Source organism: Acinetobacter bereziniae (genome assembly GCF_016576965.1).
Lineage (GTDB): Bacteria > Pseudomonadota > Gammaproteobacteria > Pseudomonadales > Moraxellaceae > Acinetobacter > Acinetobacter bereziniae.
The window spans coordinates 2,133,845-2,191,515 of sequence record NZ_CP066119.1; the positions used below are offsets into that span (position 1 = coordinate 2,133,845).

General features: G+C 37.8%; 63 protein-coding genes (2 of these 63 running past the window's edge). 50 read left to right on the forward strand and 13 right to left on the reverse strand.

Features of this window, described 5'->3' with window-relative positions:
- A protein-coding gene (locus I9192_RS09880; RefSeq protein ID WP_005029299.1) for a pseudouridine synthase crosses the window boundary here: on the forward strand, window positions 1-482 show its 3' portion. It extends 241 nt beyond the left edge of the window; only the last 482 of its 723 coding nucleotides appear in the window; its start codon lies off the left edge, out of view; the stop codon is at window positions 480-482.
- Between the two features lie 425 nt (window positions 483-907).
- Here the strand turns inward: I9192_RS09880 and I9192_RS09885 are convergent, their stop codons facing one another.
- From I9192_RS09885 to I9192_RS09895, 3 genes are all read right to left on the reverse strand, one after another.
- Entirely contained in the window at window positions 908-1,351 is a 444-nt protein-coding gene (locus I9192_RS09885) for a GNAT family N-acetyltransferase (RefSeq protein ID WP_058971809.1), read from the reverse strand.
- Between the two features lie 96 nt (window positions 1,352-1,447).
- On the reverse strand, window positions 1,448-1,759 hold the full coding sequence (locus I9192_RS09890; protein ID WP_004831022.1) for a type II toxin-antitoxin system RelB/DinJ family antitoxin: 312 nt from the start codon (window positions 1,757-1,759) through the stop codon (window positions 1,448-1,450).
- Between the two features lie 107 nt (window positions 1,760-1,866).
- Window positions 1,867-2,784, reverse strand: coding sequence for a pseudouridine synthase (locus I9192_RS09895; protein ID WP_200150360.1), 918 nt, complete (start codon window positions 2,782-2,784; stop codon window positions 1,867-1,869).
- 144 nt (window positions 2,785-2,928) lie between these two features.
- On the opposite strand from I9192_RS09895, the gene tsaE reads away from it, so the two are divergent.
- From tsaE to I9192_RS09950, 11 genes are all read left to right on the forward strand, one after another.
- Window positions 2,929-3,393, forward strand: coding sequence for a tRNA (adenosine(37)-N6)-threonylcarbamoyltransferase complex ATPase subunit type 1 TsaE (gene tsaE / locus I9192_RS09900; RefSeq protein ID WP_199959642.1), 465 nt, complete (start codon window positions 2,929-2,931; stop codon window positions 3,391-3,393).
- Window positions 3,394-3,458: 65 nt separating this feature from the next.
- Window positions 3,459-5,495 carry a DNA mismatch repair endonuclease MutL gene (gene mutL, locus I9192_RS09905; protein ID WP_200150361.1) on the forward strand — a complete coding sequence of 679 codons (2,037 nt, stop codon included), beginning with the start codon at window positions 3,459-3,461 and terminating at the stop codon, window positions 5,493-5,495.
- A gap of 6 nt (window positions 5,496-5,501) precedes the next feature.
- Entirely contained in the window at window positions 5,502-6,446 is a 945-nt protein-coding gene (gene miaA / locus I9192_RS09910) for a tRNA (adenosine(37)-N6)-dimethylallyltransferase MiaA (protein WP_200150362.1), read from the forward strand.
- A 91-nt stretch (window positions 6,447-6,537) separates the two neighbouring features.
- Window positions 6,538-7,050, forward strand: a complete 513-nt coding sequence (gene hfq, locus I9192_RS09915; protein WP_200150363.1) for an RNA chaperone Hfq — start codon at window positions 6,538-6,540, stop codon at window positions 7,048-7,050.
- A 561-nt stretch (window positions 7,051-7,611) separates the two neighbouring features.
- Entirely contained in the window at window positions 7,612-10,518 is a 2,907-nt protein-coding gene (locus I9192_RS09920; protein ID WP_200150364.1) for a type VI secretion system Vgr family protein, read from the forward strand.
- An 11-nt stretch (window positions 10,519-10,529) separates the two neighbouring features.
- Window positions 10,530-12,032, forward strand: a complete 1,503-nt coding sequence (locus I9192_RS09925) for an N-acetylmuramidase family protein (protein WP_200150365.1) — start codon at window positions 10,530-10,532, stop codon at window positions 12,030-12,032.
- A gap of 12 nt (window positions 12,033-12,044) precedes the next feature.
- Window positions 12,045-12,680, forward strand: coding sequence for a hypothetical protein (locus I9192_RS09930; protein WP_151713035.1), 636 nt, complete (start codon window positions 12,045-12,047; stop codon window positions 12,678-12,680).
- Window positions 12,681-12,771: 91 nt separating this feature from the next.
- Window positions 12,772-13,056 carry a hypothetical protein gene (locus I9192_RS09935; protein ID WP_227559253.1) on the forward strand — a complete coding sequence of 95 codons (285 nt, stop codon included), beginning with the start codon at window positions 12,772-12,774 and terminating at the stop codon, window positions 13,054-13,056.
- Window positions 13,056-13,871, forward strand: coding sequence for a DUF7738 domain-containing protein (locus I9192_RS09940; RefSeq protein ID WP_200150366.1), 816 nt, complete (start codon window positions 13,056-13,058; stop codon window positions 13,869-13,871). The genes I9192_RS09935 and I9192_RS09940 overlap by 1 nt, the downstream gene beginning before the upstream one ends.
- A complete protein-coding gene (locus I9192_RS09945; RefSeq protein ID WP_200150367.1) occupies window positions 13,846-14,619 on the forward strand; it encodes a DUF7738 domain-containing protein in 774 nt (257 codons plus the stop codon). The genes I9192_RS09940 and I9192_RS09945 overlap by 26 nt, the downstream gene beginning before the upstream one ends.
- Window positions 14,619-15,434, forward strand: coding sequence for a DUF7738 domain-containing protein (locus I9192_RS09950; protein ID WP_042066698.1), 816 nt, complete (start codon window positions 14,619-14,621; stop codon window positions 15,432-15,434). The genes I9192_RS09945 and I9192_RS09950 overlap by 1 nt, the downstream gene beginning before the upstream one ends.
- A gap of 249 nt (window positions 15,435-15,683) precedes the next feature.
- Here the strand turns inward: I9192_RS09950 and I9192_RS09955 are convergent, their stop codons facing one another.
- Window positions 15,684-17,000, reverse strand: a complete 1,317-nt coding sequence (locus tag I9192_RS09955; protein ID WP_009586658.1) for a peptidylprolyl isomerase — start codon at window positions 16,998-17,000, stop codon at window positions 15,684-15,686.
- Window positions 17,000-19,465, reverse strand: a complete 2,466-nt coding sequence (locus I9192_RS09960) for an LPS-assembly protein LptD (protein WP_200150368.1) — start codon at window positions 19,463-19,465, stop codon at window positions 17,000-17,002. The genes I9192_RS09955 and I9192_RS09960 overlap by 1 nt, the downstream gene beginning before the upstream one ends.
- A gap of 119 nt (window positions 19,466-19,584) precedes the next feature.
- Here I9192_RS09960 and I9192_RS09965 point away from each other — a divergent pair, with 119 nt between their 5' ends.
- The 27 genes from I9192_RS09965 (at window position 19,585) to I9192_RS10095 (ending at window position 40,903) form a co-directional block, all read left to right on the forward strand.
- On the forward strand, window positions 19,585-20,601 hold the full coding sequence (locus I9192_RS09965; protein ID WP_009586646.1) for an aminoglycoside phosphotransferase family protein: 1,017 nt from the start codon (window positions 19,585-19,587) through the stop codon (window positions 20,599-20,601).
- Window positions 20,598-21,287, forward strand: a complete 690-nt coding sequence (gene murU / locus I9192_RS09970) for an N-acetylmuramate alpha-1-phosphate uridylyltransferase MurU (RefSeq protein WP_151811124.1) — start codon at window positions 20,598-20,600, stop codon at window positions 21,285-21,287. The genes I9192_RS09965 and murU overlap by 4 nt, the downstream gene beginning before the upstream one ends.
- 86 nt (window positions 21,288-21,373) lie before the next feature.
- Window positions 21,374-22,006 carry a 16S rRNA (guanine(527)-N(7))-methyltransferase RsmG gene (gene rsmG / locus I9192_RS09975; RefSeq protein ID WP_004831002.1) on the forward strand — a complete coding sequence of 211 codons (633 nt, stop codon included), beginning with the start codon at window positions 21,374-21,376 and terminating at the stop codon, window positions 22,004-22,006.
- A gap of 24 nt (window positions 22,007-22,030) precedes the next feature.
- Window positions 22,031-22,813 (forward strand): ParA family protein, encoded by a 783-nt coding sequence (locus I9192_RS09980; RefSeq protein WP_004831001.1) that lies wholly within the window; start codon window positions 22,031-22,033, stop codon window positions 22,811-22,813.
- Window positions 22,810-23,700 (forward strand): ParB/RepB/Spo0J family partition protein, encoded by an 891-nt coding sequence (locus tag I9192_RS09985; protein ID WP_004831000.1) that lies wholly within the window; start codon window positions 22,810-22,812, stop codon window positions 23,698-23,700. The genes I9192_RS09980 and I9192_RS09985 overlap by 4 nt, the downstream gene beginning before the upstream one ends.
- 34 nt (window positions 23,701-23,734) lie before the next feature.
- A complete protein-coding gene (locus tag I9192_RS09990; protein WP_004830999.1) occupies window positions 23,735-24,367 on the forward strand; it encodes a MotA/TolQ/ExbB proton channel family protein in 633 nt (210 codons plus the stop codon).
- 20 nt (window positions 24,368-24,387) lie between these two features.
- Window positions 24,388-24,810, forward strand: coding sequence for an ExbD/TolR family protein (locus I9192_RS09995; protein ID WP_004830997.1), 423 nt, complete (start codon window positions 24,388-24,390; stop codon window positions 24,808-24,810).
- 3 nt (window positions 24,811-24,813) lie between these two features.
- Entirely contained in the window at window positions 24,814-26,544 is a 1,731-nt protein-coding gene (msbA, locus tag I9192_RS10000; RefSeq protein ID WP_004830996.1) for a lipid A export permease/ATP-binding protein MsbA, read from the forward strand.
- Window positions 26,545-26,547: 3 nt separating this feature from the next.
- A complete protein-coding gene (gene lpxK, locus I9192_RS10005; RefSeq protein ID WP_005029269.1) occupies window positions 26,548-27,564 on the forward strand; it encodes a tetraacyldisaccharide 4'-kinase in 1,017 nt (338 codons plus the stop codon).
- Between the two features lie 4 nt (window positions 27,565-27,568).
- A complete protein-coding gene (gene kdsB, locus I9192_RS10010; RefSeq protein ID WP_005029263.1) occupies window positions 27,569-28,330 on the forward strand; it encodes a 3-deoxy-manno-octulosonate cytidylyltransferase in 762 nt (253 codons plus the stop codon).
- Window positions 28,331-28,367: 37 nt separating this feature from the next.
- Window positions 28,368-29,348, forward strand: a complete 981-nt coding sequence (locus I9192_RS10015) for a DNA polymerase III, delta' subunit (protein ID WP_005029261.1) — start codon at window positions 28,368-28,370, stop codon at window positions 29,346-29,348.
- A 26-nt stretch (window positions 29,349-29,374) separates the two neighbouring features.
- On the forward strand, window positions 29,375-29,716 hold the full coding sequence (locus tag I9192_RS10020) for a PilZ domain-containing protein (RefSeq protein WP_004830992.1): 342 nt from the start codon (window positions 29,375-29,377) through the stop codon (window positions 29,714-29,716).
- A 27-nt stretch (window positions 29,717-29,743) separates the two neighbouring features.
- Window positions 29,744-30,517: a TatD family hydrolase gene (locus I9192_RS10025; protein ID WP_005029259.1), complete on the forward strand. Its 774-nt coding sequence runs from the start codon at window positions 29,744-29,746 to the stop codon at window positions 30,515-30,517.
- An 84-nt stretch (window positions 30,518-30,601) separates the two neighbouring features.
- Window positions 30,602-31,216, forward strand: a complete 615-nt coding sequence (locus I9192_RS10030; protein WP_005029256.1) for a TetR/AcrR family transcriptional regulator — start codon at window positions 30,602-30,604, stop codon at window positions 31,214-31,216.
- 5 nt (window positions 31,217-31,221) lie between these two features.
- Window positions 31,222-31,788, forward strand: a complete 567-nt coding sequence (locus I9192_RS10035; protein ID WP_005029254.1) for a prepilin-type N-terminal cleavage/methylation domain-containing protein — start codon at window positions 31,222-31,224, stop codon at window positions 31,786-31,788.
- Complete coding sequence (gspI, locus tag I9192_RS10040) at window positions 31,775-32,158, forward strand: type II secretion system minor pseudopilin GspI (RefSeq protein WP_004830987.1); 384 nt, start codon at window positions 31,775-31,777, stop codon at window positions 32,156-32,158. The genes I9192_RS10035 and gspI overlap by 14 nt, the downstream gene beginning before the upstream one ends.
- A 2-nt stretch (window positions 32,159-32,160) precedes the next feature.
- Entirely contained in the window at window positions 32,161-32,814 is a 654-nt protein-coding gene (gene gspJ, locus I9192_RS10045; RefSeq protein WP_005029252.1) for a type II secretion system minor pseudopilin GspJ, read from the forward strand.
- Window positions 32,807-33,778 (forward strand): type II secretion system minor pseudopilin GspK, encoded by a 972-nt coding sequence (gene gspK / locus I9192_RS10050; RefSeq protein WP_004830985.1) that lies wholly within the window; start codon window positions 32,807-32,809, stop codon window positions 33,776-33,778. The genes gspJ and gspK overlap by 8 nt, the downstream gene beginning before the upstream one ends.
- 225 nt (window positions 33,779-34,003) lie before the next feature.
- Complete coding sequence (locus I9192_RS10055; protein WP_005029250.1) at window positions 34,004-34,600, forward strand: 6-pyruvoyl trahydropterin synthase family protein; 597 nt, start codon at window positions 34,004-34,006, stop codon at window positions 34,598-34,600.
- A 74-nt stretch (window positions 34,601-34,674) separates the two neighbouring features.
- Window positions 34,675-35,388, forward strand: coding sequence for a uracil-DNA glycosylase (ung, locus tag I9192_RS10060; RefSeq protein WP_004830983.1), 714 nt, complete (start codon window positions 34,675-34,677; stop codon window positions 35,386-35,388).
- Window positions 35,385-36,506, forward strand: a complete 1,122-nt coding sequence (locus tag I9192_RS10065; RefSeq protein ID WP_004830982.1) for an enoyl-CoA hydratase/isomerase family protein — start codon at window positions 35,385-35,387, stop codon at window positions 36,504-36,506. The genes ung and I9192_RS10065 overlap by 4 nt, the downstream gene beginning before the upstream one ends.
- A 6-nt stretch (window positions 36,507-36,512) precedes the next feature.
- Entirely contained in the window at window positions 36,513-37,037 is a 525-nt protein-coding gene (tadA, locus tag I9192_RS10070; RefSeq protein WP_005029246.1) for a tRNA adenosine(34) deaminase TadA, read from the forward strand.
- A gap of 86 nt (window positions 37,038-37,123) precedes the next feature.
- Window positions 37,124-37,558, forward strand: coding sequence for an SRPBCC family protein (locus tag I9192_RS10075; RefSeq protein ID WP_004830980.1), 435 nt, complete (start codon window positions 37,124-37,126; stop codon window positions 37,556-37,558).
- An 11-nt stretch (window positions 37,559-37,569) separates the two neighbouring features.
- Window positions 37,570-38,259 carry a (d)CMP kinase gene (gene cmk, locus I9192_RS10080; RefSeq protein ID WP_004830979.1) on the forward strand — a complete coding sequence of 230 codons (690 nt, stop codon included), beginning with the start codon at window positions 37,570-37,572 and terminating at the stop codon, window positions 38,257-38,259.
- 118 nt (window positions 38,260-38,377) lie between these two features.
- Window positions 38,378-40,054 carry a 30S ribosomal protein S1 gene (rpsA, locus tag I9192_RS10085; protein WP_004830978.1) on the forward strand — a complete coding sequence of 559 codons (1,677 nt, stop codon included), beginning with the start codon at window positions 38,378-38,380 and terminating at the stop codon, window positions 40,052-40,054.
- Window positions 40,055-40,213: 159 nt separating this feature from the next.
- Window positions 40,214-40,516 carry an integration host factor subunit beta gene (locus I9192_RS10090; protein ID WP_004720793.1) on the forward strand — a complete coding sequence of 101 codons (303 nt, stop codon included), beginning with the start codon at window positions 40,214-40,216 and terminating at the stop codon, window positions 40,514-40,516.
- 21 nt (window positions 40,517-40,537) lie between these two features.
- Window positions 40,538-40,903 carry a lipopolysaccharide assembly protein LapA domain-containing protein gene (locus I9192_RS10095; protein ID WP_004830977.1) on the forward strand — a complete coding sequence of 122 codons (366 nt, stop codon included), beginning with the start codon at window positions 40,538-40,540 and terminating at the stop codon, window positions 40,901-40,903.
- A 73-nt stretch (window positions 40,904-40,976) separates the two neighbouring features.
- On the opposite strand, the gene I9192_RS10100 is transcribed toward I9192_RS10095, so the two are convergent.
- Together I9192_RS10100 and I9192_RS10105 are read right to left on the reverse strand one after the other, a co-directional pair.
- On the reverse strand, window positions 40,977-41,294 hold the full coding sequence (locus tag I9192_RS10100; RefSeq protein WP_005029240.1) for an AzlD domain-containing protein: 318 nt from the start codon (window positions 41,292-41,294) through the stop codon (window positions 40,977-40,979).
- Between the two features lies 1 nt (window position 41,295).
- On the reverse strand, window positions 41,296-41,958 hold the full coding sequence (locus tag I9192_RS10105; RefSeq protein WP_005029238.1) for an AzlC family ABC transporter permease: 663 nt from the start codon (window positions 41,956-41,958) through the stop codon (window positions 41,296-41,298).
- A gap of 117 nt (window positions 41,959-42,075) precedes the next feature.
- Between I9192_RS10105 and I9192_RS10110 the strand changes: the two genes are divergently transcribed.
- Together I9192_RS10110 and pyrF are read left to right on the forward strand one after the other, a co-directional pair.
- Window positions 42,076-42,624, forward strand: a complete 549-nt coding sequence (locus I9192_RS10110) for a helix-turn-helix domain-containing protein (protein ID WP_004830974.1) — start codon at window positions 42,076-42,078, stop codon at window positions 42,622-42,624.
- 103 nt (window positions 42,625-42,727) lie between these two features.
- Window positions 42,728-43,408: an orotidine-5'-phosphate decarboxylase gene (pyrF, locus tag I9192_RS10115; protein WP_005029236.1), complete on the forward strand. Its 681-nt coding sequence runs from the start codon at window positions 42,728-42,730 to the stop codon at window positions 43,406-43,408.
- A 105-nt stretch (window positions 43,409-43,513) separates the two neighbouring features.
- Here pyrF and I9192_RS10120 read toward each other — a convergent pair whose 3' ends face one another.
- Entirely contained in the window at window positions 43,514-44,422 is a 909-nt protein-coding gene (locus I9192_RS10120; RefSeq protein WP_005029234.1) for a lysine exporter LysO family protein, read from the reverse strand.
- A gap of 86 nt (window positions 44,423-44,508) precedes the next feature.
- Complete coding sequence (locus I9192_RS10125) at window positions 44,509-46,026, reverse strand: flavin-containing monooxygenase (RefSeq protein WP_005029232.1); 1,518 nt, start codon at window positions 46,024-46,026, stop codon at window positions 44,509-44,511.
- Between the two features lie 154 nt (window positions 46,027-46,180).
- Between I9192_RS10125 and I9192_RS10130 the strand changes: the two genes are divergently transcribed.
- Both I9192_RS10130 and zapE read left to right on the forward strand, forming a co-directional pair.
- Window positions 46,181-47,191, forward strand: coding sequence for a helix-turn-helix domain-containing protein (locus I9192_RS10130; protein WP_005029229.1), 1,011 nt, complete (start codon window positions 46,181-46,183; stop codon window positions 47,189-47,191).
- Window positions 47,192-47,299: 108 nt separating this feature from the next.
- Window positions 47,300-48,454 carry a cell division protein ZapE gene (gene zapE, locus I9192_RS10135; protein ID WP_005029227.1) on the forward strand — a complete coding sequence of 385 codons (1,155 nt, stop codon included), beginning with the start codon at window positions 47,300-47,302 and terminating at the stop codon, window positions 48,452-48,454.
- A gap of 484 nt (window positions 48,455-48,938) precedes the next feature.
- Here zapE and I9192_RS10140 read toward each other — a convergent pair whose 3' ends face one another.
- Window positions 48,939-50,291, reverse strand: a complete 1,353-nt coding sequence (locus I9192_RS10140; protein ID WP_004830967.1) for a TrkH family potassium uptake protein — start codon at window positions 50,289-50,291, stop codon at window positions 48,939-48,941.
- Between the two features lie 8 nt (window positions 50,292-50,299).
- Complete coding sequence (locus I9192_RS10145; RefSeq protein ID WP_004830966.1) at window positions 50,300-50,950, reverse strand: potassium channel family protein; 651 nt, start codon at window positions 50,948-50,950, stop codon at window positions 50,300-50,302.
- 234 nt (window positions 50,951-51,184) lie between these two features.
- Here I9192_RS10145 and I9192_RS10150 point away from each other — a divergent pair, with 234 nt between their 5' ends.
- A complete protein-coding gene (locus I9192_RS10150; RefSeq protein WP_005029222.1) occupies window positions 51,185-51,730 on the forward strand; it encodes a hypothetical protein in 546 nt (181 codons plus the stop codon).
- Between the two features lie 51 nt (window positions 51,731-51,781).
- Complete coding sequence (locus I9192_RS10155) at window positions 51,782-52,279, forward strand: hypothetical protein (RefSeq protein WP_005029220.1); 498 nt, start codon at window positions 51,782-51,784, stop codon at window positions 52,277-52,279.
- Window positions 52,280-52,550: 271 nt separating this feature from the next.
- Here the strand turns inward: I9192_RS10155 and ilvA are convergent, their stop codons facing one another.
- Window positions 52,551-54,089 (reverse strand): threonine ammonia-lyase, biosynthetic, encoded by a 1,539-nt coding sequence (ilvA, locus tag I9192_RS10160; RefSeq protein ID WP_004830962.1) that lies wholly within the window; start codon window positions 54,087-54,089, stop codon window positions 52,551-52,553.
- Between the two features lie 115 nt (window positions 54,090-54,204).
- On the opposite strand from ilvA, the gene rpiA reads away from it, so the two are divergent.
- The 5 genes from rpiA (at window position 54,205) to I9192_RS10185 (ending at window position 57,057) form a co-directional block, all read left to right on the forward strand.
- Window positions 54,205-54,876, forward strand: coding sequence for a ribose-5-phosphate isomerase RpiA (rpiA, locus tag I9192_RS10165; RefSeq protein WP_200150369.1), 672 nt, complete (start codon window positions 54,205-54,207; stop codon window positions 54,874-54,876).
- Between the two features lie 85 nt (window positions 54,877-54,961).
- On the forward strand, window positions 54,962-55,636 hold the full coding sequence (locus tag I9192_RS10170; RefSeq protein ID WP_200150370.1) for a M48 family metallopeptidase: 675 nt from the start codon (window positions 54,962-54,964) through the stop codon (window positions 55,634-55,636).
- A 52-nt stretch (window positions 55,637-55,688) separates the two neighbouring features.
- Entirely contained in the window at window positions 55,689-56,045 is a 357-nt protein-coding gene (locus I9192_RS10175; protein WP_005029215.1) for a glyoxalase superfamily protein, read from the forward strand.
- A 31-nt stretch (window positions 56,046-56,076) separates the two neighbouring features.
- A complete protein-coding gene (locus I9192_RS10180) occupies window positions 56,077-56,580 on the forward strand; it encodes a VOC family protein (protein ID WP_200150371.1) in 504 nt (167 codons plus the stop codon).
- Between the two features lie 42 nt (window positions 56,581-56,622).
- Window positions 56,623-57,057: a GNAT family N-acetyltransferase gene (locus tag I9192_RS10185; RefSeq protein WP_228289340.1), complete on the forward strand. Its 435-nt coding sequence runs from the start codon at window positions 56,623-56,625 to the stop codon at window positions 57,055-57,057.
- Here I9192_RS10185 and I9192_RS10190 read toward each other — a convergent pair.
- Window positions 57,047-57,671 carry the 3' portion of an alpha/beta fold hydrolase gene (locus I9192_RS10190; RefSeq protein ID WP_174762504.1) on the reverse strand. Its footprint extends 197 nt past the window's final position, so only the last 625 of its 822 coding nucleotides appear in the window; its start codon lies beyond the right edge, outside the window — the gene reads right to left on this strand; it ends in the stop codon at window positions 57,047-57,049. The two genes, I9192_RS10185 and I9192_RS10190, sit on opposite strands and share 11 nt — an antisense overlap.

Sequence of the window (57,671 nt, forward strand, 5' to 3'; positions counted from 1 at the left end):
TCAGCGTTTTTGATCTGTTTGATGATGTATTGATGAATCGTGGTCTACAAAGTGTAGGGCGCTTAGATCAGGATACCACAGGTTTATTATTATTCACTGATGATGGTCAGTTTTTACAAGCCTTGACACATCCTAAAAAGCATGTGCCTAAAGTTTATCAAATACAAACTGTTGATCCGATCACGGATGAGCAAATTCAACAACTTGAACAAGGCGTTGAACTGCGTAATGAAAAAGGGCTTTTTGCAGCAACAGATGTACAACGTCTTGCTGAACATGCATTAAAAATAACTGTACATCAAGGTGTTTATCATCAAGTGAAACGAATGCTTGCTGCGGTAGGCAACAAAGTTGAGCGTTTACATCGTGCCCAAGTAGGACAATTGGTACTGAATGATTTGCCTGAAGGAGAATGGCTATATCTAAATGAAGCCCAAGTGGTGGCTGCAAAAAATAAATCAGATGATTTATCTGAAGTTTAATCATAGTCAGCAAAGTCTGAGACTTCACTGATGATTAGTTTTAGATAGACTATGATCAAACCGCCTGATTATTCATACAAGTGACTGGATTTTAATCATTCATACCTGATGAACTTTATGATTTTTATACAATTTACTAGAAGATTTGGTGATTCATTTATTTTGTACTTTTGAATCATCAATATTCTGTGTATCGTGAGGCGACATGGAGGTCGCCATGTTGAGCGGGGTATCTAAACATAAACAAAGCACTGCTTTATTTACAGCATAAGAGTACAGTATTGCCTAAACAAATCTATTTAAACTTTTGAGATATAAACTGTGGCAATGAAAGCTTTATTACACTTCATCTGACAATCTAACACCTTTAATAATCCAAAATTTACCTTTTAGTGTTAAAACTAAAACGCCTGCAAGAAATAGAATTACTTCAAGAAACAATGATAGATTTGAAACTCGTTATCTTTGACAAAACCCATTTGTTCGTACAATTGATGGGAATGGTAATTGTTTTTTTGTGTTTCTAAACTAATACGCTGTGCATCTTCATGTCTTGCAAATAGAATGGCTGTATCAATCAGCTGTTTGGCAGAACCTTGTCTGCGATAAACCGGAGTGACATATACATCATCTAAAATATAGTATTTAGAACAGGATACAGATGTAAAACCCTGATAAAGTAGAACAAAACCTGTAAAAACATCATCTTTTACATGAATAAAGATGACACTTTCCTTATTCTCAAAACGTTGTTTAAGAAAATCAAGAGATTGTTTAAGATTGGAAGATGCACCATAAAATTGGCGATATTCATCAAATAAAACAGCAAGTTGATCTAAATCTTCTTTGGTCGCGCGTCTCACGATCATTTATATACTCCTTGCAATGATTTTTTATCTTTGCAAAAGAGCATAACTAAAAAATAGAAAATTAAAGTAAATGAATTGTTTAAAATTGCGACACTGTTAATTTTTGTCACTTTCCCCCAAGATCGCATTTAACTCTGCAAACAAATCTTCATCATCATCACTTAAGTCAACAGCAGTACTTGTTTGTCCATTCTGTTGTTCTTGCTTGAGTTTTCTTAATTTTAATATCTGGTCCATATTGATATTTTGGTTTTCAATTGCAAATGGAATAGATTTGGTGATTACGACTTGTTTAAAAAAAAGTCGAACTGCTTGAGCAGGGGTGATGCCTAATTGTTTAAAAACGGCAAAAGCAAGTTTTTTTTCTTGTGAATCAAGGCGTACTTGATAAACTTCGGTTTTTCTCATGAATGTTAACCAAACAAAATTTGAGTTTGAATGCCTATTTTAATCAAAGCTTGCGTAATTTCAATCTCTAATCATCAAAAAGTCCTATATTTGTCATTACGTCAACATTACAGTGTCAATTCATAGGCAGAACAAAAACATAACGCTTGCATTGTAATCGGATCAATAAACTCAATTTTGTGGGCTAAAAGTTGTAAAGGGTGTGAGAAATCATGAGGATCTTTATGCACTACAGTTGGATAAAATGGATCATTTTTAATGGGCAAATTCAGCCAATTGAGATGTACACGTAGTTGGTGCTGTTTTCCTGTAATCGGCTTTAATAAATATTTAGCCCATACCTGATCATGTTCAACAAGATGAATTTCAGTTTGTGAGTTGGTTATGCCTTCGGTCACTTTCATGGTGTAGAAAGGTTCACCTTTCTCCATTCTTAATGCAACCTGACATGGGAAGCTGAGGTTTGGGTTATAAGCAGCAATGGCATGGTAGGTCTTTTTTACCTGACGATCAGCAAACATTTGTTGGTAAATACCACGAGTTTGTGGACGCTTGGAGAATAACACGACTCCTGCTGTTTCACGGTCTAAACGATGTATAGGTGTCAAGTCTGCATTATTGGTGGTTTTTTTTAAGCGAACTAAAAGGGTTTCTTGAATATATTGTCCTGAGGGGCTAATGGTTAGAAAGTGGGGTTTATCAACCACCAGTAGATCATCATTTTCATAAAGAATTTTTTCCTGAAATGGCACCTGAACTTCGTGGTTGAGAAAACGATAATAATAAATATGAGTATGTTCGATATAAGGATGCTCTATACTGAGGGTTTGACCTTGCATATCCAAAATTAATTGATCATCAAAACGCTGCCTCCATTCATTGGCAGTAATATGTGGAAAGTGCTCACACAAAAATATAAATAGACTTTGCGGGGATTTTTCTAATTGAGGTAAATATACTTTAGATGCTGTTACACCATCCCTCATTGGTGGTTGAAAGTCAGAATGAGAAGTATATTGTTTCATGGTGATACTGGATGTCATTAAGATTGCAATTGCTATTGAAGTCAGCTTGAACAGGTCAAAACATGATTTCTCAACAATGCAACATAGGTTTTAAAGTCGTGCAATGCTATCATATTGTCTGGTTTGAATCATGTTGTGAGCGTTATGCAGTATTCCTCTAAATTAAGTCTAAGCAATGAACAAGACACTCAAAAGTTAGCGCAAAAACTGGCGCAACATATTGCAAAAGGCGTAATTTATCTCATCGGTGATCTTGGCGCGGGTAAAACAACATTAACGCGCTATTTGTTGCAAAGCTTAGGGCATCAAGGTGCAGTTAAAAGTCCAACATACACATTGGTGGAGCCTTATAGCATTCAAGCTAAGGATGTATTTCATTTTGACTTGTATCGTTTAAATGATCCTTATGAATTAGAATTGATGGGAATACGTGATTATTTAGACCAAACAGATGCATTATTCTTATTTGAGTGGCCTTCGAAAGGTGGAGATGAAATTCCAAAAGCTGATCATGTCATTACGATCTTAAAAGGAGCAGATGAAACTGTGCGTGAAGTGAGCATAGAAAGTACATCTTCTCAGTTGGTTCAAGAATTAATGCACTTTTAATTCAGTTAAATTCTAACTATAAAAAAATTTCGTTTTTAGATTCATTTAATGATCAGGTGAATTGAATGCAACATGAAGATATCAGTTTAAGACGTATCCAAACTTTAAATCCAGCATTGGCGAACCAAATTGCAGCAGGCGAGGTAATCGAACGCCCATCTTCTGTGGTTAAAGAGTTAGTTGAAAACTCAATTGATGCCGGTGCGACTGAATTGATTGTTCGTGTTGCTAATGGGGGGAGTACGCTCATTGAAATTATTGACAATGGGCGAGGCATTCATCCTGAGGATTTGGCGCTTTCCGTAACACGACACGCAACCAGTAAAATTCAGTCTGCTGAAGATTTACACGCAATAGTAAGTTTAGGTTTTCGTGGTGAAGCACTGGCATCGATTGCTGCTGTTTCTCGGTTAACCTTAACCAGCAGCCAAGATGATTCAGGTGTTGGCTATCAGCTTGAAGTAAATGGTACGGCGTTTGATCATCAGGATATACAGGCAGTTGCAGCGCAACAAGGCACACATATTCGTATTCAGGATTTATTTTTTAATGTACCGGCACGCCGCAAATTCTTAAAAAAGCCAGGAACTGAATTTGGACATATCGAAGAAATTGTCCGCCGTATGGCATTGACTCATTTTGATATACGTTTTGTGTTGGAACATAACGATAATATTCGTTTGAATTTACCTATTGCTGACAGTGGCGAGTTACGATTCCAACGTGTACAGCAATTATTGGGGCGTCAATTTACTGAAAATGCTTATTGGATTGATGCTGATAGTATTAGTATGCGTTTATCAGGTTGGTTGGGACATCCATCAGATGCTCGTGCCCAAGCGGATTTGCAATATGTTTATGTGAATGGACGCATTGTTAAAGATAAAACCATTTCACACGCGTTACGCATGGCATACGATGGTATTCTCCACGGACATCAACATGCTGCATATTTGCTTTTTTTAGAAGTTGACCCTGAAAATATCGATGTCAATGTCCATCCTACGAAACATGAAATTCGTTTTTTAAATCAGCGTGAAGTGCACGAGTTTGTACGCCATTTTGCTAAAGAAACCCTGTCAAAATTTCAAACAGCGACAGCAGAATTAGCTTCGGCAATGAAACAAGAGGAATCTCAACAAAATCATTGGCAACAACCTCAACCGCGTTATCAAGAGCAGTTTCAGCTTCATCGTGATCGCTCAGTATCAGAGAATGTCAATCAACAGCAAGAGCATGAAAATAGCCTAAGCAATAGCCATGCTCAGGTCATGTACAATGATGGTTTAACAGATTTTAGTCATACACAACCGCAAACTGTACATTATGCTGCAAATCAGCCACAACAGCAGTATCATGGGTCACAGCAACTCAATAATGCCTTAAAGAGCTATTTGGCACCGCTCCGTGAAAATAGTGATATTGCCGAATTGGATCAACCACTCACAGATCAAGCCTCTTATGATCAGTCTGTACAGCAAATTGTCAATAAGTCTAATCAACCACAGGTTGATGAATATCCTTTAGGTATTGCTATTGCACAATTGCACGGTATTTATATCCTTGCGCAAAATACTGAAGGATTGATTATTGTGGATATGCATGCTGCGCATGAACGTATTCTTTTACAACAGATGAAATCTGCATGGGACAAACCTGAGTTTTGGACTTCTCAACAATTGCTTATTCCTAAAGTGATCTCAATTACACGTATGCAAGCCACACGCGTTGATGATTTAAAACCTCAACTTGAGTGTTTAGGTTTGGAAATAGATCAGTATGGGGATGATCAGGTCATTGTCCGTGGCGTACCTGCAATTTTACATAAAGCTGACTTTGGTGCTTTAGTTCCTGAATTGCTGAATGATCTTGACCCGAACGATGAAGCACAAGCACTTCAACAAAAGCGAGATCAAATTTTGGCAGGTATGGCTTGTCATGGTGCAGTAAGAGCACACCGCATGCTAAGCCTGTCAGAAATGAATGCTTTATTGCGTCAGATGGAACAAACAGAATTTGCCAGCCAATGTAATCATGGTCGACCAACATGGCGTGCATTTCCACTTTCACAACTGGATAAATTATTTGCTCGAGGAGAGTAGTTTTACATGTCGAATCAATTGCCCGTCATCAATTTAATGGGACCAACTGCAAGTGGAAAAACCGCTTTGGCATGTGAATTATATGAACAGGGGAATTATGAGTTAATTTCTGTGGATTCTGCACTGGTTTATCAAGAGATGGATATTGGAACAGCTAAGCCAACAAAAGCGGAACAGGAGCGTTATCCGCATCATTTAATTGATATTATTACACCATTAGAAGTTTATTCTGCGGCAGAGTTTGTTGAAGATGCAAGTCGTTTGATTGATGATATTCATGCAAAAGGGAAAACACCCATCTTGGTGGGTGGAACAATGCTTTACTTCAAGGCATTGCTTGAAGGTCTTTCCAGTAACCTACCGAGTGCTGATTATGAGATTCGCGCTGCGATTGAGTTAAAAGGCGAAACTGAGGGCTGGCAGGCAGTCTATGATGAATTAAAATCAGTAGATACGCTGGCAGGTGAAAAGTTTAAGGTCAGTGATAAACAACGAATTATTCGTGCTTTAGAAGTTTACAAAATCACAGGTCGTCCAATTACACAATTACAGGCAGAACAGCCTAAAAAGCAACCTTATCGTTACAATTTTCATAATTATGCTTTAGTCCCTGACAGGGTAGAATTACATAAACGGATCGAGTTGCGATTGGAAAAAATGTGGAAAATCGGTTTTTTGAATGAAGTCGAATACCTTATGAAAAAATACGATCTCGATGAAAATTTACCCTCAGCACGCTCGGTTGGTTACCGTCAAGCGATAGATTTTTTAAAAAACAGTGATTTGAGTCAAGAAAAAATGCAAGAAATGAAGGATAAAGCGCTATTTGCGACACGACAATTAGCCAAACGTCAATACACTTGGTTACGTTCTTTGCAAGAATTACACTCTTTTCAAACTTATTTCACGATAAAGCAAGCTCAAGAAGACTTGCGAAACTTATACGGATAAAGCAAAATTTAACAACTGCCTTTTTTATAAATTTTAATTGAAAAATAAAGGCAGTTTTGCGCTGATTTTAAATTTTTTTTTGGAGTATAAAATGTCTAAAGGTCAAACTTTACAAGATCCGTTCTTAAATTCTCTCCGTAAAGAACGTATTCCGGTTTCTATCTTTCTTGTAAACGGTATCAAATTACAAGGTCACATTGAATCTTTTGACCAGTATGTTGTTTTGTTGAAAAACACTGTAAGCCAAATGGTTTACAAGCATGCGATTTCTACTGTTGTACCTGCACGTAATCCACGTCCTGCTGGTGCTCCTGCTGGTGCTCAAGGCGCTGCTGGTGGCTTCGGTGGTCAAGCTGGTGGCTTCGGTGGTCAAGCTGGTGGTTTCGGTAGCCAAGGTGGCTTCGGTGGTCAAAGTGGCTTCGGTGGTCAAGGTGGCTTCGGCGGTCAAGGTGGCTTCGGCGGTCAAGGTGGCTTCGGTGGTCAACAAGGTGGCTTCGGTGGTCAAGGTGGCTTCGGCGGTCAAGGTGGCTTCGGTGGTCAAGGTTCTGACTTTGGTGGCGAAGGTAAATTTGAAGATTCACAAGAAGATGAAAACAATCGTTAATTTCTAAATGTAGAAATTGATTGTGAAAAAGTGAATGTTTTAACAGTCTCTTGATGCATTAAAAAAACCGCAATATGATTGAATATTAATCATTTTGCGGTTTTTTATTTGGAGATTACTATTAGGGGCTGTAAATTAAATTTTGGCTCATGATTGTACTAAAATGTAGATTTTAATAATCATTTCATCATAATAAATTTAGAAATAGTTAAATATTCTAATCCTTAATAGCCTATGAACTTTATATTTTTTATATAAAGTATTAGAGGATTTTGGTCATTTATTTATTTGCACTTTTAAATGATTGATCATCTTTTTTATCGTGAAGTGGCATGAAAGTCATCATGTTGAGCGAAGATATCTGAGTAAAAATAATGCGTTGCTTTGTTTGCTGTGAAAGAATGCAGTTTAATTACTTTCAAGTGTACTATTCTTATAAACTTATAAAAAAACCTGAAACACAAGGTGATATAGAAAATTATTTAGATAAAATTAAATATGGACAAAATATGATCTTTTTTGTAGAGTGTCTTTTAATTTAGAACAACTACACAATAACTCATGTTTAATAATATTTATTTTGCTTTGGAAAAATTGGGTCTTACTGCTCAAAAGCGTGCTATCCATGTGTCTTTTTCAAATACTAAACTTAATCAACTGGTATTTTTACAACGCGTTGATGGGATACATGCCATCAATGATGGGGTGAACTTACAACTGATTTGTCTATCTACGCTGAACGATATTGCATTAAAAAGCTTTATTGGCTGTCGTGTAGCCATTGATGTGGTCAATCATCGCTCCGAACTCAATCGTATTTCAGGAATTGTGACCAAAGCTGAGGTGGGCGCCTCTGATGGAGCTTTGACGATTTATCGCCTCATGGTTGAAGATCCAACCGCACTTTGGAAACAGCGTAGAAACTCGCGCGTCTTTATGAATATGTCTGCTTTACAGGCAGTCGAAGTTATATTTAATGAATGGCGAGACAGATCTCCACTGTTTGCTTCAAGTTTAACTTTGGATAAAAGCGGTCTAACTAAGGCTTACGATATTCGACCCTTCATTATGCAGAATAATGAACGAGATATAGATCTTATTCAAAGGCTTCTAGCATCGGAAGGTGTGACCAGTTTAATTGATGAAGCACAGCTTAAAGTGTCTCATTTTAATGAACCCATCCAGCCTCAAAAGCTTCGATTAATTGATGACAATACTCAATATAAAAGTTTAGAACGTCGCATTATCCGTTTTCATCGAAGTTCGGCTGTCGAACAGCAAGACACCATCACAGCATTGACAGGTTTACGTTCACTTCAACCGACGTCTGTACATATTCAACGATGGCAAGCCGATATTCTTGAAACCGAAGAAGGTGCAGGCAATGTACAAAGCAAACATCAGCACAGTGACCAGTACGATAACGCCAGTCTAGGCTTAGAACAAGTATGGCACTTTAGCCCTGCATGGACTCAAGACTTAAATGGGGAAGATGGTGCAACACCATCGGGTAACAGTCAGATCGAACGCTTTAACCAAAACCTTAGCAACTACTACGATGCCCAAGCTAAACAATTCACGGCAATATCGACGGTACGAGATGCGCAGGTGGGTTATCACTTTGAGCTTGACCAACATCCAAGTCTAGAGCTAAAAGATGTTGCCGATCGGCAATTTCTGATCATCTCCAAAACCTTTTATCACCAAAATAATTTACCCAAAGATCTCAGCAATCAAGTCGACACTTTGTTAAAACAAAGCCATTGGCAAATCAGCAATATCACCACAAACAACAACGAAGAACGCCAAGCGAATCAGTTGGTGCTACAACGACGTAATATTACAGTTGTTCCTGAATATAATCCCTTAACTCAAAGACCCGCAGCCCATCCAATGCGAGCGAGAGTGGTTGGTCCAAGTGGAGAAGAAATTCATGTCGATGAATGGGGACGTATCAAAGTTCGATTTTTATTTACTCGCAATGAAGACCACAGTCACGATGGTGGCGCAGGCGCGAACGACAATGATACCGACTCAGCTTGGGTCGATGTACTCACTCCTTGGGCAGGCGAGGGCTATGGAGCACGCTTCTTACCGCGTATTGGAGAGTTGGTCATAGTTGACTTCTTTGCGGGGGATATTGATAGACCTTTTGTGGTGGGGCGTATTCATGAAGGATACCGTTATCCAACCAAGTTTGATGATAAAGGCAAGTTGCCCGATACCAAGAAGTTGGCAGGGATTAAAAGTCGAGAATACAAAGGCAATGGTTATAATCAATTACGTTTTGATGATACCAACAACCAGATCAGTAGTCAGTTACACAGCAGTCATGGTGCAACTCAACTCAATCTTGGCAACCTCAGTCACCCAAAAGAGACAGATAGCAGCGAAGGGCGAGGAGAAGGCTTTGAGCTAAGAACGGATCAATGGGGTGCGGTACGCGCAGGTCAAGGCTTACTGCTGAGTACCCATGCACAAGATGAGGCATCAGGCAATCATCTAGATACAACCGAAGCCAAAAGTCAGTTAGAAAATAGTCTCACCAATACAAAAGCGCTAAGTGAAGTTGCCAAGCATCAACAAACTGATCCTTTGGAAGTTTTAAATAATTTAAAACACTTCCTTAATCAAATAGAAAAAGGTGAAAAAGATAAAGCAGATGCATTTAAACAAGCTTTAATGCTACTGGCTTCACCAAACTCTATAGCAATGTCGACCAATAGTGACCTTCATCTTTCAGCAGATGGGCAAATCAGCCAGAGCGCAGGCAACAGTATAAATCTGAGTAGCCAAAAGAATCTTATAGTACATGCAAAAAACAAGATCAGTTTATTTGCTGCGCAAGAAGGTGCAAGACTTTATGCTGGAAAAGGCAAGGTTGAAATAAAAGCGCATAGTGATGGTGCAGATTTGATTGCGCGTAAAGGTATTCAGATCATATCGACTGAAGATACGATTTATATGATCAGTCCTAAAGAAATTGTATTTCGTGCGGATACATCTGAATTAAGACTGAATGGCTCAGGTATTTTTTCGACCACGCCAGGCTTGTTTGAAGTTAAATCTGGACAGCAGTTGTTTAAGGAGGGAACACAATTTTTATCTGAGATAAAAACTTTACCACAAGCACCAACAGAATATAGTTTAAAATTTCATTATGTATCCAATTTACCTGATCAATTGGGTAGTAAAAATAAAAATCTTACATTAGGAAAGGAATTATTTGTTGTTGAAAAAAAAGATAATAAATTGATTCAAAAATATCTTTTAAATGAAAGAAAAGATAATCAATACTCCTTTTCTGAGCGTTTTTATACATCTTCTATCGAGGATGTGAGTGCTATTTTGTTTATGAGTAATGATCCGCATTTATTCTTTAATCAAGATGATGATATTTTAAACGAAATAGATTTTAATACTATTGATGAAGATGATTCTATTATTGCAGAAGCTGATAAAAAATAAGGTTTGAAAACATGTCTAATTTATTAAAAATTGATCTCTTAATTTTAGATTCTAAAGGAATTCCTATAAAAAATATTAATGTCCGAACTAAATATGTTAATGGTATCTCTTTTTTTGATGAAAAAACGAATAATTTTGGCTATAGAATAGCCACAGTCTCAGAAGGTAGAAGCTTTGAAGTTTATGTTGAAAAACCGAATGGAGAAATGGAGTATGTCAAGACATTGAATTCTAATTTTTCAAGTAAAAATATTCAAAAAATTTTTATAGGAAGGCCAATTAGTGCTTATCAGTCTAAAAGAAGCAGTGGCTTAAACAGTTTGAAAATAAAATTGATAGATCTTGATGGTCTTATACTTAAAAATTTTCCTATACAAACTGGTTATAACAAATCTTCGAAATTTTTAAATAGAACTACTAATGAAAATGGTATAGTAGAGTTCCAAGCATCACCTGATAGAATCATAGAAATTAAATCCATCGATTTGGCTGATAAATTCATTGCTATTGGTTATTTTAATTCAAATGAAACTTCTATTGTTAATGTCAGGCATAAGTATAAGTTACAAAATTTTATTTCTAAAACTACAGCTACAATCGTGGATATTGATGGTACACACATCTATCCTAATGCAAAAGTAAAAATTACATATAACAATAGTTCTGGTATTAAAATTATTAAAAGCGGTTTATTAAATATAACAACTCTTATAGGATACCCAATTGAATTAACGTTATATAAACCAGATAATACACCTTTACAAACAAAAACTTATGTTGCATCAAGGGTAAAACCTAGTCATGGATTTGAAATTCGTATGCCCGTGAATCTAACTAGTGGAACAACTAATCCTAATAAGCCCAATAGTACTCAGACTGCACCAACAGGACTAAATATTTTTTTGACCTCTTGTATTCCATTATATAATGGCGAAATGATTACAGAAGATGATTATTCAGTTGCGGCTACTCAACTAGGTTGTGAAATAGCAGCTATAAAAGCAGTTGCTCAGACTGAAAGCCCCAGAGGGGCTTTTAGTACTTTATTGGGTAAAAAAGCTCCAACTATCTTATATGAACGTCACTATTTTCGAAGTTTTACTGCATATAAATATGATGTAAGTCACCCTATCTTATCAGGACCTCAAGGTAATTATGGATTGTATTCTGCACAATATAAAAAATTAATTGAAGCAATGTCTATAAGTGAAGATGCTGCTTTAAAAAGTTGTTCTTGGGGTAAATTTCAAATTATGGGAGCGAATTTTAAGAATTGTGGGTATTCAAATGTAAAAGAAATGGTTGAAGATGCATTTAAAAATGAAAAAATGCAATTAAATCAATTTGTTAATTTTATAAATTATGATCCAAACCTAGTGGCTGCAATTCGAGCGAAACAATGGACAAAATTTGCAAAAGGGTACAATGGTCCTAAGTACTATCAAAATGCTTATGATACGAAAATGAAAAAAGCGTATGACGTATTTAAAAATAACCCTACTAAATTACCATAGGATATTTATTAAATGAGAAAAAAACTACTGTTTGTCCTTTTAATAATAGCTTTTACTTCCATACAATTTAGCTTTGCTAATGTAAAGTACGTTCATGAAAAAGATAAAAGACAATGTTCATTTATAGACAATAATCAAAAAATTCTGTTAGCTGGAGTTGATGAAAAAACATATTTTTTCTTTCCATGTAACAAAATTATATCAACTTATGATGTTAAATTTTCACAAGGAACTTATTTGATATCAGAGTTATTATTATCTACCACTCCTCAAACTGATCAAAGATATATTAGAACCATTAAAAATATTAATAATAAATTTTATGATGATAAAAAACTTTCATATTTATTATCTACTTGTGTGCCATTAACTAAAAATAGTAATCAAAATTTAGTTAAGTATCTTGTTAACAAAAAAAATGACTTGGAAAGAATATGCAATATTGATGATGGCTTTATATCAATTAATCAAAAGGTTTTTTTATATGATAAATTAGGGAATGATTTTAAAATGAGAACGTCTTATTTAGTTAAGAATGATCGAGTTAAGGTTATTGATTATTCGTTTAAAAAAAATGAATTATGGCTTTACATTAACTACAAAAACTCTGTGAAAAAATGGATTTCGAGTAAGTCTATAAATTTATAAAGCTTTTTTATATAGAAGTGATTTTAAAAATGTATCAACCATGTCAAAAACCTTCTGCTCAATAATAAAGCCAAGATCAGACAAAGAGAAAATGAAATTAAAGCCAACTGCGACAAATAAACAAGCGGTATTAGATACGGCAAAAAGTTATTTTAGACATCCAAGTCGTTGTAATTGGATGGATGAAAGCGTTAAACAATGGGCAAGACAAAATAAGGACAAAGTCAATCAGGCTAGTGATGGCATGCTGCAAAAAGGTTGGGATACGACTAGACAGGGTGCGTATAAAGGTGCTAAGGCTGCACAAGAAAAAATTGATGAAGCAGCAGAATCGGTCCAAAAAGGTTTAGATATGATCAAGGGTGGAAAAAAATAATGCATATATTTCAAAAAAAACTAGCGCTATTTCTACCTCTTTTACTGTGTATTAGTTGTAGTAATGGTCAGTCTACGACAAAGCAAGACACTGAAACAGAAGGTTTTATAAAGAAAATAAATCCACAACATCAGTTTAAGGTCCACGGCTGTGCGATTAATTATAATGGTACGGATTTATATATGAGTTCAGGCGTTGAGCCATGGCTTAAAGCATTAGGTAAAAACTATCGGGTTGTCGAAAGTGTAGATCCAATTAATCGAATTAATATTTATATATATGATGATATCGGTGTTCGTTTGGTTGAACGAATAGCGGATAAACAAATCGATAGTTTTAGGTTTCGTTTAGAGCGCCCAGCACATGATATTCGTAAAGAAACAGATGCAGAAATCGAAGAAGAGTTAAAAAAACCAGATACTGAACAAGTGAGAACGATATTTAAAGATGCCATCGAGGTGGATGGTGTACTCGTGGGTGCTTATCCAATGCATGATGAGATCAGGGATAAGTTTCGTGCAAAAACAAGTGTGAGTTATAACTATACAGCGTACTGTAATGACAACCAAAAAGGCGAGTCTTTTGGCATTGAAATAAGCACAAGTTTTAATGACCCCGAAGTAATTGATCATATGTATTTTTATAATCATTTAGACATCATGACTTTAGAGCAAAAAAAACAATTAGCACGAAGAACGGATGAAAACGGACGAGAAATTTGTGGAGAATATGTGGATATTAAGACATTTGATATTCTACCAAATTATTGTACGCAAGAAGAATTAGACGATGAAAAGAAACAACAGTCAAAATAAATGGATTCTTTTTTTACCCCTTTTACTGTGTATTAGTTGTAGTAATGGTCAGTCTACGACAAAGCAAGATGCTGATACAGAAGGTTTTATAAAGAAAATAAATCCACAACATCAGTTTAAGGTCCACGGCTGTGCGATTAATTATAATGGTACGGATTTATATATGAGTTCAGGCGTTGAGCCATGGCTTAAAGCATTAGGTAAAAACTATCGGGTTGTCGAAAGTGTAGATCCAATTAATCGAATTAATATTTATATATATGATGATATCGGTGTTCGTTTGGTTGAACGAATAGCGGATAAACAAATCGATAGTTTTAGGTTTCGTTTAGAGCGCCCAGCACATGATATTCGTAAAGAAACAGATGCAGAAATCGAAGAAGAGTTAAAAAAACCAGATACAAAACAAGTGAGAACGATATTTAAAGACGCGATTGAGGTGGATGGTGTATTAGTTGGTGCTTATCCAATGCATGATGAGATCAGGGATAAGTTTCGTGCAGAAACAGGGGTGAGTTATAACTTTACAGCGGACTGTAATGACAACCAACAAGGTAAATATTTTTATATTGAGTTAAGTACCAGTTTTAATGATCCTGAAGTGATTGATCATCTATATTTTTATAATTATTTTGACATAATTAGTGATGAAGAAAAAGAAAGACAGCGGAAAGAGTTTTGTGAAGGTCCGGATAGAGATGATCCTATTATTGGGGGAGGATGTGAAAATTATCCTTTAAAAAAATAATGCATATATTTCAAAAAAAACTAGCGCTATTTCTACCCCTTTTACTGTGTATTAGTTGTAGTAATGGTCAGTCTACGACAAAACAAGAAGCTGATACAGAAGGTTTTATAAAGAAAATAAATCCACAACATCAGTTTAAAGTCCACGGCTGTGCGATTAATTATAATGGTACGGATTTATATATGAGTTCAGGCATTGAGCCTTGGCTTAAAGCGTTAGGGAAAAATTATCGTAAAGTTGAAGGTGTAGATGGTGTCAATCGAATTAATATTTATATATATGATGATATCGGTGTTCGTTTAGTTGAACGGAAAAACGATAAAAAAATAGACAGCTTTAGATTTCGTTTAGAGCGCCCTGTACATGATATCCGTAAAGAAACAGAAGCAGAAATCGAAGAAGAGTTAAAAAAACCAGATACAAAACAAGTGAGAAGTATATTTAAAGATGCCATCGAGGTGGATGGTGTACTCGTGGGTGCTTATCCAATGCATGATGAGGTCAGGGATAAGTTTCGTGCAGGAACAAGCGTGAGTTATAACTATACAGCGTACTGTAATGACAACCAAAAAGGCGAGTCTTTTGGCATTGAATTAAGTACAAGTTTTAATGAACCAGAAGTGATTGATCATATGTATTTTTATAATCATTTAGACATCATGACTGAAGAACAAAAGAAAAAGTTATACCGTAGAACGGATGAAAATGGACGAGAAATTTGTGATGAATATTTTGACATACCAAAAATGAAAATTGTTCCGAGATATTGTACGCAAGAAGAATTAGACGATGAAAAGAAACAACAGTCAAAATAAAGGAAAAGAAGCCCCTATTTAATTAAAGCGTTCACATTGGCATTTATATGAGTATGGTAAGGTAGGAAGAAATCAGCGCTATGATTTCAAGATTTTACCTTTAACCATGATTGGTGGTAGTCCAAAGAGTTAGATTTCATGATTCAGTAACGGGTTTGTTTTAGCCACTATTGTCAAGCCTCAGTTCAAAATATTGATTTTCTTATGGCATAAAAAAACCAGTGCAAAGCACTGGTTTTTATTTGATACTTAATTTTGATTTTTCTTTGGATCTAAACTTGGATCTTTAATTTCAATATAAGTATTGGCACGCAACTCTCTTAACCAACTGTCATATTCTGATTCAAATTGGCGTTCCCCTAAAATTTGGCGAGCCATACGTTTTTGATATTCAGAAGTCATATCTTGTTGACGTTTGCCAGTGACTTGCAGGATATGCCAACCAAATTGGGTTTCGAATGGCTTGCTGATTTCGTTGACTGTCGCGCTTTGCATCATTTTATCAAATTCAGGAACCATCATGCCTGGGCTGACCCATCCTAAACTACCACCATCACGTGCTGAACCAGGGTCATTCGAATATGTTGATGCAAGTGTTGCAAAATCTTCACCCGCTTTGAGACGGTTATAGATACTCTCAATCATTTGTTTAGCGTTTTCAGGGCTAACTACTTCGGAAGTTTTAATGAGAATATGACGAGTTTCAAACTGAGGAACAAGTGCTTTTTGCTCATTTGATTTCTTTTCAAGTAGTTTTAAAACATGAATACCATCTTTCGCTTGGACCAACTCAGTGGTTTGTCCTGGCTCAAGAGAGCTTACTCGGGCAGCAAGTTCAGTTGGGATTTCTGAAAGTGGGCGAAAGCCCATGTCCGCACCATCTACTTTGATTTGAGCAGTACTGAATTTTTTCTCTAAACTTTTTACATCATCTGTGCCTTTTAAATCAGTACGAACAGATTTGGCAACTGCCTCAAGTTCATCTGCAGGGGCATTACCTGATATACGCATATGTAGGACATGTGCTTGGCTTCCAACAGCAGCTTGACCTTCAGGTGATTTTAAAAAGTTTTCAACATCAAGATCGGTAATTTTAATACGAGACATGACTTGTTGTTGACTGAGACGCTGAATCAATAAATCTTCGGAAACACGATCACGTAATAATTCATATGTTCCGGGCGCAACGCTATCTAGCTTTTGTTGGAAAGCTTCTAAAGAATTAGAACCAGACTGCTGAGCGACTTTAAGAACAGCTTCATTTAAGCTTTTTTCATCAGCTTTTAAACCATATTTTTTCACTTGCTCAAGTTGTGCGTCATGGGTGATGAGCTGATTGAGCACTTGCTGTTGCAAAATAATTTGCGGCGGGAGTTCTTTTTTTTGTGCTTGGAACTTATGTGCAGCTTCAGCAACACCTTGGTCTAAATCGCTTTTTAAAATTGCTGTAGAACCAACAATGGCAATGATTTGATCTTTAGGTGCTGCATAAACCGATAACGATGTAGAGATGAGTAAAGCTAAGGTTGATGCTTTAAATAGTTCTTTAAATTTTTGCGTCTTCATTAATGAGTCCAAGATTGATTAGCTTTATCAAAACCTAAAATACGATTTTGAAGTAATGAACTTAACTTGTTGTTCAAACCACCTAGTCCTTTGAGTGTGATTTCAGCCATAACTGCGCGTTTTGGCTTGGTATCTGGGAGAGAAACATCATCTAGATCATTGAAGTAAGAACGACCATAGACCGAGATTCCCCAACAACAAGATTCATAATTCACACCTAATAGATATTCGCGTGCAACATGGTTGTCAAGGTCATATTGAACATGACCCATAATACGCCAGTTATCTTTTACTGGTTGTATAAATGATGCAACTGCTTGATCGTATTCTCGTTGGCGATCAGGAAGGTTGTTTCTATAAAAATATCCAACGTTGTATAAATTTCCTTTTTCACCTGTGTAATACATTTGGAAGTCATGTTGTGCGCTATCACCATTGGACATCCAAGCTGAATTGGTGCTTACAGTAAATTTTTGCGAAAGCTGACTCGAAATACTGATCACAGGACCAGTGTGTTTTTCTTTATCCAACTCATCTGTATTGTTGAGTAAAGTAACTTTACGATCATCAAAATAATAACTTTGTCCAATACTGGCTCTTAAACGTTCTAAACCAACCGTATCAAATAGACTATAACTTACCCCGAGTGACAAGAAGTTGTTATCTTCTAGGCGGTCATGACCGTAAAAACGGTAAGGGCTAAACAATTGATCATAACTGATTGATGCACTAGTCGAATCAAAGTTTGGATAACCCGTTTGATTTTTATACGGTGCATAAGCATAGAATGCGCGAGGAGTAATGGTTTGAAGGAACTTACCATCTTTTTCAAAGGTTAGCCCAGTGTCCAAAGTAAACTGAGGAACAACCACAGATTTATTTTTTGAATCTTGACTTTGGTTGTTGAGATTCAATTGATCCACTGTGGTTTGGTCATAGAATGTATTTAAACTACGGACAGAAACTTCTGGAATGACGAATGACCACGGATTACGGAAGTTATAACGTGTCGCAAACTGATTATATAAACGTGTACCGCTAGGTTGGTTGCTGTAATCAGCATCATTAATATCTTTTTTGAAATATGCAGTATCGTTGTTAAATTCGTATTCCCAGCCTTGATAATCGCCACCTACATAATTGAGTAGAAACTGCGGTAGACGAGCATAAGGTCTGTCTACATCTTTGACTGTTTTGTCTAAGGTTTGGAAATCTTCAACTTTTAATTGAGCTTTTAAACCAGGAATACCGTGGTTGTAGTTGAGTTCCCAAGCACGTCGTTGATTCAGTTCGGTACGCGAGTTTGGATTGCTGTCTAAGTCCGAAAAAAAGTCTTTATCAGACACATAGTTATATTCTAGATTGGTCGACCATTGTTTATCGATATTCCATCTATGTAGAAAATGTAAGTCCTTACGATCTTCATCATCGTAGCCACGATCTGAAGGCAAGTAACTCCCCCAAATACTACCCGCACCAAAATTCTCGGTTAAATAACGGAATTCGCCTTGAGCCATTAGACCACGGTCTGTAATGAGTCGAGGAGTGATGGTCGCATCATAATTCGGTGCTAAGTTTAAATAAACTGGAACCGCAAGTTCAAAGCCACCGTCATTGGTAAACCCGAAGTTTGGACTAATGATCCCCGTGGTACGACGATCATCAATTGGGAAATTGAAGTAAGGAACAGCAAGTACAGGAACATCTTTTACATATAATTTGGTACCACGCGTTACACCGCGCCCAGTTTCTTGATCGAGCTCAATCTTATTGGCTTGGATTTTCCAAGTTGGTTTCTGGTCAGGTGGGCATGTACTATAACTGGCATTTTCTAGTACGATATTTGTTGGTGATGTTCTTTCAATTTTTGCTGCATGACCATGCGCATGTGTTATTTCAGCAATATAAAAACTATTGTTTAATTGCCCAGTTTCATCTTTTAGGTTGTAATCAATCTGATCGCTTTGCGCAATGATACCGCCTTGCGCCATTTGTACATTGCCTTTTGCTTTTGCAAAAGTTTGTGTTTTATCAATGGTTACTTCATCTGCGCGAATCATTCGCCCAGATTGATCAATCATGACATCTCCAGACAACACAGAGTCGCCATTTGGATTGTAATAGGCTTGATCAGCAGTAATGACAGATGAAGCTTCTTGAGGGTCAACTGTTTTTGCCTGAGTGCTAAATGGAGTAACCCAAACACCTTCACAGTAGCGATTACTTGCATTGTTTTCATCACGTACTTGGGCTTCAGGCGCGTTTTTGTCTACATAGTATTGTTCAAAAAAGTTTTGACCAGGGTAACTCTCTTTAATCGCAGCATTTAATTGCTTGTTATTCACTTTGGAGACAGCTGCTTCAGAAACAGAGGTTGTCGATTCAGCATAGCTGGATACTGAACTTCCACAAAGAAGTGTCAAAATAGCAGTCGCTAAAGGATTAAATTTAAACTGATGCTTCATTTGTCTCATTAACCAAATATGCTAATCGCAATTAATTATTGTCGCATCATAGAGAAAAAGTTGATAAGTAGCTACACTTAGCACTTCAAAAATTCAGCCTGAATTAGATTAAATTGCAAATGAATACACAACGTGAACACTTGATACAAACATGGATAACATCTGTACTCAGTTCAGATCAATTTGAAATCAATTTTTTAGCAGGCGATGCGAGTTTCCGTCGTTATGCACGAATTACTTTGAATAATAAAACATTTATGCTGATGGATGCACCTCCTGAGAAGGAAGATTGTCGTCCTTTTGTTGCGATTGATGAATTCTTTGACTCAAATGGTGTCAGAGTTCCGCATATTGTTGCAAAAGATCTACAACAAGGTCTGTTATTGCTTGAAGATTTTGGTGATGTTCTGCTGTCTACACAATTAAATGAACAAACAGTAGACGCACATTATGCGCAAAGTTTTAAACAGTTGGTGCAATTGCAATCAATTGAAGGTAAAGCGCATCTACCCGCATATGCATATGAAAAGTTAATTTCAGAAATGGAGTTGTTAACGGACTGGTTATTGCCTGCTTTAAACATTCAAGTGAGTCAAGAAGAGCAAGCTTTAATCAAACGAACTTTTGCAATATTGGCAAATGCTGCTTTGGCACAGCCACAAGTGATCGTTCACCGAGACTTTCATAGTCGCAACTTGATGATTCTTGAAGGTGAAGTTGAACAGGGTATCATCGATTTTCAAGATGCTGTGATTGGTGCGGATACCTATGATTTGATTTCAATTACCCGTGATGCTTATGTGCAATGGAATCCTGAACGTGTGTATTCATGGTTTAAAATGTTCTATGCGCTTTTACCTGAATCAGCGAAACATGAGCGTAGTTTTGAGCAGTTTAAACAAGATGCCGATTTGATGGCAATTCAGCGTCATATCAAAATTTTAGGTATTTTTGTGCGTTTATTTGAGCGTGATGGAAAATCAGGTTATCTCAAAGATTTACCACGCGTAATGTGGTATTTACTGGAAGAGTCTAAACCGTATGCGGAATTGCAACCGTTTATGAACTTTATACATACAAGAGTTTTGCCTAAATTTGAAGACAAATATGGCAAATATGAGGTGGTTGCAGCATGAAAGCAATGATTTTAGCTGCAGGGTTAGGCAATAGAATGCGTCCTTTAACCTTATATAAGCCAAAACCTTTATTGGAGGTAGGAGGCAAAGCACTTATTGTTTGGCATATTGAAAAATTAAAAAAAATAGGTGTGACTGAAATTATCATTAACTCTGCATGGTTGGCAGATATTTTGATTGGTACATTAGGAGATGGTGCTCAGTTTGGTGTGACAATTCGCTGGACCAGAGAGGATGAGGGTTTGGAAACCGCAGGAGGCATTATCAATGCTTTGCCTTTGTTGGGCGACGAGCCTTTTATTTTAATCAATGGTGATGTTTGGACCACATTTGATTTCTCTGCCTTACTTGATGTGAAACTTGATAAAGATTTAGCACATTTGGTTTTTGTTACAAATCCTGAACAGCATCCTGAGGGTGATTTCACTTTGTTAAATGGTCGAGCTTATACTTTTGATCAAGAACAGCTTGGTGAAAATTTAACCTATAGTGGTGTCGCTATCATCAATCCTAAAATGTTTGATGGTTTGGAACATGGTAAACGACCATTGGCTCCATTGCTCAAACAAGGCATGTTGGATGGCAAGATTTCTGCAGAAAAGATGCAAGCGGCATGGGTTGATGTAGGGACTCCTGAGCGTTTAACCGCCTTAGATTTGCAAATTAGACAGGGTGTATATGCTTAACTGCATATTAACTCATCGTTAACTACTGTTCCACGGGCTAGAAATCGGTATACTTTCAGCTAATTTTTTAGAGATGTTATTCGATTATGCATCCATTTTTTCAAGAGTTAAAGCAAGGTAGCTTAAAGCTTGGCTTAGAACTGACTGATGAAGCTTTAGAATTGTTGTTGCGTTATCAAGATGCACTCGTCCTGTGGAACAAAGCATATAACTTAACCGCAATTCGTGATCCCAAAGAAATGTTGGTTAAACACTTGTTGGATAGTTTAAGTATTTTAAATGATTTACCTCAAGGTCGTTTGTTAGATATCGGAACAGGTGGCGGCATGCCTGGGATGATTATTGCATTGTGTCAGCCAGCGCGTCAGTGCGTGTTGCTTGATTCGAATGGTAAGAAAATTCGTTTTCTGAAACAGTTTATTGCAGATTTAAAATTAAAAAATGTTGTTGCGGTGCAGACGCGCGTAGAAAATGAAGACAGTATCAATGACCTTGGGCAGTTTGATGTGATTACCAGTCGTGCATTTGCTTCATTGACTGATTTTGTCGCTGCCTCAAAACCTTATATGCATGAGAAAAGCATTATTGCTTCAATGAAAGGATTAGTGCCTACAGAAGAAGTGGATGCACTGAAAGATCATTGGCAATGTGATATTGTAGAACTGCATGTGCCGCGACTGGATGAACAACGTCATTTACTTTTATTAAAACAGATCTAAAACAGACAAAGGATTGGGGTTACCATGGCTCAAATTATTGCTATCGCAAACCAAAAAGGTGGCGTCGGTAAAACCACAACAGCCGTAAATTTGGCTGCCTCTTTGGCAGTATTGAAAAAGCGTGTTTTATTGGTCGATATGGACTCTCAAGGCAATGCCACAATGGGGTCTGGAATTCAAAAAAATGATTTATTGTATTCAGTTACTGATGTGTTGCTGAGTGAAGTTCCAATTGAAACAGCGATTACTAAAGCTGAAGTCGGTTATAAAGTTTTAGGTTCAAATCGTGATTTGGCTGGTGTAGAGCTGGCAATTGCAGAACAAGAAGGGCGTGAATTTATTTTACGTAATGCTTTGCAACAGATTGAAAAAGACTTTGATTACATTATTGTCGATTGCGCTCCAAGTCTCAGTTTGATTACAGTAAATGCACTGGCTGCAGTTGATGCTGTCATTATTCCAATGCAATGTGAGTATTATGCACTGGAAGGTCTTGCAGATTTGACACAAACCATCGATAAAATTCAACAAGCGCTGAACCCTGAGTTGGAAATTATTGGGGTGCTTCGAACCATGTATGATGCACGTAATGCATTGACTCGTGATGTTTCTGCCGAACTTGAACAGTATTTTGGCAAAAAACTTTATGATACAGTGATTCCGCGTAATGTGCGTTTGGCTGAAGCGCCAGCACATGGTTTGCCGATTATTTATTTTGAGAAAAGCTCTAAAGGTGCAATTGCATATTTAAATTTAGCAGCTGAAATGTTGAAAAAGAGTAAAGTGAAAAAAGGAAATAAAGCATGACCGTTAAAAAAAGAGGCTTGGCTAAAGGTCGTGGCTTAGATGCATTATTAGGTTCAATCCAAAAAGAAAAATTACAGCTTGAAGTTCAAGCTTTGGATCATGGTCAGTTAAAACAGATTGATGTCAATCAATTAAAACGTGGTGCATATCAGCCGCGTCGCTTTATTGATGAGCAAGACCTGCAAGAGCTTGCAGCTTCGATTAAAAAACACGGTGTTATGCAGCCGATAGTGATTCGTCCAATTGAGAGTGCTGAAACACCTTACGAAATTATTGCGGGTGAGCGACGTTGGCGAGCTGCACAGTTAGCGGGTTTAACAGAAATCCCCGCAATTGTTCGTGATTTGACTGATCAAGTTGCGATTGCATTGGCATTGATCGAAAACATTCAACGTCAAGATCTTAATCCTGTAGATCAAGCTTTGGCTTTACAGCGTTTCCATGATGAATTTGGTCTAAGCCATCAAGAAATTGCGGATACGGTAGGTAAGGCACGTACAACCGTGAGTAATTTATTACGCCTATTAAGTCTCGATGATGAAATTAAAAATCTGATGCAACAAGGCTTATTGGATATGGGGCATGCGCGTGCCATATTGACCTTGAAAGCCAAAGATCAATTACAAATTGCCAAAATGGTAATTGATCGCAACTTATCAGTTCGTCAAACTGAACAGCTGGTACGTGATTGGAATACGCCTAAACAGGAAAAATCTAAAGACCCACTTGCACCTGATGTGCAGCAATTGACGCAAAAACTTTCGGAACGTTTCAGCGCCAGTGTAAAATTAGATTATAACAAGCAAGGCAAAGGGAAGTTGGTCATCAGTTATAACTCACTTGATGAATTGGATGGTATTTTAAATATCTGTTTAGCAGAACAATAATTTTTTCATGATTGATTAATTTGGGGAACTAAAGATGTGGGAACTTGTTAAAGCCGGCGGTTGGTTAATGCTGCCATTGGTTTTATGTTCGATTTTTACAGTTGCAATTTCGATCGAGAGATTTATACGACTAAAACGATCTTTAGTTCTGCCTAAATCATTGATGCTGTATAAAGGACGAGATATTGATGAGGTTCTAGATGTTTTGGAACAGGATCAGTCTGCGCGCCAATCAGCATTGGGGTATATTTTTAAAGATGCCGTGGATGCTTATTCGCAAGGTGAAGAATACGCGCGCGCGCAAATGGAAGTGACAGCTTCACGTGAAATCGGATATTTAGAAAAAAACATCAATTTCTTGGGGACTTTAAGTGCTGTTGCACCTTTGTTGGGTTTGTTAGGCACAGTAATTGGGATTATCGAGTCATTTTTAGTGATTGATTTGGGTTCAACTGCAAATCCAACCATGATGATTCCAGGTATATCAAAAGCGTTGATCACAACAGCCGCTGGGATGTTGATCGCAATTCCTGCTCTGTTTGCTTATCGTTATTTTCAACGTTTGGTACAGGAATATGTGGCTGAATTAGAACAACAATCAACATTATTTCATGCAGCATTATTTTTTCAAAAACACCTTGAAAGTGCACAACGAAAAGCAGGTTAAGGCTGAGCTGGAGGTGTTTTATGAAATTTAAACGAAGAACGGTTGAAGATATTCATATCAACCTTACCCCATTGATCGATTGTTTATTGTTTATCTTGGTGATTTTGTTATTGACCACCACTTTTAATCAACAGAGTCGTATCAATCTGTCTTTACCTGATGCGCAAGGTGTTCCGCCAAAAGAATACAAAAACAAGATTGAAGTCATGGTAGACTCGACAGGTCATTATGCGGTAAACGGTCAGGCACTTTCCAGTAAAGAGTCTGCTGATTTAAGTACTGCGATCAAACAGGCAGCCAATGATAAACGTGATTTAATGTTTGTCATTGCCGCTGATGCGAAAGCCACTCATCAAGATGTTATTCGAGTAATGGATGTCGCAGGACAACTGGGTTTCGTCAATATCAATATCAGTACTAAAGTTCCATCTCGAGGTTATTAATTCGTGAATCAAGATTTTAAGGTTTATATTCGCCTATTGGCATATTTGAAGCCATATTGGGGGGCAGCCTTACTCGTTATTGTCGGATTTGGAATAAATGCAGCCACTGAAGTCTCAGTTGCTAAGTTACTCAAATATATTATTGATGCGATTCAAAGCGGTAGCCGTAGTGATCTCGATTGGTTTCCTGCATTAATTATTTTGCTTATTTTCTTTCGCGGTTTAGGTTTATTCATGGGTGGGTATTTCACCGCTGTGATTTCCAGAAGTTTGGTGTTTAGTATACGCCAAGAAATTTATGCCAAACTGCTCAAACTGCCTGCACAATATTATCTTGATAACTCATCAGGTCATATTACTGCAAAGATTATGTATAACGTTGAGCAGTTAACGGCAGCTTCATCAGAATCACTGAAAACATTGGTTCGAGACGGTACGATTACACTCGGTTTATTGGGCTATTTACTTTATACCAATTGGCGTTTAACACTGTGTATTTTTATCTTTATGCCCATTATTGGTCTGCTGGTACGTAAAGCATCTAAGCGTATGCGTAAACTATCGATTCAAGTGCAAAATACCATGGGTGATGTTAACCATATTGTGCACGAAACAGTAAGCGGTAATGCTGTTGTTAAAAGCTTTGCTGGTGAGGATAGTGAACAAGCTCGTTTTTACAAGTCATCCCAAGAGAATTTAAGACGCGGCTTGAAAATGGTCGTGGTGCAGAATTTAAATAGCCCACTTGTGCAATTGGTGATGTCGTTTGCATTGGGGATTATTATTTGGTTGGCATTACGTCCGCAAATTTTGGGTGATACTTCAGCGGGCGAGTTTGTCGCTTATATCACTGCAGCAGGTTTGTTGGCAAAACCAATTAAAAACTTAACAGATATCAATGAGAAATTACAGCGTGGTATGGCTGCTGCATATTCAGTGTTTGAGGTTTTAGATTTACCACAAGAAGAAAACACGGGTACAAAGACTCCTGAGCTACAAGGCAATATTAAATTTGAGCATGTTGATTTAACCTATAAAAATAATGTCAAAGCAATTGATAATTTATCATTAGATATACAATCAGGACAAACTGTCGCACTGGTTGGTCGTTCTGGGGCTGGAAAATCATCACTTGTTAATATGTTGGTGCGTTTCCAAGAAAAAAGCGCAGGTGAAATCTATTTAGATGATTTACCGATTTGTGATATTGAATTGACATGTTTACGTTCGCAAGTTGCGATGGTCAACCAACAAGTGGTTTTGTTTGATCGAACTGTTCGTGAGAATATTGCCTATGGTCAGTTGGAAGCAGCCACAGAAGAGCAAGTAATAGCTGCTGCAAAAGCGGCTTATGCACATGATTTTATCATGGCATTGCCAAAAGGCTATGATACGCCATTGGGTGCGCAGGGGCTTAGCCTATCAGGAGGGCAACGTCAACGAATTGCGATTGCACGTGCACTTCTTAAGAATGCGCCTATTCTTATTCTGGATGAAGCGACCAGTGCTTTAGACAATGAATCTGAGCATTTCATTCAGAAAGCCTTTGATGAAGCAATTTTAGATAAAAATCGAACAACGATTGTAATTGCGCACCGTCTTTCGACTATTGAAAATGCAGATAAGATTGTGGTTATGGATAAAGGGCGTATTATAGAACAAGGTAGCCATGCTGAATTGTTGGCAAAACACGGCGCTTACTATCAGTTACATGAACGCAATTTTGAGGAATAACGGATGTCTCTCGCGCAAATCATTCAAGATGCTTGGAATAAACAATCCAAGTGGTTGATTGTACTGCGTCCGTTGTCATGGCTATATCAATTTGGTTTTGTTCTCAATAAACAATTGTATCAATTTGGACTCAAAGAAACGTATAAAGCTCCAGTCCCGGTGATGATCATTGGAAACATCACTGTAGGTGGAAGTGGGAAAACTCCACTTTTGATTCAGTTGGTCAAATATTTACAACTTAATCAGGTTCGTGTCGGTGTGATTAGTCGTGGTTATGGGGGTAAGGGTCCATTTCCTGCACTGGTAACATTAGATTCCTTACCTGAAGCGGTGGGTGATGAGCCTTGTTTGATTGTGCAATCGACTGATGTGCCTATGGTGGTTGGCGCAAATCGCCGTGCAAGCATTGAGCTGTTGCTTCAGCGTTATGATTTGGATTTGATTATTAGTGATGATGGTTTGCAGCATTGGGCATTGCAACGACAGATTGAATGGATTGTTTTAGATAATAATCGAGGCTTAGGGAATAAAAAAATGCTTCCCGAAGGTTATCTGCGAGAACCAATCAGTCGTTTAAAGCAAAGTACAGTGATTGAACATGCGCAACAGCCACATTCACCATTGAACATGCATTTAGAGGTTGCCGAACCTTATTTGTTAAATCCTTTTTTTGATCAAGCTGAAGCTTTTGACCCCACGCTCGATTATTATGCGGTGGTGGGTATTGGGTTCCCACAGCGATTCTACAATACTCTGGAAAGTATTGGTGTGAGCCAATTTCAATGTCATGAGTTCCCAGACCATCACGATTATGAAATTGATGATTTACAATTTGAAGATGCAAATCCAATCATTACGACTGAAAAAGATGCGGTGAAATTACTGGCTTTATTAAAAGATCATCCTGAATTTAATCGCGAAATTTGGGTGGTTCCAGTCGGTGCAGTACTCTCAGAAGAATGTTATTTGCTCCTTAATCAACAACTCTCTCAGCTTGGTATTGATCTAATACAAGGTTAATTTGATGAAACATATTGTTATTCCTGCACGTTTTTCGAGTACACGTTTACCTGGAAAGCCACTTTTAGAAATTCATGGTCGTGCAATGATTCTGCGTGTCGTTGATCAAGCAAAAAAAGTTCAGGGGTTTGATGATCTGTGTGTGGCAACAGATGATCCACGTATTGCCGAAATTTGTCGTCAGGAAGGTGTGGATGTGGTGATTACAGATCCTAATCATCCCTCGGGTACTGATCGTCTGAGTGAGGTTGCTCGAATCAAAGGTTGGGATGCAGATGATATCATTGTCAATGTGCAAGGCGATGAACCTTTACTCCCTGCACCTTTGGTCATTCAAGTCGCAACACTGCTTGCCGAAAATCCACAATGTTCAATGTCAACACTATGCGAACCCATTCATCAGCTTGAAGAGTTCCAGCGTGAAAGTATTGTTAAAGTGGTCATGTCAAAGTTTAACGAAGCGCTTTATTTCAGTCGTTCACCGATTCCGTATGAACGTAAAACTGGACAACTGAATGATCAAACATTACATCAATCTGCATATCGACATTTAGGTTTGTATGCGTATCGGGTGAAATTGTTACAAGAATATGTGACTTGGGATATGGGCACTTTGGAGCGTTTAGAGAGCCTTGAACAATTACGTGTTTTAGAGAATGGACATCGTATTGCCATAGATATTGCACAAGTCAATTTACCGCCAGGTGTGGATACACAAGCAGATTTAGATCGTTTAAATGCCTTAGATGTTTCTGTTTTTAAATAATTTATATTTAAGCTATTTATTTTTAGGTCTTCAATTTATGGATGCATCAAGTTCTCAGGTTTACCCTTGGCAACAACAAACATGGGATACACTGACTACACGTTTTCCCAAATTAGGACACGGTCTGCTATTTTATGGTAAAAAAGGCTGTGGCAAAGATGCTTTTGCACAGCATTTTTTGTCATGGGTTTTATGTTTAAATAAGACACCACAAGGTGCTTGTGGTGAGTGTAGCAGTTGTCAGTGGTTAAAATCGGATACCCATCCTAATTATGTCAATATCACGACCGATGAAGAGAATAAGAAACAAAACGCGAAAATTAAGATCGAGAAGATCCGTGATTTACTACCATTTGTGCAACAGACAGTAGATGGTTGGCGCGTTATTGTGATTGAACCCGCTGAAGCATTAAATATTGCTTCAGCAAATGCATTATTAAAAACACTCGAAGAGCCTGGTGAACGGGTATTAATTATTTTGTTGGCGGATCATTATCTAAAGCTTCCAGCAACAATTCGTAGTCGATTACAGCATTTTGCGATGGATCGTATTACTCCTATACAAACAGAGCAGTATTTACAGCAACAACTTCCTGTAGAAAAACATGCTCAAATTCAGTTGTTGATGAACTTATCTAACAATATGCCTTTACAAGCACAGTCCCTTGCAGAATTGGATTGGCTGAATCGGCGTGGGGAATTTTTGCAAGATTGGTTCAAACTGGTCAGTCAAAAAAGCATGCCAATGCAGTTTGCTTCAAAATGGAATAAAGAACTGAGTTTTTATGATCTGATTCAAATGTTTGAATACTTGTTGTCGGATATAATTTGTGTCAAGCTGAATCAAGTTGTCAAAAATTCAGATTTAGTGTTTTCAGAGATTGTCATGCAATATGATTTACAAACACTGTTCTCGATTTATGAAAACTTACAACAAGCGAAACTCAAAGTTGATCAAAATGTACAAACAAATCTAATTATTGATCAACTCACCATTCAATTAATGAATGTGACATAAAATTTGAATATTTAAGGGGAATAATCATGCAACCACGTATGGGCGGTTTGATTCAAGTGAACATCGCTGATCGAGCAACTTTACAGGCAAGCTATATGCCATATATTTTAGGTGGTGGTTTGTTTGTACCTTCAAAAACCCCAGTCAAAATGGGTGATGAAGTTTTTGTGCTTGCGGGCTTGCCAGATCAATCACAAAAAATTCCTTTAACGGGTAAGGTGATTTGGATCACGCAAAAACAAAATGGTATGAAGCCTCAAGGTTTTGCAATTCAGTTAACTGGTGAAAAAGGCGTCTATTACAAAATGGAAGCAGAAAAACTACTCGCTGGGAGTATGTCTTTGGATCGTCCAAGCTTTACAATGTAAGCCAATTTAGAATATTTAGGAAAGCCTGTGTTTGTTGATACGCATTGTCATTTAACCATGTTAAATCTTGAACCTTATGCAGGCGATTTGGATCTAGCATTACAGCAGGCACGGGATGCAGGGGTCTCTAAATTTATGGGGATTTCTGTGGATTTAGATGACCATATTGTGCTTGCTGATATCGCTGCACGTCATGCCGATGTTGGTTATAGTGTTGGGGTGCATCCTTGTGAAGATCCAGAGATGATGCAGCGCGCAACTGTAGAAAAACTTGTGGAACTTGCACAAACTGAAAAAGTTTGGGCACTGGGTGAAACAGGGTTAGATTACTTTCACAGCACCGAATTTATAGAAGAACAAAAACAATGTTTCGCACGACATATTCATGCATCGCAAATCGTCAACAAACCTGTAGTTGTACATACCCGTTCTGCAAAGCATGAAACTGTCGATATTATACGCGCTGAAAAGTCGACGCATGGTATTTTGCACTGTTTTACTGAGGACTGGGAAACTGCCAAAGCTGTTTTGGATTGTGGCTATTACATTTCATTTTCTGGGATTGTATCCTTTAAAAATGCACAGGATTTAAGAGATGTGGCTAAACAAGTACCACTTGATCGTGTTCTGATTGAAACAGATAGTCCTTATTTAGCGCCGATGCCTTATAGAGGAAAGTCTAACGAACCTAAATACGTTCCCTATGTAGCCAAAGCCTTAAGTGATGTATATGATAAAACACTTGAGGAGATAGCTTTCATTACCACGCAAAATTTTGAAAATCTTCTTCAACAAAAGTAAAGCGCCACTGATTGATAAAATCATGACTAGAAGTGCGTCAATTTATTAACGGATAGAATTAACAAGAGAGTTTATCGGGTGAAGATGGATCGACAGGCTCAATTTAGAGCAAGAGAAGCTTTAATTTTTCAGGTTGCTGAACAATTGCTTTTAGAAAACGGTGAAGCGGGGATGACATTAGATGCACTCGCAGCGGAACTAGATCTAGCGAAGGGAACACTTTATAAACATTTTCAGAGTAAAGATGAACTTTACATGCTGCTGATTATTCGTAATGAACGCATGTTATTAGAGATGGTGCGAGACACTGAAAAAGCTTTTCCAGAGCATTTGGCTTTTTTTATGCTGCACCATTTACATCATCCTGAAAGAGCGGTGTTATTTCATCAAATTGAAGAACGTTTATCGACTACAGGACAAGGGATTTATCACTTGTTTAATGAGCTTTATCAGGTTCGCAAACAACGTCTTCGTCTGATTATTCGGATGACGGAAAGTTATTTGGAGTCCATAAATAGTTTGATGTCAGTACGTGATTATTTGGCTTCGATTTGGTCAATAACACATGGCGGCGCTGCAATACTGAATTCAAGTTTTTATCAACGTTATTTGGGTTGTCGAGATACTTTGCGTGTGGCATTGATTGATCAAGCATTGGCGATTCCCAAACACCCACAAGCTTCAGAACAAGTGGCTTAACGGTTATGAAGCGTATGCCAACATCTCTCAACAATAAAGGTTTTACCTTGATTGAGGTGATGGTTGTCATTGTGATTATCAGCATTATCGCTTCATTGATTGTTTTAAATATTGACGGTGTTGATCAGCGTAAGGCGATGCAAGCACGTGAGATGCTATTGCTTGATTTAAAGCAAATCAATCGTGAAGCCAATGATCAATCCCGTATTTATGCTTTGGATTTTCATGCTGCAACCGATGTCGCTACCGCACAATATGGATTGGTCGAATATATTCCCATGCAGCGAGATCCAGTACAGCGTGTACGTGTGATTGATAACAAGCCTTGGAAAGATGTTACAGATTTTACCCGCCGAAATTTGCCAGATCAGGTTTCATTTTCTATTCAGCCTCAAGAGCATCAGTTTCGAGATGCCAATAATGTGGATTTATTGGGAAATAATGCACCTAAATTGATTTGGTTTGGCAATGGAGAAGCAAAACCTGTCATGATTCAAATGTATTATCAACAAAAACCTGTAGGTGGTGTGATTCGGGTAGACTATTTAGGTAAAGTCGATGAAGAAAAATAAAGGCTTTACCCTTATCGAAGTGGTAGTGGCATTGGCGATCTTTGCTGTTGCAGCAATGGCTTTGACTAAAGTTGCGATGCAATATACCCAATCTACAGCCAATGCCATTCTACGGACCAAAGCACAATTTGTTGCACAAAATGAAATTTCAATGATGATGATTAACCGAGAGTGGTTAACTGGAACAGCTTCAAAACAGATCACGGCTCAAGGTGAAACATGGCAAGTGGATAAAAAAGCAGAGTCTACACTGAGTCCTGATGTGCAAAAAATCGATGTGCAGGTCAGTTTATTTAATACTGATACAGGTAAAGTGGAAGCAGGAATCACCAATATGGTGTTTTATAATTATCCAATCAAAGAAAAATAGTCATGAACGTCGTCCAAAATAAAAACAATAATACTGTCAAAATGCAGAAAAGATCAGGTTTTACTTTGATTGAGCTACTTGTCGCAATTGCTATTTTTGCTGTGCTTTCTGCCTTGGGTTGGAAAATATTTGATTATTTGATTAAGGTCAAAGATCGTAATGTGATGCACGAAGAGAATTTAGGGCAACTCCAAGGTGCATATCAACAAATTCAGCGTGATACATTGCAAATCGTGCCAATTTCAGCCCGAAGTGGTGAACAAGTTGAACCTGCATTGCGCTTAGATCGACAAAAACTATCATTTAGTAAAGCTGGTGTTACAGATCCTTTAAAGCAAGGTCTCTCACCTTATGAGCGAATAGAATACGGTTATGACCAGCAAGAGAAGAAACTATATCGATTAAAGTATTCCAATCTGAATCGAAATAGCTCGGAACAACCATTGTCGAGTGTCATGCTGACGGATGTAGATGCCTATCAAATTGAAATACTCAATCCAAATGAGTCAGATCGTTGGCCAAATGACTTAACTAAAAATGATAGCCAATTACCGCGTGGAATTAAAATGAAAATCACGATTCATGAAGTAGAATATGAGTGGATTTTTAGTTTATTGAATACTGATTTTTTGATAAAGAATAATCAAAATGGATAAATCATTTATACAATTCAAACCACAGCAAGGGATTGCCTTAATTACTATTTTAGTAATGGTGGCTTTGGCAACTATTATTGCTGCATCAATTGCAAAACATCAAAGCTATACCAATGAAAGCACAGGCTTTTTAAAACGTCAAAGCCAAGCCTTGTTCTATGCCAAAAGTGCAGAAGCTTTTTATTCTGAGATATTGGTTCAGGATAGTGAGAATGGGAAAGAGGCTGACTACCTTCAAGAAACATGGGCAAAACCCATGCCAGCCTTTCCAGTGGAAGATGGTTATGTCTCAGGTGTTTTGGAAGATGAATCGGGTAAATTCAATCTCAATAGTTTATTAAACACTGAAGCTAAGCCGAATGAGGCAGCACAGAAATATTTCTCTAAATTGTTGGTGCGTGTTGGTTTACCCGCGGATAACGTTCAGGCGGTTATTGATTGGCAAGATCCTGATAATGAAACGATCGGCGCAATGGGAGCAGAAACAAGCTACTATCAAGGTCTCCCTAAACCTTATTCTGCTGCAAATCGTAAATTTGCCAGTATTGAAGAGTTAAAGTTGGTGCGTGGTTTTGAAGGTACCAAATATGATTTGATTGCGCCTTACATATCAGCTTTACCAGACATCAATACGCGAATTAATGTCAATACAGCACCTGCCATGGTTTTGGCAGCAATCAATGAAAAATTAGATGTCAATAGCATACAAACTGCATTAAATGCACGCCAAGAAAAACTTGAGTATTTTGCCAATGTGGGTGATTTGATGAAAATATCACCCTTTGATAGTTTGGATGCAACGGAAAAAACAGAAGCAGACAAAATTTTTGGCGTGAGATCGAATTATTTTAAAGCAAAAATCGAAGTCTTATTAAGCAACCGTAAGCGTCAATTTACCAGTCATTTGTTACGAAATGATCAGTCGCAAGTGTTTGTATACTCACGAAGTTTGGCACCTTTTTAATTAAAACATTAAAAGAATTATCTGTAAGTTTATTATTCTAAAAGGATTTTTAAGGTTGTAAAAAGGTTGGTTGAGATATTTTATTGAATTGGATAAGCTCAATCCAAGCCAAAAAAGGGGATTATCCTTTTAGCTAATTGTAATGAACGAGAAAATTAATGCTCAGGGTTCGAGTTTTGCTTTATAATCGAGTTTCTTAACCGCTTTGTTTATAAAATTTGGCTCATGTTAATTCGTAAGTTATTTAAGTTTGAAAATGCACATATTGTGCGTAATTGCACATCAGATCGTTGTAAGCGATCTATACATGGGCATAGCTATAAAGTTGAGTTATTACTGAAAGCTTCAAAACTTGATCATGGTCAAATGGTATATGATTTTGGATTGCTGAAAGGAATAATCAAAGAAATTTTTGATAGCTTTGATCATGCGATATGTTTTTGGCAAGAAGATAGTCCTGAGTATATTCAAGCGTGTAAAACATTTAGTGCGCGTTGGGTGGCATTACCTGTTTCACCTTCAGCTGAGCAGTTTTCACGCGTATTTTTCTTTCTTGCGCAACAGGTTCTAAAATCAACCATTACCCAGAATGGTGAAGGTGATGTTGAGGTTTATTCTGTTATCGTGCATGAAACAGATACAGGATATGCGCAAAGCTTTCAGGAAGATATTGAAAACACACAAATGGGACTGCTAAGTTTGGATAAAATTATTTTTTCTGAACAAGTTCAAGTTGAGTGGACAGACCCTGAAATGTATGAAAAATTGAAACAAGGTGTTCAATTTCAAAACCCTGAAGTGGATTTACAGGTTAAAATATAAATTGCGGTTTCAATCAAGAAATCCATTGAGATATAGATACGTTTTTAGGAAATTAAAATTTAGGATGAAAGTTGATGCAATTGTCTGAACTCGAACAAACAAAACTAAATCAAGTTCGGTTAGATCAAAGTTGGAAAGAAGGCTTGGCTGATTTCCTATTAAGTCAGCAAATGGATGATTTGCGTTCTTTTTTAGTGGCTGAAAAAAATGCAAACAAAACCATATATCCACCAAGCTCGCTCATTTTCAATGCCTTAGACACGACGCCTCTTCCAAATGTGAAAGTGGTGATTCTTGGACAAGACCCTTATCATGGTCCTGATCAAGCGCATGGATTGAGTTTTTCTGTACAAAAAGGGGTGGCATTACCTCCGTCTTTACGCAATATTTTTCATGAACTGAATACCGATTTAGGTGTTCCAGTCTCACGACATGGTGATTTGAGTAAATGGGCGCAACAAGGTGTATTACTGCTTAATAGTGTATTGACTGTAGAGGCTGGGCAACCTACATCACATCAGAAACGTGGTTGGGAAAATTTTACCGATCATGTCATTGATGTACTCAATGAGCGAAGAGAGCATATTGTGTTTATCCTATGGGGTGCATATGCTCAGAAAAAAGGACAACGTATCGATCAGAACAAACACCTTGTATTAAAGGCTGCTCATCCATCTCCATTGGCAGCAAATCGTGGTGGTTTTTTTGGTTGTAAGGTTTTCTCTAAAACAAATAATTACCTGAAACAACATGGCATTGAGCCAATCGACTGGCAGCTGGACGCATGACAAATTCTCCCGAAATAAATAACTATCACCCTGATTTGATTATCGAAGAAGCGCAAAATGGTTGGCGCATTATTCGGTTAAATCGCCCTAAATCGCTTCATGCGCTGGATGAATCCATCGTTGCAGCACTATTGAAGCTGTTTGAAGATTTTCATGATGATGATGCAGTCAAGGCAATTTGGTTAGATTCAACTACACCTAAGGCATTTTGTGCCGGTGGTGATGTGCGTAAGCTTCGTCAATTGGTGATTAACAATGAAGTCGAAACTGCCAATCAATTCTTTGAAACGGAATACGCTTTAGATCTATTGCTGCATAACTATGCCAAACCTATTGTTGTTTGGGGTGAAGGTTATGTTATGGGTGGTGGTTTAGGCTTATTTATGGCTGCACCATTCCGTTTGGTGACGCCTTACTCTCGTTTGGCGATGCCAGAAGTGAATATTGGACTTTATCCAGATGTTGGTGCGACGCGATTCTTGGCAGATCGTGGTCCTATCGGATTATTTACTGGTTTAACAGGATCCATCATGACTGCTGCAGGTGGTTATGGAATTGGTTGGGCAACCCACATTTGTGATGCGCAACGTGATGTGGTGTTGCAAAAATTACTCGATATTGATTGGGATCATTATCCTGCTGGTGATTTCCGTGCTTTGGATGACACGCTAAATAGTTTACATCGCCCAGTTTCACCGGGTCCTCTACAAAACTCATTGGATGTAATCCATAGTGTTTGTCGTGGTGTAAACTTTGAACAAGATTATGAAGCGATCATTGGTTTAAGCGATGCACGCAGTGACTGGTTGCGCCAAGCCAGTGAGAACTTACAAAAAGGTTCTCCAAGTACTGCTGCAATTACATGGTTATTATGGCAATGGGGACGCCAAGTTCATTCTTGGGCTGAAGTATTTGAGTTGGAAAAGCAAATTTCTGACTGGAAAATTCGTCATCCAGATTTTGTTGAAGGTGTGCGTGCGCGTTTAGTTGACAAAGATCTTTCTCCAGAGTGGGAAAAGGTTGAATCAAGAACGTTAAAAGGCATTCTTGGACACAATCCGCCGAAAACGACTATTGAAAGTTGGAATGTACTATTGACTCAATATGGCATTATCTAGTCTAAAATGACTGAATTGTCGCAGCAAAATGTTGATGAAAAATGGATGCAACTTGCTTTAGAGCAAGCTGCATTCGCAGCTTCCCTTGGTGAAATACCTGTAGGTGCAGTCTTGGTCAGTCAAGGCCAATTAATTGGCATGGGCTTTAACCAACCGATTGCACAACATGATCCTACTGCACATGCCGAGATTCAAGCACTCCGGCATGCTTGTCTCAATATTCAAAACTACCGACTTCCTGAAGATACCACTTTATATGTAACGCTTGAACCTTGCACAATGTGTGTAGGTGCGTTGATACATGCTAGGGTACATCGGGTTGTATTTGGTGCAGAAGAACCTAAAGCTGGTTCGCTCATCAGTAGCCGAAGGTTGTTGGAGACGGGTTACTACAATCATATATTTGAATATCAAGGTGGATGTTTGCAGCAACAATGTTCACTTCAATTGTCTAATTTTTTTAAAATGCGTCGTGAACAAAAAAAACAATTAAAGCAACAACAAAAGACCTTAAATGACACATTAAAATGATCTAGAATACGGGTGTTTTTAATGACAATTGATATTGTCAAAAATAAATGCGATAAAATATATGACCAGCATAAAAGGATACAATAATGAATTCTATTCAAGTAAAACAAGAGTTTGATGCACCAGTTGAACAGGTATTTGACTTACTGTCGAAACATGCAACCTACAATGTGGCATTTGCGCCTGTACAAGTGGTACGTGTAAAAGATGCGGCTGATCCTGAACGTCCAGATGGATTAGGGTCGATTCGTCGTATGGGATTTGGTCCGATTAAACCAATTCAAGAGCAAATCACGTATCTAGATGTCAATAAACGTATCGAATATAAGTTGATTAAGAATCCACTCATCAAACACCATATTGGAATTATTGAGTTTGAAGAGCTTTCACCAAATAAAACCCGTGTTAACTATACGATCGAATTACAAGCACGTGCACCTTTTGTGAGTAAATTAATACTTGCACAGCTTAAACTAGCGATTACACTTGGCTTTAAGAAACTTGCAAAGTCTGTAGCTTAATTGGAAATACAATGACAATTCAAATTATCACGATTGATGGACCGAGTGGTTCTGGTAAGGGAACACTGGCAGCAAAACTCGCAGATCATTATCAATTTCATCTCTTGGATTCTGGGGCGCTCTATCGTTTGCTTGGGTTGTCGTTACATCAAAAAGCATTGTTGGATACTTTGGATGATGTGGATACACTTCAACAAAGCGTTACAATTGCAATGCATTTGGATATTGTGTTTAAGACGACTGAAACGGGTACAACTATTTTACTCGATGGGGAAGATGTGACCCAAACCATCCGTACTGAACGGGTGGGGGAATTTGCTTCAAAAGTTGCTGCAATTCCAGCGCTTAGGGCGGCTTTGGTTGAACGTCAGCATGCATTTGCTCAAATGCCTGGTTTGGTTGCAGATGGTCGAGATATGGCGACTTCGATCTTTCCACAAGCGCAAGCTAAAATATATCTCACCGCATCGGCTGAGTCCCGTGCAGCACGTCGTGTAAAACAGTTGCAGGGAATGGGGCTGGATGTTAAAATAAGCGACATTTTAGCTAATATACAAGCTCGAGATAAGCGAGATATGGAACGCGCAGTCGCTCCACTCAAGCCAGCAGTAGATGCTTATATCATCGATAGTTCGGAATTGAACATTGATGAAGTATTTAAACTGATGACTGATTATGTCGATACTCATTTAGCTAAGTAACGAATATTTAATTAAATATTAGCAAAAGCATAGCTTGATCAGTTTCATATGGACTATGTAGATGCTTAACTAAACCGGCCTTGTCTGATCCAAGACCGCTGACTTTTCTAGGTATATCATGACCGAATCTTTTGCAGCCCTCTTTGAAGAAAGCGAATCAACTCTTAATATCGACAAAGGTGCCGTTATTAAAGGTATCGTTGTTAGCATCGACTCTGACTGGGTTACTGTTGACACTGGCCTTAAATCTGAAGGTGTTGTTGCACGCTCAGAATTCTTAAACGAACAACGTGAACTTGAAGTTCAAGTTGGCGACGAAGTTGATGTTGTTGTTGAAGCGCTTGACAACGGTATGGGTCAAACAGTTTTATCACGTGAAAAAGCGAAACGTGCTGAAACTTGGACTAAACTTGAAAAAATCTTTGAAGACGGCGAAATCGTTACTGGTGTTATCTCTGGTAAGGTTAAAGGCGGTTTCACTGTTGACATCGGTCCAGTTCGTGCATTCTTACCTGGTTCATTGGTAGACACTCGTCCTATCCGTGACACAACTCACCTTGAAGGTAAAGAGTTAGAATTCAAAGTAATCAAACTTGATGCTAAACGTAACAACGTTGTTGTATCTCGTCGTGCTGTTATGGAAGCTGAATCTTCAGCTGACCGTGAAGCGCTTCTTTCTCAATTGGAAGAAGGTCAAACAGTTACAGGTACAATCAAAAACCTTACTGATTACGGTGCATTCGTTGACCTTGGTGGTATTGATGGTCTTCTTCATATCACAGATATGGCTTGGAAACGTATCAAACACCCTTCAGAAGTTGTTGAAGTGGGTCAAGAAGTTACTGTTAAAGTACTTAAATTTGACAAAGAACGTAACCGTGTATCTTTAGGTCTTAAGCAATTAGGCGAAGATCCTTGGTTAGCGATCATGAACCGTTATCCTAAAGGTTCTATCGTTAAAGCGCGTGTAACGAACTTAACTGACTACGGTTGTTTCGCTGAAATCGCTGAAGGCGTTGAAGGTTTAGTTCACGTTTCTGAAATGGATCACACCAACAAAAACATCCACCCATCTAAAGTTGTTCAGATTGGTGATGAAGTTGATGTTATGGTTCTTGAAGTTGATGAAGAGCGTCGCCGCATTTCATTGGGTATCAAGCAAACTCGTGCGAACCCATGGGAAGAATTCTCTAAGTCACACGACAAAGGTGAAAAAGTTTCAGGTACGATTAAGTCAATCACTGACTTCGGTATCTTCATCGGTTTACCAGGCGGTATCGATGGTCTAGTTCACTTGTCTGATATTTCTTGGAACGAACAAGGCGAAGATGCCATCCGTCGTTACAAGAAAGGTGATACAGTTGAAGCTGTTATCTTGTCTGTAGATGCAGAAGGTAACCGTATCAGCCTTGGTATCAAGCAAATGAACAGCGATCCGTTCAATGACTTCTTAGCTGCTAACGAACGCGGTGCGTTGGTTAAAGGTACAGTAACTGCAGTTGACGCTAAAGGCGCTACTGTTAAGTTAGCTGACGAAGTTGAAGCTTCTTTGAAAGCATCTGAAATCAACCGCGATCGCGTTGAAGATGCAACTAAATTCTTAGAAGTTGGTCAAGAAGTTGAAGCTAAAATCATCAATGTAGATCGTAAATCACGTTCTATCAACTTGTCGATTAAAGCGAAAGACGAAGCTGAAGAGAAAGAAGCAGTAGCTAACTTGAAGACAGCTGCAAATGGTCAAGACAATGGTCCTAAGACTATTGGTGATTTGATCAAAGCGCAAATGAACCACTAAGTTATTGTTAAGAAGTATTATTTAATGTAATTAATTAATATTTTTTATTCAAATACTGTAAAAGGTAGCGTAGTATATGATGACTGCGCTACCTTTTTGTATTTAAAAAGGATATTATCTAGTGTATGTCAAATAGCATTAAAATTAATGAGGTCTTAAATGACAACTGAAGCACTTAATAAGTCTGACTTAATAGAAAGAATTGCTCTCAAGAACCCACATTTGGCAGAGCCATTGGTTGAAGAAGCAGTAAAAATTATGATTGATCAAATGATTGCATCATTGTCTTCAGATGATCGTATTGAAATTCGTGGTTTTGGTAGCTTTGCACTACACCACCGTGAGCCGCGTGTAGGTCGTAATCCTAAAACAGGTAAGTCTGTAGAAGTTGCAGCGAAAGCAGTGCCGCACTTTAAGCCTGGTAAAGCATTGCGTGATGCAGTAAACGAATCTGCTAACTAATAAAATTCGAATGGGGTGATTATGCGCTATTTCTTAGTTGCATTACTGTTGGTGGTATTTGGCTATGCTTTAGCATTAGTCCTACAAAATCCTGCTGAACTACCAGTAGACTTGTTGTTTACTCAGGTACCAGCAATGCGTTTAGGGCTATTACTATTATTGACTTTAGTCCTCGGAATTGTTCTTGGATTGTTGCTTGGTGTACAGGTTTTCCGTGTATTCCAAAATGCTTGGGAAGTTAAGCGTCTTCGTAAAGATATTGATCATCTCAGAAAGGAACAAATTCAGACTGCGCAATTGGCTGCTGCTGAAGCTGCTGCAAATGCTCGTCATGAAAAGACGGTATTAGATATTCAACCTGAAAACAAGAATTCTAATCCTCTTTAATCATTATGCTAAAAAAGCGCTTTATCTCACTGGTAAAGCGCTTTTTGCTTTCTTATTGATTCTTAAAATCGTACTACTTGATCAAGCGAAACACAGTAGTAACAAGCGTAGATACGAGAATAATACTGATCAGCGAATAATTTTTCCAAATTAGATACAAACCGACAGCGACACCGATAATTTTAGCAAAATCAGTCGATTCGTTGCCTTCAAAAAAAGTACTCAAGATTGCAATCGAAAAAAGTAAAGTGGTTGCTGCATCATTAAACAATTGTTCTTGCTGTTTACTGATCGAAAAATAATGATTAAATGCCAAGCCTGAGTAGCGAATTAGGTATGTGCCACCTGCAAGAATCATAATACCAATTAAAATAATCATTTGTTGATTCATGTTATTTTCTTCCTGCAATTAGACCCAACAAGGACATGAGTATTGGGATTCCAGTTGGAAGAAAAGGAACTGTTGCTAAACTTATTATTGCACCTGTGATTGCGGATCTCCGTGTTGATTTTCGCTTTAATGCCTTGAATGTAAGTGCAAACAGCACTACAGGAAAAATCGTATCGATTCCTAAAAGTTTTGTATACTCTAGCTGGCTTCCCATAAGATAACCTATCAATACGCCTAAGGGCCAAGTCAGCAAAATTCCCATTCCACAAAGCCAATATGCACTTCGTTTTAGAATGTCTGTTGATTGTGTAAGCCCGAATAATACACTTTCATCATTCATGATATGACTTGCAAAAAACTTAAACTTATTATTTTCAATAAAATGATGTACAGCTAAACCAAATGGGAGGTGGCGAAGATTGATTAAAAGCCCAGCAATTGCAGCAGTAATTGGGCTGCTCCCAGAAGCGATCATGCCAATAAATGTAAATTCAGCAGCACCTGCCAGTACGCAACTTGATAGAAGCAATGGAATCCAGATTGGCAGGTGATAGTTGACAGCAAGTGAGCCTAAGGAAACACCAATTAATCCTGTGGCTATACAAATAATCACAATAGATTTGACAAGAGGTCTAGGTAAGCTTTTAATTTCTTTATACTTCATCAGATTCAGCCTGAATTTAGAGTGTAGGATTGTTCGATATAATGAACAGTCATTTGTTATAATAGTTTGATTGTGATTGTTCGTCAAATCGAACGATCGTATTTTTTGAGTGAAATAATGACGATACCTATTGAAATCATTGCAACCAATTTACAAAGAGAACGAAAAAGTGCAGCCTTGTCCTTAGGAGAGGTTGCAAGACGTGCAGGCATCGCGAAATCTACACTCTCTCAGCTTGAGTCTGGACAGGGTAATCCTAGTCTGGAAACATTATGGGCATTATGTGTGGCTTTAAATATTCCTTTTGCTAAACTGGTAGAGGTACAAACACAATCATCGCAAGTTATTCGCTATGGAGAAGGTGCTTCTGTAACTTCTGAAATATCGAATTATCAAGCAGTCTTGTTAGCAACATGTCCACCGAATGCAAGACGTGATGTGTATATTTTAACGACTCAACCAGGAGAACCTCGTTGTAGTCAACCGCATCCCGTAGGGAGTGTAGAGCATATTATTATCATGCAGGGATCAGCGAAAGTAGGTTTGGTCAATGCTTATGAAGTTCTAAAAGCTGGTGATTATATGTCTTATCCAGCAGATCAAGCGCATATCTTTGAAGCACTCGAGCAAGATACACGTGCAATTCTAATTTCTGAACAGAGATAGTGCATTTTGCAATGTTAAAACTGGGTTTTTTAGTGAAGTCGGTTTTCTGCTTCTCCTAATCACTTTATAATGTGCCAAATTTTATGTGATGGAATGAAGATCCGTGAGTATTATTGTTGCCTTAGATGCAAAAAGCCAATATGACGCCCTAAAAATTGCTGATCAGCTCGATCCATCACTATGCCGTTTAAAGGTGGGTAAAGAACTATTTACTCATGAAGGTCCAAGTGTCGTTAAAGCATTGCATGATAAAGGCTTTGAAGTATTTTTGGACTTGAAATTTCATGATATTCCAAACACGACTGCTCAGGCAGTATGTGCTGCGGCTGACTTAGGCGTATGGATGGTGAATGTGCACGCTTCTGGTGGTCGTAAGATGATGGAGACCTGTGTAGAGCGTTTAAAAGCAGGTAATTATTCTACACAACTGATCGCTGTAACTGTTTTGACCTCAATGGGGCGTGAAGATCTACGAGATATTGGTTTAGATATAGAACCTTTTGAGCAAGTGAAGCGTCTTGCCAAACTCACTCAAGACAGTGGTTTGGATGGTGTAGTCTGTTCTGCACAAGAAGCAAAAATGTTACGCCAAGAGCTAGGTGCAGAATTTGCGCTTGTTACACCTGGGATTCGCCCAGCAGGTGCAAATGCAGACGATCAAAAACGTATCGTTACACCTAAACAAGCGATGCTTGATGGTTCGACACATTTAGTCATTGGTCGACCGATTACTCAATCGGAAAATCCAAGCCAAACACTTCAAGATATTCTCGCAACGCTTTAAAAAGTAAACCCTCTTTCAATATTGAAAAGAGGGTTATTTTTGGTTGCATTATAAAGAACATTTTAATCTAACGATGTATGAAAAACATTCGAAATTATAAATCGTTTAAAGTGCTGCCAATATGCTGACCGCAATTGGAGCAAGTACAGACAGGACAAAACCACTGACCATCGCATGTGGAATAAAGTCATTGCCGCAGGCTTGTTTTACCATAGGTAATGTGACATCCATTGCTGTTGCACCAGCTGAAGAAATTGCAGATCGTGGGTAACGCCATCCAATCAGATACATAAATAAAATTGCAAATATTTCTCTAAATAAATCATTCATTAAAGCCACACTACCTAAGTGAGCGTTCTTTAATTCTGTTACTACAATCCCAGTCATAGAATAGAAACCATAACCTTGCGATAACATGATTAAATCTCTCATACTGATGCCTTGTATCAAGAAAAATGAAGCGATTGCACCAAAGAGTGAACCGATTACACATGCCAAAGGAACCAGCATGATTTTCCAATTTAACCAAGAACGATCCAGTGGTGAATAAGCTAGATCCAAACCGATCAACAGCATATAAACTAAAAGTAGGTTCCATGTACTGATATGTAAAGGTAAATCAGCAGCATGTGCAAACTCAGCCAGTGCATAACCGATTGCCAAAGCGACAAAGGCATAACTAATATTTAATAACGAACCGAGCAATAACTCAGCAGAGACTTTACCTTGGGCGGGTTTAAATCCAATCGCTTTAAACACGATGTAGCAACAGATAAAAGCACCCAATGATGTGGTTAATGCGATCGTCAGGGCGCTGGTTAATATTTGTGCAGGACTGGCAATATTGTGAATGGTCTGAGAAAATTCGATGGCAATCGCAATCAGTAAAATATAAGTGAAATAAGGTAATATCTTGAACGCGATTTTTTCAATAATTTGAGGAATTCTTCGAGCGAGAATAAATCCTAAAAACAAGCAAAATAATAGTTGAAAAATTAACCAAAGCGATTGCATAAAAAATAGATAGGCAGTGAAAACCTATCTATTATAGCGAAGCTTTTAAAAGCTGCTTGCAATATTATGTCCTGATTATCAAAAAATTATGCGGCTTGAGATTTGGCTTGAAGTTTTTGTTTGTTTCCTAACAGTCTAAAATCACTCGGATTAAGCTTGCGTGTTTCTAACCAAAACTTCCAGGTATATGTAGGCCAAAGCGCAAAGTTTTTACCGCCATCCTGTTGATACCAACTCACACAACCTGACTGCCAAACGGTACCTTCAAGTTGCTTTTGAACTTTTTCATTAAATTGATCTTGAATTTCTGCTTTAACGACAACAGCTTGCGTTTGGGTTTTTTGCACCATTTGAATCAATTGTAAAATATAATTGACTTGGGATTCGATCATGAAAATAACAGAGTTATGCCCTAATACAGTATTCGGTCCAAGTAATTGGAATAGATTTGGAAAGCCTTTGGTAATGACACCATAGTAGCTTTCTGCGCCATCTTTCCAAGCTTGTTTTAATTCAAGACCATTTTCCCCATAGCAATCAAAAGATTTTAAGTAAATGCGTGGATCAGTAATAAAACCAGTACCATAGATTAAACAATCAATTTGGCGTGCTTTACCATCTTTCGTGATGATGCTGTCTTCCGTTATTTCTTGAATAGCATCAGTAATCAGTTCAACATTGTCACGATTGAAAGTTGGAAAATATTTATTTGAAATAAGGATGCGTTTACAGCCCATAACATAATCAGGAATGAGTTTTTTCGCTGTTTGTTGATCTTTGACTTGGAATTTAATGAAGGCTTCAGCAAGTTTTTGACCGTATTTCATGATTTGTGGTTTAACAATAGGTACTACACGCGACTCATTCGACCAATATAAACGGGCACGATGTAGTTTTCTAAACCATTCAAAGCGCTGAAATAGCTTTTTATCAAGCGTATTGTAGGCACGCTCATCACGTGGGATTACCCAAGCAGGTGTCCGTTGTAATACATAGAGATTTTTGACTTTGGCAGCGATTTCAGGAATGTACTGAATTGCACTTCCTCCAGTCCCAATGGAGGCAACATTCTTTTGATTTAGATTATATTTATGGTTCCATTGAGAGGAGTGAAACACTTCACCTTTAAATTTTTCAATGCCTTTAATCTGTGGAATTTGTGGAACATGCAGAGGACCAGATGCAAAAATAACAAATTGTGCATCAATTTGCTGACCATTTTTTAATGCTAAATGCCAATTAAACTGATCTTCGTCATATTGTGCAGAAATCACTTCTTGGTTAAATTGAATATATTTTTTTAAATCATATTCTTGAATCAAATCTTGGATATAATCAAAAATCTCAGGTGCTTCCGCATAACGTTTTGACCAATCAGTTTTGGGGGCGAATGAAAGTGAGTACATGTGCGATTGAACATCACAAGCAGCACCAGGGTACTGGTTTTCACGCCAAGTACCGCCCACATCATTGGCTTTTTCAAGGATAATGAAGTCATGGATATTGGCTTGTATTAAGCGAATTGCCATGGCTAATCCCCCAAAACCTGCTCCAATAATTGCAACTTGTGTTGATTTTGCTTTAACCGCAGATGTTGTACTCATTTTTCTTTACTCTGAGTTTTCCAGTTTTGCATAGAATATAGAAATTGTAGAATTTGAAATATGATTGCACTGACATGAAAATTGATATATTCGGCAATTTCCAAAAAGTTGACTTTGTAGTAAAAAGTTTGGGTGAAAATGAAATGATGATGAAATGAAGCGATCGATTCTCGGTTTAATGTATTTAATTCACGGTATGCGTAATGCGGGAATTGATGTTGACTCACGTCTTGCAAGTGTCGGGATTAAAGCTGATGCACTTGATCCGAGTTCAATTATTCATCCCAGTTTAGAGTGGGATATTCAGAAAATTATCGGTCAAGGTGTACAGCCTGAAACAGGTTTATTCATTGGTCAGCATTATTCTCTAGCAGGATATGGTCCTTTATTGATGCTATTGGTGACTTGCAGTAATGTCGGTGATGCAATTCAAAATGGGATTCGTTATCAAGGTTTGACTTATCTGTATGGAGTACTTGGACTTGAAAAAGGCCATCATCAAATTGCACTGACTTATCAACCAGTGGATTTGGAAACCGAAATGGGTTTACTTCGGGCGCAATGTGAAATTTCAGGGACCTATAAATTTCTTGACGATATTTATAAAATGATGGGATTAACTGCACCAAGTGTCAGAATTGAATTACCGTTTCAGCAACCTCAAGATCCCAGTATTTTAAAACAATACCATGATTATTATGGTTCAGATTTACACTTTAATTGTGATAACGCTGCATTTTGGATTAATGAAGATGTGATGCAATTGCCCATACCTTCAGCTGATCCCATTACCCATCGGGTGTATGAGGCAAAATGTATTGCTGAAATTGAGCGTTTAAATGCTGAGGAACAGAAAGTTGCTCCGCTGATTCAACGTGTCAATGATTATTTGGAATTACAACAAGGTGTTATTCCATCGATGGCTGAGGTTGCACAGGCTTTAAATGTTCCTGAGCGTACCTTGCGCCATCAGTTGCAACAATTGAATACCAGCTATAAACAGATTCGAGAGCAGTTAATTAAACATAAAGCTTTACGTTTGATTGAATACAAAGAGTATTCGATTGAAGTGATTGCCGAATTGTTAGGCTATTCAGAACCCGCGGCATTTAATCATGCGTTTAAGCGTTGGTTTGGACAAAGCCCGCGACAGTACGGTAAATAAACAGGTGGTGTTAAAATGAAATACAGTATCGAAATTATGCCAAAGTTTTATTTATCAAAAATGAATCTTCGATATACTTCCTTTAGCCTTTAAAAGTAACAATACGATATGTTATTAGATCAGAATAGAACTTCCTCAACAGCATTTACTCCCGTTTCACCTGCTGAGCGTTATGCCAAAGCATTATCCTCTGGGCAATTTTTACCAGATGATGCTCAAGCACAAGCAGTACATGAGCTGGAACGTGTATGGCAAGAGCTGATTAATCGTTATAAAGCTTCAAAAAAGGCTTTTCGTCGTTTCCGTCGCCAAACAGCGCCAAAAGGGGTTTATATGTGGGGTGGCGTTGGACGAGGGAAAACATGGTTAATGGATCAATTCTACGAGTCCATCCCATTTCGTCGTAAAACACGCATGCATTTTCATCACTTTATGCAATTTGTTCATAAAGAACTTAATAAATTATCTGGGCAGCGTAATCCTTTGGATATTGTGGCAGATCAGATTTACAAAGAAGCGGTTGTTATTTGCTTTGATGAATTTTTTGTGTCCAATGTGACTGATGCAATGATTTTGAGTGACTTGTTCCAGAAATTGTTCACTCGTGGCATTACTTTAGTAGCAACCTCAAATATTGCGCCAGATGGCTTATACAAAAATGGTATCCATCGAGATCGTTTTATCCCAACCATTGAAATGGTGAAAACCCATTGCGTCGTTTTAAATGTAGATGCTGGGGTAGATTATCGTTTACGAGTATTGAAACAGGCACAATTGTTTAAAGCGCCGCTAACCGATGATCATAAAGTGTGGATGGCAAAACGTTTTAGTGCTTTGACAGCTTCACAGACGGTGTCGGAAGAACCTATTACGATTAATAATCGTATTGTTGAAACTCTGGGACATACTGAAGATGTATTATGGTGTGATTTCAGAGAGCTATGTATGAAGCCGCGTAGCCCATCTGACTTTATTGAAATTGCAAATATTTATAATACTGTTCTTGTGAGTAATGTACCGCATTTGACTGATTTGCTTTCAGAAGGAACACGTCGTTTTATTTATTTGGTCGATGAGTTTTATGATCGTGGAGTAAAATTATTATTAACTTCTGAAGATTCAATTATTGAAATTTATCAAGGTGAAAAGCTTGCCTTTGAAATTGAGCGTACACGTTCGCGTTTGCTAGAAATGCAGTCTGATGAATATTTACAGTCTGAACATCGTCTGATTAAAGGCAACAGTGAATTAGAAGTTGAATAATTGATTTATGTATGTAAAAAGCGATCTTGGTCAACAAGATCGCTTTTTTATGCAAGCTATAGTCAAACCGCCTGATTATTCATACAAGTGATTTGGATGATTCGTTTATTTTGTACTTTTGAATCATAAACAGTCTTGCTATCACGAGGCGACATGGATGTCGCCATGTTGAGCGGGGGGATGAGGATGTACCCCTCGCTCAACGGAAGATTTTTGTTACTTTTCATCTCTGAAAAGTAAAGTATCGCCTACGCAAAACAATTTAAACTTTAGAGCTAAAGCGTGGCAGTGTTAGCTTTATATCATTAAACAATATATTGATCGTTTTAATTTTATTGATCAAGAGAAATGATATTCTACTGTATGAATTTTTCAACAGATTGACTATATAAATAAAACTTCAAGCTCAATATTTTCCCATCCGCATAAGCTGATGGGCATGTATTGAATGATTCTTTAGACACTTCGTCTGCAAAGATAGAAGTTAGCCCACTTGAATTTCTGTAGTAGGGTGGCGCACACGACTTTTATTCGGGGTTGCAATCAAATAAGCTAATGTAAGAGGACCTAGACGTCCAGCAAACATGAGACAAATTAAGGCAATTTGACTGCCTGCATGCAGATTTTCAGTTATCCCTCGCGATAAACCAACAGTGCATGCTGCGGAGACCGCTTCAAATAGTAAATCTAAAAACTTTTTATCTGGTTCAAGGATCAATAAAGTAAAAAAACCAATCAAAATCAAAAGAGAAGTGATGGCTATGACTGCAAGGGCTTTAAATGTAGCTTGATGAGAAACAGAATGACCAAAAACTGTAATTTCATCTGAACGTTTTAAAAAAGTGATGACACTTAAAATCATAATGATAAAAGTACCCACTTTGATCCCACCCGCAGTACTGAGCGAACCACCACCAATAAACATTAGCACCATGGTGATTAAGGTAGAAGCATTGCTCATACTGCTGACTTCCAAACTGTTAAAGCCTGATGAACGAGGAACTGTTGCATGAAACCATGCGTTAAGTGCTTGGTCACCAAAAGACATAGGTGCAAGTGTGAGTGGATTAGATGCTTCAATCGCCCAAATCACGATAAACGCAAACAGATTGAGCCCAGCAATGGTCGACAGAATTAGTTTGCTGTTGGTTGAAAGTTTCTTCCAGCGTTTGGCTTTCTTAATGTCCATCAATACAACAAAACCAATACCACCAATGATATATAACATACTGATGGTAAAGGTCACCATGTACTGATCTGAGAAACTCATTAAGCTGTTGGGGAATAGTGAGAATCCACCATTGTTAAAAGCAGAAATACTATAAAATAGGGCATAGAAGAAAGCGTGTTCTAGGTCATAATGATGCGACCATGCCATGGTCAGAATACCCGTACCAATCGCTTCAAAAAATAATGAATAGAGAAAAACACCTTTAACAGTAAAAGTTGCTCTTGCTAAACTGGTTTGCCCAATGGTTTCTTGCGCCATAATTTGCTGTTTGAGCCCAATCTTGGACGATAGACTTAGTGCAGCGAGGATTGCGAAGGTCATAAATCCCAGACCACCACATTGAATCAAGATCATAACCACCACTTGACCGAAAGTGGTCAGTGATTCACCGATATTCACGACTGACAGCCCTGTGATCGTTACTGCGGATGTCGCAGTAAAGAGGGCATCCACCCAAGTCAAATCACCTTGATGGGCAAAAGGAAGTTTGAGCAACACTGTTCCAATAATAATAAAACTCAGAAAACCTAAAGCGAGTAAGCTTGGAGGGCTGAGATTGATACTGTTGTGTTGCTTGTTGATCAGTTCTTTTTTAGATAAACGCATAGTTATAACTATAAGAAGCGAATCGAAAATTGTCTGAGCATTTCTACAGGTCCTTCAAGAATTAAAATGTCTTTTTCCTGTAAAATTGTGCCAGGTGCAATATCATAGAGAACATGAGATCCACGTTGTAACAATAAAGTGGTGAGTTCTGGGGTATTTTCCATGACAGTTTGAAACTGAGCGCCTTGTAAGTTCGCACCAATTTCAATTTTTACGATATAACGATCATTATTGAGCGCCATATAGCGTCTGACCATCGGATAGCTTAAAGACTGGGCAACACGGATTCCCATATCTTCTTCAGGGTGAATGATTTTACTGATTCCCAAATGCGATAAAATCATGTGGTGGGATTTAGATTTGGCTTTGACAAAAATCTTTTCAATACCCAGGTTTTTGAGATGAAGTACGCACAAAATACTGGCTTCAATATCTTCTCCAATTGCAACTACAACAGCATCGCAATTTTTGATATTGAGTTCATCTAAAACATGTTCATCTGTTGCATCTGCAATGACGGCATGACTGATTTTATCTGCAATGTTTTCTACATTTTTCTTTAATGTATCAATACCAATCACATCATGGTTTAAGTTGGTGAGTTCAAGCGCAACAGCTTCACCAAAACTACCTAAACCGATAACAGCGAACTGCGCCATTCTACAAAATCCTTATCTCAGCACTGAAATTGTGTGAGCATTATCATCTTCAATTTTTATATATTTTATATTTAAAGTATTCAATCGCCAATCTCGAAACCTTGAATATAAACTGATATATGTAAATAAAACCTGAATTATGTCATAAAACCTTCAAATGAGTTAGCTATGCTCAGTCAAGGTATACAAAATTGATCCTCATCAAGATTTAGTTCTTTAAGTAAGTATAAGAAAATGGACGATAAAAAAATTTATAAAATACTCCAACATTGGTTCCCTGAATTGAAGCAAAGGGATATACCAAAAAAGAAGTATCGTAAAAGTTTTGAAGAGTTTCTGGATTGGATGGCTGCTGAAAAATTCGGTGGTCGTTTTCGTGCGTATTTGATGAAAATAGATCGCATGGAATTTCATGAAAATCAGATTGAGCGAAGTGCGGTATTTCATGAATATGCCGTTGATGGTCTAGGTATTCAAAGTACCATTCGTCAAAGAGCTCAACCTTTATTTGATCATTATGAATTGCATAAAGATGTTATTGGGCGTTATTATAATGTGCAAGATCAAGTCTATGATATTGTATTTGAAGAAATATTAACCGAAGCAAAACAACATCAGCATGAGTTGCTTCTGATCTACGCTGAAGATTATTATTGGTTAATTGTCCCCAACCATGAGCATAAAATCGAAAAATTCTGTAAACATTTTAATAAACAATTTCATGATGAAGATGTCAGTATAGAGCACTATGCATTATTTGATTGTTCTAGATCGACTTGAGGTTTAAATTTGCTTTTCACTACGCTAACAATAATATGATGAGAGATTATAATGCCACATAAAATATACCCACTTCTACAAGCAACTGTTGCTGAATTAAAGACACAACCCATTCCAGTAGACGGTGAATTCGATTCTTTTGATGAATGGATCAATGAACAGCATGGTTTCCTACATTATTTTGAATTAAAAGATTATTATGATAATGGAATTGAAGATAACTTTTATTTTAAAAAGCACAATGTTGACACTGAACAATTGCAAAATGAAATTGAAAGTGCCGTTGGGGAACTCTTTGAACAATTTGAAGATGCTGATGATGTTTCATTTGAAGACCAAATGGATGTGATGGAACGTACAGAGGAAATTATTTTTGATGCGATTAAAAAAGTAGCCAACCAATACAAGTTATCATTATTAGTGGTTTATCGAGAGAATCCATATTGGATGTTGCTACCTACGCAAGATGAAGATCAATTGATTCAAATTGCAGATGCTTTTAATGAGGCATTTAATGATGATGGTGATTTAAATATGGTCGTATATTGAGTATAGGTCACTTTATTGTATGATTGTTTTAAATATTTGATCTATATGTTTTAACTTCTTAAAACCCTTTCGACTATTAAAAAGTGAACTGCGTGAAATTATAGCGATATTGATAGTTCTATCTTGCATTGCAAAAGAAGGAGATTGAGTAACTATTTTTGCTGAATGACGGTTCGGGAAAGAGTGATGAATCAAGCAAGTCTATTATTTTTATAAAATGGATATAAATAGCCCGTAAAGTATTACGGGCTATTTATAGACTTCATTAAATTTATTTCAAGAAACGTTGATAACCGAGATTATTGGTAATTTCCTGGTATGGATAATTGATATTTTCCAAAGTTTCAATTAAACCATCTGGGTTTTGTACGGCATCCTCTGCATCCAAACCAACCAAAACACGACCTTCAGCTGCACCATGATTACGATAATGGAATAAGCTGATGTTATGTGTAGGACCCAAACGTTCAAGGAAAGTCAATAATGCGCCTGGGCGTTCAGGGAATTCAACTCGGAATAAGCGTTCATTGGCAATATCTGCATGACCACCAATCAAATAACGAATATGCAGTTTTGCGACTTCATCATCAGATAGATCATCAACATCATAATGAACTTTCAATGCTTCATAGATGTCATGGCGTTCTTTTTCACCAAATTTCAAACTAATACCGACAAAAACCTGAGCTGCTGAAGCATCACTTGCGCGATAGTTAAATTCAGTGATATTACGACCTTGTAAAGCACGACAGAAGTTAAGGAAAGAGCCTTTTTCTTCTGGGATCGTAACTGCAAAAATCGCTTCTTTACGTTCACCTAATTCAGTTCTTTCAGCAATATAGCGTAAACGGTCAAAGTTCATGTTTGCACCACAAACAATTGACACCATGTTCTTGCCTTCAAGCCCATGCATTTCTACATATTTTTTGATACCTGCCAAAGCCATTGCACCAGAAGGTTCTACGATACTGCGACATTCGTCATAAGTATCTTTAATCGCTGTACAGATTTCATCGGTGTTGACTAAAACAACCTCTGGCTCAACAATTGGTCCTGAAAGATCAGATTTTTGTAATTGAATAACTTCAAATGGTTTCTCACCAATCTGAGCCACAGCTGTGCCATCAGCGAATAAACCAACAGAAGGTAAAATCACGCGTTCTTTAGCTTCTAAAGCGGCTTTTAGACAGGCAGATTCATCATATTCTACAGGGATGACTTTGACATGTGGTGCGACATCTCCCAGATACGCTGCTACACCTGCAATAAGACCACCACCACCAACCGCAACGAATACATATTCAACATCGCGCCATTGACGTAAAATTTCATTGGCTATCGTTCCTTGCCCAGCCATCACCAGTTCATCATCATAAGGTGGAATAAAGGTCATTCCTTCATCTGCTGCACGTTGAATTGCATATTTATTGGCAACATCAAAAGAATCGCCGTGGAGAACCACTTCACCACCCAAACGTTTAACGGCTTGTACTTTAATATCGGGTGTGGTTTTGGGCATCACAATAATGGCGCGAATACCTAACTTTTGACCAGATAAAGCCACGCCTTGTGCATGGTTACCCGCAGAAGCAGTAATAACGCCACGTTCCAACTGAGATTTCGGTAATTGGCTGATACGGTTATAAGCACCGCGCAGCTTGAAAGAAAAGACAGGTTGTAAGTCTTCGCGTTTGAAGCGAATGTTATTGTTTAGTTTTTCACTAATTCGTGGCGCTGCTTCGAGTGGGGTTTCGATTGCAACGTCATAGACCGTTGCCTGTAATATTTGTCGAACCAAACGAGACAGCATGTTAATTTTCCATCTAACAGTTTAAAATGAGCATCCATTGTAACAAACCGTTGCACCTTTGCGTTTTAAAATTATGCAAAATGTGCAGGAAATTGAAATTTAATTGAGAGATGTCATGAGCCTTTATGCAACCCAGGATGAGAAAAAACAAGCTGCAGCCCAAGCCGCTTTAAAACACTTACCAAAAGGGGGCATTTTGGGTGTGGGAACTGGAAGTACGGTCAATTTTTTGATTGAGCTTTTGCCTCAACTTCAACTTGAAGCTGCGGTAGCAAGTTCTGAGGCGACTGCGCAACGCCTTAAAAAGTTAGGAATTGAGGTGGTTGATATGAACCATGTCGGTGGTTTAGATGCCTATGTGGATGGCGCGGATGAAATTGATCGTCATATGCATATGATCAAAGGTGGTGGTGCTGCACTGACACGCGAGAAAATTGTTGCTTCAATTGCAAAAAAGTTTGTATGTATTGTCGATGATTCAAAATGGGTTGAGCAATTAGGACGTGAATTTCCGTTACCAATTGAAGTGATTCCTATGGCACGCTCAGCAGTTGCACGCAAAATCGTCTCTTTAGGGGGTGATCCGACTTATCGTGAGGGTGTTGTTACTGATAACGGTAATGTGATTTTAGATGTTTTTAATTTGAATATTTTAAATGCGTTTGAATTGGAAAAGACCATCAACGATATTCCAGGTGTTGTATGCAACGGGATTTTTGCAATCAATAAAGCTGATGTTGCCATCGTTGCAACCAATAATGGTATTGAAGAGCGTAAAGCGATCTAAATATTAGTTCTATTCCTGTTAAACCCTTCGTGGAGAAGGGTTTTCTTTCTTCTAAGGCATTGGGGTAAATTAAATTTAGAGTCATATGACAGCCACTCTTCCTGAAATTAAAATTACTCATCATGCACGTGCAACACGTTTACGTTTACGTGTTGAACCATCTCAAATTCGATTAACTGTGCCCAAGTTTTGTACTCAACGTCAAATTGATGATTTTTTAAAACAGTCAGAACAATGGGTGATCGAAACATGGCAAAAACAGCAACAACATATTTCGCTTGTTGACCGAAGTTTACCATCTACATTGACACTATTTAATCTGCAACAACCACTCAAGATTATTTATCAAAAGCAAAGGCAAGCCTATGTTTTTGATGAGCAATCACTTACCATTTTGATCAGTGATCATCAAGCCGAAGTTTATTTAAAAAAATTTGTAATTCATTATGCTCAACAGCATTTGCCCAAGTACTTACAACAAATCAGTGAACAAACAGGTTTAAAGTATAAACAGTGTACAATTAGACAACCTAAAACCCGTTGGGGAAGTTGTACTTCTCGGCATGACATTATGTTGAATAGCGCATTGGTATTGTGTGATTTACAGATCACACGCTATGTATGCATACACGAATTAGCGCATACTCGATATTTTGATCACAGCGCTACATTTTGGTCGGAAGTAGCGAAATATGATCCGAATTATAAGCAACATCGTCAAATTTTAAAAAATGGAACTTTACCTTGGTGGTGGAGCTGATCCAATCGTAAAATAAAGTGTAAATTTTAAAAAAACAGCGTTGGAAAATAACATGGCAATAAAAAGAATCGTCAGTAATATTCAGGCTTTTGACCTGACCTTGGCACAAACATTTTATGCTGACTTTCTAGGCATGGATTTAGTCATGGATCATGGGTGGATCAAAACCTATGCCAATTATGAAATGATGCACCCTCAAATTAGCATTGCATCACAAGGTGGAAACTCAACAGTTGTACCTGATTTTTCAATCGAGGTAGATAATGTCGATGAACTGTATCATCAGGCAGTGAAGTTGAATTTGATCATCACGTACGCGTTGACTCAGGAAGAATGGGGCGTAAAGCGTTTTTATGTCAAAGACCCATTTGGAAAAATCATCAATATATTGCAACATATTGAATCTTAGATTTATAAAATGATAATAGGATAGGTGTTCAATGCAATGGAACAAATTGGTCCCAGAACTAATCGTAAAAGATTTGCATAAAAGTTATCAGTTTTGGGTGGAACTTTTGGGCTTTACTGTTATGTATCAGCGAAAAGAAGAACAATTTATCTACCTTGATCTGGATGGTGTACAGTTTATGCTGGAACAGCAACAGCAACAGCAACAGCAACAGCAACAGCAACAGCAACAGCAACAGCAACAGCAACAGCAACAGCAACAGCAACAGCAACAGCAACAGCAACAGGAAGGGCAATGGCTTACAGCACAGTTAGATTATCCATTGGGACGAGGGATAAACTTTCAAATCGAAGTTGAACAGCTTGATGAAATTTTAAGTCGTTTAACTTTGGCTCAATGGTCACTGTTCAGTGAGTTGGAAGAATGCTGGTATCGTGCAGATGATGGAGAGCATGGTCAAAAACAATTTTTAGTCCAAGATCCAGATGGCTATTTATTACGTATTGTTGAGGTGCTTGGGGAAAGACCAATTTAACTTGATAAAGAATGAAATGCCATAAAAAAGATGCTTGGAACGATGATGAAGATCCGATATTTTCAACCACAAGATATGCTGCCATTGAGTGAACTTTTTTTAGAGAGCCGAAAGAAGAGTTGGTCATGGCTGGATTCTTCGAAATGGCAACTTGGAGATTTTGAGGTATCTACGCAAAATGAAATTGTTCTCGTTGCTGAAAATAATCAACAATATTTGGGCTTTGCTTCTATTTATCTTCAAGATAATTTTTTACACCATCTCTTTGTTGCTCCAAGTGTACAAAATCAAGGCGTCGGCAGCACTTTGTTAGCGTCGGCAGAAAAACTGTTTAATGACACAGGCTATCTCAAATGTTTATCTGAGAATAAAACTGCGCTGGCTTTTTATAAACACCATGCTTGGAAAGCAGTCAGTACAGGTGAAAGTGGTGATGGCGCTTATGTATTGATGTCTAAAGAAAAAATTATAAAGTAGTCCTATTCACCCATTGTTTAATTTTATTGACTATTTGTTCGGGTTGCTTAATCCAAGCACTATGTTGATTTCCTTTGATGGTTTGGGTGAGATCTAAAGTTTCAACAATTGGCTGTTTGAAATAATGGCTTAAACCCAACATCGATGACATTGGTGCAAAGTCATCATCCTTTAAAGCAATAAATAAGGCTGCATTTTCAACAATCTTTTGCTGAGTGATGATGTGTTTATAATTTCCTGTAAAGACAACTTTTGACCAATCTCGCATTAAAGATTTGGCTTCTCGATTGCCAAAGGCAATTTTATACCCAGCAAAATAACCATCTTTTAAAATCATGGCATTGATAACACTAACCGCTTTTAAGATATTGATTTTGCCTTTTAAGCCCCAGTTTTTTAGCCCGATATTGCCTGTTGCTATACCAATAACTGTATTGTCATGGCTTTGGGCATACAATGTCGCCAAATGCCCACCTAAACTATGACCCAATAAAATAGGTGATTGAAGATTTGCGTCTAAGGCAACCTGTTCAAGTTGTGGAATAAAATCACGAATAAGATCGGCATAACCATAGTCAATTTGAGCAGATACATGAGGTGTGTTGCGTCCACAA

Bases quoted from the DNA above. Each gene is read 5' to 3' on its own strand.
- I9192_RS10155 (WP_005029220.1), top strand. From the start codon at position 51,782: ATGCCACATAAAATATACCCACTTCTACAAGCAACTGTTGCTGAATTA.
- hfq (WP_200150363.1), top strand. From the start codon at position 6,538: ATGTCTAAAGGTCAAACTTTACAAGATCCGTTCTTAAATTCTCTCCGT.
- tadA (WP_005029246.1), top strand. From the start codon at position 36,513: ATGACTGAATTGTCGCAGCAAAATGTTGATGAAAAATGGATGCAACTT.
- I9192_RS10105 (WP_005029238.1), bottom strand. From the start codon at position 41,958: ATGAAGTATAAAGAAATTAAAAGCTTACCTAGACCTCTTGTCAAATCT.
- I9192_RS09885 (WP_058971809.1), bottom strand. From the start codon at position 1,351: ATGATCGTGAGACGCGCGACCAAAGAAGATTTAGATCAACTTGCTGTT.
- I9192_RS10145 (WP_004830966.1), bottom strand. From the start codon at position 50,950: ATGGCGCAGTTCGCTGTTATCGGTTTAGGTAGTTTTGGTGAAGCTGTT.
- I9192_RS09990 (WP_004830999.1), top strand. From the start codon at position 23,735: ATGTGGGAACTTGTTAAAGCCGGCGGTTGGTTAATGCTGCCATTGGTT.
- I9192_RS10035 (WP_005029254.1), top strand. From the start codon at position 31,222: ATGAAGCGTATGCCAACATCTCTCAACAATAAAGGTTTTACCTTGATT.
- I9192_RS09945 (WP_200150367.1), top strand. From the start codon at position 13,846: ATGAAAAGAAACAACAGTCAAAATAAATGGATTCTTTTTTTACCCCTT.
- kdsB (WP_005029263.1), top strand. From the start codon at position 27,569: ATGAAACATATTGTTATTCCTGCACGTTTTTCGAGTACACGTTTACCT.
- zapE (WP_005029227.1), top strand. From the start codon at position 47,300: ATGTTATTAGATCAGAATAGAACTTCCTCAACAGCATTTACTCCCGTT.
- I9192_RS10110 (WP_004830974.1), top strand. From the start codon at position 42,076: ATGACGATACCTATTGAAATCATTGCAACCAATTTACAAAGAGAACGA.
- I9192_RS10090 (WP_004720793.1), top strand. From the start codon at position 40,214: ATGACAACTGAAGCACTTAATAAGTCTGACTTAATAGAAAGAATTGCT.
- I9192_RS09930 (WP_151713035.1), top strand. From the start codon at position 12,045: ATGAGAAAAAAACTACTGTTTGTCCTTTTAATAATAGCTTTTACTTCC.
- I9192_RS09895 (WP_200150360.1), bottom strand. From the start codon at position 2,784: ATGAAACAATATACTTCTCATTCTGACTTTCAACCACCAATGAGGGAT.
- gspK (WP_004830985.1), top strand. From the start codon at position 32,807: ATGGATAAATCATTTATACAATTCAAACCACAGCAAGGGATTGCCTTA.
- I9192_RS09985 (WP_004831000.1), top strand. From the start codon at position 22,810: ATGACCGTTAAAAAAAGAGGCTTGGCTAAAGGTCGTGGCTTAGATGCA.
- mutL (WP_200150361.1), top strand. From the start codon at position 3,459: ATGCAACATGAAGATATCAGTTTAAGACGTATCCAAACTTTAAATCCA.
- I9192_RS10140 (WP_004830967.1), bottom strand. From the start codon at position 50,291: ATGCGTTTATCTAAAAAAGAACTGATCAACAAGCAACACAACAGTATC.
- I9192_RS10100 (WP_005029240.1), bottom strand. From the start codon at position 41,294: ATGAATCAACAAATGATTATTTTAATTGGTATTATGATTCTTGCAGGT.
- ung (WP_004830983.1), top strand. From the start codon at position 34,675: ATGCAATTGTCTGAACTCGAACAAACAAAACTAAATCAAGTTCGGTTA.
- I9192_RS09940 (WP_200150366.1), top strand. From the start codon at position 13,056: ATGCATATATTTCAAAAAAAACTAGCGCTATTTCTACCTCTTTTACTG.
- lpxK (WP_005029269.1), top strand. From the start codon at position 26,548: ATGTCTCTCGCGCAAATCATTCAAGATGCTTGGAATAAACAATCCAAG.
- I9192_RS10065 (WP_004830982.1), top strand. From the start codon at position 35,385: ATGACAAATTCTCCCGAAATAAATAACTATCACCCTGATTTGATTATC.
- I9192_RS10120 (WP_005029234.1), bottom strand. From the start codon at position 44,422: ATGCAATCGCTTTGGTTAATTTTTCAACTATTATTTTGCTTGTTTTTA.
- I9192_RS09920 (WP_200150364.1), top strand. From the start codon at position 7,612: ATGTTTAATAATATTTATTTTGCTTTGGAAAAATTGGGTCTTACTGCT.
- I9192_RS10175 (WP_005029215.1), top strand. From the start codon at position 55,689: ATGGCAATAAAAAGAATCGTCAGTAATATTCAGGCTTTTGACCTGACC.
- I9192_RS10185 (WP_228289340.1), top strand. From the start codon at position 56,623: ATGATGAAGATCCGATATTTTCAACCACAAGATATGCTGCCATTGAGT.
- I9192_RS10020 (WP_004830992.1), top strand. From the start codon at position 29,375: ATGCAACCACGTATGGGCGGTTTGATTCAAGTGAACATCGCTGATCGA.
- I9192_RS09980 (WP_004831001.1), top strand. From the start codon at position 22,031: ATGGCTCAAATTATTGCTATCGCAAACCAAAAAGGTGGCGTCGGTAAA.
- I9192_RS09890 (WP_004831022.1), bottom strand. From the start codon at position 1,759: ATGAGAAAAACCGAAGTTTATCAAGTACGCCTTGATTCACAAGAAAAA.
- I9192_RS10125 (WP_005029232.1), bottom strand. From the start codon at position 46,026: ATGAGTACAACATCTGCGGTTAAAGCAAAATCAACACAAGTTGCAATT.
- rpiA (WP_200150369.1), top strand. From the start codon at position 54,205: ATGAGCCTTTATGCAACCCAGGATGAGAAAAAACAAGCTGCAGCCCAA.
- I9192_RS10030 (WP_005029256.1), top strand. From the start codon at position 30,602: ATGGATCGACAGGCTCAATTTAGAGCAAGAGAAGCTTTAATTTTTCAG.
- I9192_RS10170 (WP_200150370.1), top strand. From the start codon at position 54,962: ATGACAGCCACTCTTCCTGAAATTAAAATTACTCATCATGCACGTGCA.
- I9192_RS10055 (WP_005029250.1), top strand. From the start codon at position 34,004: ATGTTAATTCGTAAGTTATTTAAGTTTGAAAATGCACATATTGTGCGT.
- tsaE (WP_199959642.1), top strand. From the start codon at position 2,929: ATGCAGTATTCCTCTAAATTAAGTCTAAGCAATGAACAAGACACTCAA.
- I9192_RS09950 (WP_042066698.1), top strand. From the start codon at position 14,619: ATGCATATATTTCAAAAAAAACTAGCGCTATTTCTACCCCTTTTACTG.
- I9192_RS09965 (WP_009586646.1), top strand. From the start codon at position 19,585: ATGAATACACAACGTGAACACTTGATACAAACATGGATAACATCTGTA.
- I9192_RS09995 (WP_004830997.1), top strand. From the start codon at position 24,388: ATGAAATTTAAACGAAGAACGGTTGAAGATATTCATATCAACCTTACC.
- I9192_RS10095 (WP_004830977.1), top strand. From the start codon at position 40,538: ATGCGCTATTTCTTAGTTGCATTACTGTTGGTGGTATTTGGCTATGCT.
- I9192_RS09960 (WP_200150368.1), bottom strand. From the start codon at position 19,465: ATGAAGCATCAGTTTAAATTTAATCCTTTAGCGACTGCTATTTTGACA.
- I9192_RS10075 (WP_004830980.1), top strand. From the start codon at position 37,124: ATGAATTCTATTCAAGTAAAACAAGAGTTTGATGCACCAGTTGAACAG.
- I9192_RS10180 (WP_200150371.1), top strand. From the start codon at position 56,077: ATGCAATGGAACAAATTGGTCCCAGAACTAATCGTAAAAGATTTGCAT.
- I9192_RS09955 (WP_009586658.1), bottom strand. From the start codon at position 17,000: ATGAAGACGCAAAAATTTAAAGAACTATTTAAAGCATCAACCTTAGCT.
- miaA (WP_200150362.1), top strand. From the start codon at position 5,502: ATGTCGAATCAATTGCCCGTCATCAATTTAATGGGACCAACTGCAAGT.
- I9192_RS09925 (WP_200150365.1), top strand. From the start codon at position 10,530: ATGTCTAATTTATTAAAAATTGATCTCTTAATTTTAGATTCTAAAGGA.
- I9192_RS10130 (WP_005029229.1), top strand. From the start codon at position 46,181: ATGAAGCGATCGATTCTCGGTTTAATGTATTTAATTCACGGTATGCGT.
- gspI (WP_004830987.1), top strand. From the start codon at position 31,775: ATGAAGAAAAATAAAGGCTTTACCCTTATCGAAGTGGTAGTGGCATTG.
- ilvA (WP_004830962.1), bottom strand. From the start codon at position 54,089: ATGCTGTCTCGTTTGGTTCGACAAATATTACAGGCAACGGTCTATGAC.
- rsmG (WP_004831002.1), top strand. From the start codon at position 21,374: ATGCATCCATTTTTTCAAGAGTTAAAGCAAGGTAGCTTAAAGCTTGGC.
- gspJ (WP_005029252.1), top strand. From the start codon at position 32,161: ATGAACGTCGTCCAAAATAAAAACAATAATACTGTCAAAATGCAGAAA.
- cmk (WP_004830979.1), top strand. From the start codon at position 37,570: ATGACAATTCAAATTATCACGATTGATGGACCGAGTGGTTCTGGTAAG.
- I9192_RS09935 (WP_227559253.1), top strand. From the start codon at position 12,772: ATGAAATTAAAGCCAACTGCGACAAATAAACAAGCGGTATTAGATACG.
- rpsA (WP_004830978.1), top strand. From the start codon at position 38,378: ATGACCGAATCTTTTGCAGCCCTCTTTGAAGAAAGCGAATCAACTCTT.
- murU (WP_151811124.1), top strand. From the start codon at position 20,598: ATGAAAGCAATGATTTTAGCTGCAGGGTTAGGCAATAGAATGCGTCCT.
- I9192_RS10150 (WP_005029222.1), top strand. From the start codon at position 51,185: ATGGACGATAAAAAAATTTATAAAATACTCCAACATTGGTTCCCTGAA.
- I9192_RS10015 (WP_005029261.1), top strand. From the start codon at position 28,368: ATGGATGCATCAAGTTCTCAGGTTTACCCTTGGCAACAACAAACATGG.